This is a genomic window from Rhizobium brockwellii, assembly GCF_000769405.2.
GTDB lineage: Bacteria > Pseudomonadota > Alphaproteobacteria > Rhizobiales > Rhizobiaceae > Rhizobium > Rhizobium brockwellii.
Genome location: NZ_CP053440.1, coordinates 287,893 through 345,339, shown reverse-complemented (window position 1 = coordinate 345,339; position 57,447 = coordinate 287,893). Strand labels below are relative to the sequence as shown.

The following is a 57,447-nucleotide window of genomic DNA, read 5'->3' as shown; positions in this document are numbered from 1 at the left end:
GAGTTCATCCGCGTCCGTCCCGCTGTGCGCCGTTTCCCGAAATAACATGCTCTGCACCGCCAGCTGTCGGGCGTGGCTGCCATCGTTATGTATATGAGAATTAACCGACATTCGTGACCTCGAAAGACGATGTACACAAGTGATAATGGATTTGCGCAATCATGTTCATCCCTCTTCTTTGTGTTGCCCCGGGCGGTTTCAGCCGTAGCGGCTGATTGCGAGATCTCTCACGTCGATTTCCGGCTGGCCGCCGCCGACGAGATCGCCGATGAGCCGGGCCGAACCGGTACTCATGGTCCAGCCGAGCGTGCCGTGACCGGTATTGAGGAAGAGGCCGGCGACCTTTGTCGGGCCGATGACCGGCGTGCCATCAGGCGTCATTGGGCGCAGACCGGACCAGAAGGAGGCCTTGGAAATATCGCCGCCGGGGAAGAGATCGGTGACCGAATGTTCCAGCGTGCTGCGGCGGGCGAGGCCAAGATCATTGGTATAGCCTGATATTTCAGCCATGCCGCCGACGCGAATGCGATCACCGAGCCGGGTGATCGCGATCTTGTAGGTCTCGTCCATGACGGTCGATTCCGGCGCGCGTGACGCATCGGTGATCGGGATGGTGAGCGAATAGCCCTTGACGGGATAGACGGGCAGCCTGATGCCGAGCGGCTTCAGCAACAGCGGCGAATAGCTGCCGAGCGCAACCACCACAGCCTCCGCGCTCATCCGCTCACGATCGGTGATGACCCCGCGCACCCGGCCGGCCTCGACATCCAGTGCCTTGATCGTCGTTCCGTAATCGAAGCGGACACCGAGCGCCTCTGCCTTGGCGGCCAGCGCATTGGTGAACTTGAAGCAGTCACCGGTTTCGTCCTTCGGCGTCAGCAGACCGCCAACAATCTTGTCGCGTACATGTTTCAGGGCCGGCTCGAAGCGGATGCAGCCGTCCCGGTCCAGCACCTCGTAGGGAATGCCGTCGGCAGCCAGCGCTTTGACATCCTTTGCCGAGGCCTCCAACTGCTGCTGCGTGCGGAACAGTTGCAGGGTTCCCTGCATGCGTTCGTCATAGGCGATGCCGGTCTCGGCGCGAAGATCGGCCAGCGCGATGCGGCTGTAATCGGCAAGGCGCAGCATGCGGCTCTTGTTGATCGCGTAGCGCTCGGAGGTGCAGTTCGACAGCATCCTGGCCATCCAGGAGAGCATGGCCATATCGAGTTTCGGTCGCAGGACGAGCGGCGCATGTTTCATGAACAGCCACTTCATGGCCTTCATGGGAATACCGGGTGCCGCCCATGGCGAACAATAGCCGAAGGAGACTTCGCCGGCATTGGCAAAGCTCGTCTCCAGCGCCGGGCCCGACTGCCGGTCAACGACAGTGACGTCATGGCCGGCCTTGGCCAGTTGATAAGCGGATGTGACGCCGACAATGCCGGCTCCTAGAACGATGACTTTCATAATGTTCCCAATGATGGAGCCGCCGGCTCTCAGCGATATTGCCTGTCGTAACGATCGCCCAAGCCGGTTAGGATTTCGTAAGAAATGGTGCCGGCGTCGCGGGCGATGTCCTCGAGCGTCTGATGGCGGCCGAGCACTTCGACGAGGCTGCCGAAGGTCAGCGCGCATTCGGGCAGTGCCGTGATGTCGATGGTCGCGCTGTCCATCGACACACGGCCGACGATCGGCAGGCGGATGCCCTTGAAATAGACGGCGCCGCGATCTCCCAGGCACCGCGGCAGCCCATCTGCATAGCCGGCGGCAATGGTGGCGAGACGGGTTTCGCGTTGCGTGACATGCGCGCCGCCATAGCCGACTTTCGCCCCCGCGGGCACGGTGCGCGTCTGCACGACGGCGACATTTAGGCTGACGACCGGCTCCATCGGGTTCTTCTCGCCGGCGTTCGGAGCGCCGCCATAAAGTGCGATGCCGGGACGGGCGAGTACGCCGTGATAGGCGTCGCCCAGGAAAATACCGCCGGAATTGGCAAAGGAAATATCGAAGCCGGGAAACTCGTCGGGGATGCGGGACATCTCGGCAAACTGTTCGCCGTTCTGCTCACTGTCCATGTCATCGGCCGAAGCCAGATGGCTCATGATGAACAGGATTTCGACATTGGTGCCATCGCGAAGAGCCGCCGCCAGCTCTGCTCGCTCTTCACTGGGAAAACCGAGCCGCGACATGCCGGTGTCGAACTGCAGGACAGCTGGCAGGCAGCGCTTCAGAATGCGCGCAGCCGCCGACCATTGCTGCCACTGCGCCAATGAATTGAGAACCGGAACGATGCCCATCTCGGCGCAGGCGATCTCGTTACCCGGCTGCAAGCCGTTCAGCACGAAAATCTGGGCATCGGGCGCAAGGGTCGGCCGGAGCCTCAAGGCCTCGACAAATTGGGCGACGAAGAAAAGCCTGCAACCTTCACTGTAAAGCGTTCTGGCGACCCGCTCGGCGCCGAGACCATAGGCGTCGGCCTTGACGACGGCGCCGGCGCGGACCGGTGCCAGTAGCGATACGAGTTTGCGGTAGTTACGGCCGAGGGCGGCAAGGTCGATCGTCAGATAGCCCGTGGCTCCCTGCATGGTCGTCGCAATGCGTGCGCGGGAAACCAAAATATCGCTATCCATGTCCACCCCTTTTCGATCTCAGGGAGTTTATGAAAGAATGAGCGAAATTGCCGGTTATTTAGCAGTTCATTATTGCATGATTTGACTATTATTCGCATAATCAATCAAAATTTGGAATGATCCGCCATGGCTGCCCTCGACGCGATTGATCGCAACATTCTGAGACTGCTGCGTCTCGATGCCCGCATGAGCAATGCCAAGCTCGCCGCCGAGATCGGTCTCTCACCATCAGCCTGCCTCAGGCGCATCAAGATCATGGAAAAGTCAGGCGTTATCCGCGGCTATACGGTGCTGGTCGACACCGGCAATGCGGATGAAATGATCGCCGTGATCATCAACATCACCCTCGAACGACAAACGGAGGACTATCTCGACCGCCTCGAGGCGGCGGTCCGCCGGCATCCCGAGATCCGGGAGTGTTTTCTGATGACCGGCGGTTCGGACTATCTGCTGCGCGTCGAGGTCGCCAATGCCGGCGAGTTCGAGCGGATCCACAAGGAGATCCTGTCGGCCTTGCCCGGTGTCCTCAGGATTCATTCCAGCTTCTCGATCCGCAATGTTCTGGCGACGCGCACGCGAGGCAGGCGCTGAACCGCAATCATCGAACCTATATCAATTCGAGTGCCGTAGCCTTGGCGACCGCGCGGTTTTATCCCCACTCAAAATCCGGGCGACTACCGCGCCAGCGTCTGCCTGATGCCCGCAATCCCGCGGCGCAGGAAGGGATCGCTGTGGATATAGAAGAACTGAACACCGTTCTGAAGCCAATGAGGCAGTTCATCGGCGGTGGCCAGCGTGCCTGCAACCTTGCCTGCTGCGCGGATCTTGTCGACTGCGACCGCGACCTTCGCCATGACCGCTTCAGGACGCGGCTCGCCGAAGGGCGGGGCCGGCGGATAGCCCATATTCTGCGAGAGATCGCCAGGTCCGATGAAGAAGACGTCGATGCCATCGACCTTCAACATATCGTCGAGATTGTCTATGGCATCCACCGTCTCGATCATCGCCACCACCAGGCGCTTGTCGAAGTCGGACGGAAGAGCGTAGCGGACGGCATCGACGACGGCGCGCGCCTGTTCGGCCGTGTCCACCATCGGGACCATGATGCCGTCGGCTCCCGCATTCAGATATCTGATGATGATCGGGCGTTCGTGCGAATGTGGCCGGACGATCGCCGCTCCGCCGACAGAACGGACAATCTGTGCAGTCATGCGCACATCGTCGAAGCTCCAGGTTCCGTGTTCGCAGTCGACGAAGACGGAATCGGCGCCGAGCTCCACCAGTCGGGCTGCCAGCCCCGACGAGGAGTGGTGCGGCGTATACATGGTGATCGCCTCGCCGGCCAACAGTCGGGCGCGCAATTTGGCTCCGTTCATCAATATCCTCCCAATTCTATTTTTTCGGCATATCCGGCGTATCGGCCGGCGCACCGACCCAACGCGCAATTTCGATGTCGGCCGACGTGTCCCGCATGAATGTCGGGCAGATGTGAAGCTCGGGGATCACGGCGCTCTTGTTGAGGCTGGCGCAGAGGACGATCGCACGGGCGACGTCATGAGGATCCATCATGACGGCACGTTCCTCCTGCAGAGGAGGCCGCGCGCGATTGTCCATGATCGGCGTATTGGTCTCGCCGGGCAGGATCGTCGTCGCCCGGATCCCCTGATTACGATAGGTGTTGTGCAGGAAGCTCATGAAGTTCTTCACGCCGGCCTTGGCCGCACCATAGGCCGCTCCACCGAGCAGGTTGGGGTTGATCACCGCGAGCGACGAGACCGTGATGATCGTTCCCTCGCCGCGCGCGATCATGTCCGGAAGGACCGCCTGGGTCAGGTTGAAGACCGCCGTCAGATTGACGTTGATGGTGGAGATCCACTCCACCTCGCTCAGAAAACGCGGGTTCAGCACCTTGCTTGCGCTGCCGGCATTGTTCACCAGGATATCGACGGGTCCGACGCTATCCTTGATCCACGTCACGGCCGCAAAGATCTCTTCACGCGTCTCGATATCGAGCGCACGCACGACGGCCTTGCCATTAGCCTCTTCGATCAAGGCCGCCACCTCGCGCAGCGGTTCGATCCGCCGCCCGGTCAGCACGACGGTGGCGCCGTCCTTTGCCAGCAGCAGGGCGGTTTCGCGACCGATGCCGGAGCCGGCTCCCGTCACCAGAGCAATTTTTCCTTCGAGAAGTCCCATGGTTTTCCCTTATTCGGCCGCAGCAGCGATCGGGCCAGAATAGCCGTAAATTTCCTTCGCAGCCTTCGCGGTGATCAGGTTTTCGGAAAGATCCTGCTCGATCAGTGCAGACGAACGATCGCTCGCAGGTCCCCAACCGCCGCCGCCTGGCGTCTCCACCTCGAGCCGCTGGCCTGTCTTCAGGACCACCTTGCCCTTCGGGAAATGGGGCTTGCCGTCCTTCATGACCTTTCCTGCCGATCCGCTCTGGCCTTCGACGACACCGAAGCAGGGATGGCGAACACGCTCGGAGGCGAGGTAGATGTTCATCGGGTTCTTGCCGAGGTTGCGCAGCACGACACGCTGGCCGAGACCGCCGCGATGCTTGCCTGCTCCGCCGGAGTCGGCGATCAGTTCCTTCCGCTCCGTCAGCACGGGAACGGCAACCTCGAACATCTCGATGGCCGTTACCTTGCAGTTCGAGGGGAAACTCAGCGTGTCCAGACCGTCGAGCTCCGCGCGCGCGCCCTGCCCGCCATGGAAATTCTGGACCGAGCCATACTGCGTGCCGTCGTTGCGCTGACCGACGCAATTGGCGGCCCAGATCGGCGCGCCGCCGCTGTCGCCCATGACCTTCTCGGGCACCACCCCTTCGAGCGCCTTGAAGATCAGCGAGGGAATGACGTGCCCGATCAGGTTCCGCGAATTGCCCGCCGTCCAGTGTTGCGGGTTGAGGATGCAGCCGAGCGGCGCCTCGTCGGTGATCGGGACGATGCAGCCCTCATTATTCGGCGTCTCGGGGTCGAGCAGGCACTTCAGAGCATAGACGGAATGGGCGTAGCGATAGTTCGTCCGGCAGTTGATCGAGTGCAGAACCTGGTCGGAGGTACCGGTGTAGTCGACGTGGATCGAGTCGTCCTTGATGATGACCGAAGCCTTCAGCGTCACATCGACATCGTAACCGTCGAGCAGAACCTCGGCCGCGTAACTGCCGTTCGGCCATTCGCGGATCGCCTTGCGGGTCTGCGCTTCGGAGCGGGAATGGATGGCGGTCGCCAGGCCCTCGACGTCGTCGAGACCGTATTCGTCCAGGAATTTGACGAGTTCGCGGCCCATGACATTGTTGGCAGCGATCATCGATTCGAGGTCGCCGCGCACTTCGGTCGGAAGACGGACCGACGCTTCGATGATGTCGAAGACGTCCTGGTTCGGAACGCCGGCCTTCAGCAGCTTGATGATCGGGAAGCGGATCCCTTCTTCGTAGATATCGCTCGCTTCGGAATGCAGAGGGGCGCCGCCGATATCGGGAAGATGGGCGATGGAGCCGGCATAGGCGACGACCTTGCCGTTCTTGAAGATCGGCGTGATCATCGTGACATCGGGAAGATGGCCGGTGCCGATCTCCGGATCGTTGGTCGCCAGCACATCGCCCTCTTCGAGCTTGTCTGCGGGGAACTTCGGCAGGAAATAGTTCTGGGCCGCGGCCGGGAGCGAGGTAATGAAGACCGGGATCGACCAGGTGCATTGCGCCAGCGCCCGTCCCTTGCTGTCCAAGAGGACGGTCACGTAATCGTGGTTCTCGCGGACGATCGGCGAGAATGCCGTCTTGCCGAGGACGTTGTCAGCCTGGTCTGCGATGAAGATCAGGCGGTTCCACATCACCTGAAGGTTGATCGGGTCGTTGAAATCGGTGGCGGGTTTCGACATCTGAGTACCCCTTAGTGAAGGTTGATCACGAGGTTGCCATGGGCATCCACGTGGAAGACGCCGCTTGGCCCGACGACCGCAGTCGATTCACGCTGCTCGACGATTGCTGGACCCCTGACCTCTTCACCGACGGGAAGCTTGTAGTGGTCGTAGACCACAGTCTCGGCAAAGCCGCCGATCTCCTGGAAATAAACCTTTCGGCTGCCCTTCTTCGCGTCGGCAACGACGGTCTCGTGCGGCCGCGTGACCTGATCCTTTTCACCGCCGGCGCGCAGGCGCCAGGTGATGACCTCCAGCGGCGCGGCAACGGTACGACCGAACAGTTCGCGGTACAGCTTGAAGAAGTTGCCGCGGAGCTCACTGAGGAATTCCTCCTTCGGCAGGCTCCGGTCAGGCAGAACCACGGTGATCTCATGGCCCTGGCCGACATGGCGCATGTCGACGGTGTAGCGGTTGCTGATCGTATCCTTCGGCACGCCCGCCGCCGACACGACTTCGGCGCCCTGGGCCGAAAGCTCGTCCAGCAGACGGTTCATGGCGTCCATATTCCAGGCGTCGAGTGCCATCGGATGGCTTGCGGACAGATCGACCGCCACGGGAGCGATCAACAGGCCGATCGCCGAGCTCACGCCTGCACCGGTCGGGCAGATGATGCGGGAAATGCCGAGCTTGCGGGCGATGCCATAGGCGTGGACCGGACCGGCGCCGCCGAACGCGACCATCGGCAGCGAACGGGGATCGACGCCGAGATCGGTCGCATGCATGGCGGCCGCCTTGCTCATGGATTCGTTGACGAGGTCATGGATGCCCCATGCGCAACGCTCGACCGAAACCTCGAGTGAGGCGGCAAGTTTGGCCATCGCCTCGTGGGCGGCTTCCTTAGAAACTTTGAAAGAGCCGCCGACGAAGGATTCGGTGCCCATATATCCGAGCAGGATGTCAGCATCCGTGACGGTCGGCTGAGTGCCGCCGCGCTGGTAGGCCGCCGGTCCGGGCATCGCGCCTGCGGAGTGCGGGCCGACGTCGAGCAGACCGAGAGAGTTTTTGGCCGCGATCGAACCGCCGCCCGCGCCGATCTCGATCATCTGGATCGACTGGATCTTCAGCGGGAAACCGGATCCCTTGCGGAAGCGCTGATAATGGGCGACTTCAAGATCGGTGCCGACGTTCGGCTCACCGTCGGGGATCAGGCAAAGCTTCGCGGTCGTGCCGCCCATGTCGAAAGACAAGACGCTCGCCTCACCAGCCGTGCGGCCGAACTCGGCAGCGGCGACAGCGCCGGCCGCCGGACCCGACTCGATCAGGCGTACCGGCAGTTCTGCGGCACGCCGGCTCGGCACCAGCCCGCCTGAGGACGTCATCCAGAGGACCTGGCGATCGATGCCCTTCGCAGCGAACTCACGCTGGAGATGTGCGACGTGCCCAGCCATCTGCGGCCTGGTATAGGCATTGACAACAGTCGTCGACGCGCGGTCGAACTCACGCATCTCAGGGCAGACTTCGGAGGAGAGCGAGACGAAGATATCTGGGTCTTCCTCGCGCAGCAGCGCAGCGACGCGCTGTTCGTGCTGGGGATATTTGTAGGCATGGAGAAGGCAGACGGCGACGGAACGGATGCCCTTCTCCTTCAGGCGGCCGGCGATTTCGCGAACCGTCTCTTCCTCGAGTTCGGTCATGACAGAACCGTCGGCCGCGATCCGCTCCTTGGCGCCGAAGCTGTTTGCACGGGTGACCAGCGGGTCGGGATATTTGATGTTCAGGTCGTAGAGGTCGTAGCGTCCTTCGTTGCGGATACGCAGCATGTCCTGAAAGCCGTCGGTGGTGACGAACCCGGTTTCGACGCCCTTGCGCTCGAGAACCGCATTGGTGACGACGGTGGTGGCGCCCAGCACCTGCAGGTTCTCGATGGCGATGGTGCCGGCGAATTTTTCCAGCAACTCGGACACACCCTGCACGACTGCTTCGGCAGGGTTCTTCGGCGTGCTCAGGACCTTGTGAAGGTGAAGGTCGCCCTTGTCGTCCAGGAGCGCGAAGTCGGTAAAGGTACCGCCCGTGTCGAAAGCCAGTTTTGCCATGTTGTCCTCGAAGCGACTGTTCGGCGCGGCAGGCGCCGCTATGCGGATCCGATGCCCGGACCCGATGTCTGCTTGGAGGTTAGGGGAATGCCCGGCGCGTTGGCTAACACAACTACAGTCTGCCGCTATAGGGTTTGCTTATGGCGGAGCGCGAATGCGCCGTCAGACTGCCGTTGCGAGGATCGGCCGCCGGCTAGGCCGGCCTGATTCCGGGATGATGACTGCTCATGAGCTTGCCCACGACATCGAGGAGAACCGACCGCGCAGCGATGGCCGGTTCCGACAGGGGCAGATGATCGGCGACGCAGAGCGACACGGTCGCGTCGATCACCGGCTTCGTCAGCGCCCTTACCTGCGCGCCCGAAAAAATCGCCGTCTCCGTGACCACGGAAGCCGGGAGAATGGTCGATCCAAGCCCGTCGAGAACCGCCGCGCTGAGAGCCGGAACGGATTCGATTTCCGAGACGACATCAGGGGTGGCTCTGGCTCTCGCCAGGGCATCGTCGATCAACCGCCTGAGCAGATGTGCTTTGCTGGGAAGAAGCAGCGGGATGTCCTGGAGGGCAGAAAGGGGAAGCGGCGCGCTGCTATCCCCGGGGAGTTCGATGCCCGGCGGCGAGACCAGGAACATTTCCTCGCGAAACAATGGCTGCAGCGTGACGCCCTTGATCGGGGCAGCGGCATAGATCAGCGCCATATCCATCTTGCCCGTCATGATCAGTTCGCTGAGGATCTGGCCGAAACTGTCATTGATGTGGACAACGATATGGGGATGCCTCGCCTTCATCTCCTTGAGGATCGGCAGCGACAAGGCGCTTGACGAGGAATAGGTCGCAAGCCCGATCGAGACGCGGCCCGCCACCGATTTGGCGGACTGATCGATGTCGACCTGCGCCTGCTCGATCTGCTTCAACATCAATTGGGCGTGCCGATAAAGGATCAGCCCCGCCTCGGTCGGCGTAATGCCGACATTGCTACGGATGAGAAGCTTGTGTTTGAAGTGCGCCTCGAGAGCGGCAATCTGCTGCGACAGCGCCGGCTGGGCCGTCCGCAGAAGGCTCGCAGCTCGCGATACGCTGCCCGTATCGACGATCTTGACGAAGCTCTTCAGTTTTCGGAAATCGACGCTCATGGCCACCGGCTTCTTGTTTCACGAAAAAACGTAAAGCCTGCGGCCGGTGGGGCGCAAGTCCCGCCGACCTCTTTGCAGTCAATACAGGTCGGCAACGGCCCGTTCGATGCGATCGCATGCTTGCGTGATCACCTCCATCGACGTCGCAATCGAGAGGCGAAAATGCGGCGATATCCCGTAGGCGGCACCCTGCAGCGCCGCGACCCCGACGCCATCGAGCAGATAGAGCACGAAATCGAGGTCTGTCTCGATTGTCTTGCCTTCGGGGGTCTTCTTGCCGATGACACCGGCGCAGTTCGGAAACAGATAGAAAGCGCCGTCAGGTACGAGACAGGAGAGGCCGGGCACGGCATTGAGCCGTGAGCACGCATAATCGCGGCGCTCCTTGTAGACCTTCACGCTTTCCGAAACGAATGACTGGTCAGAAGACAGCGCATAGGCAGCGGCTGCCTGACTGACCGACGATGGGCAGGACGACATCTGCGACTGCAGCTTGTTGATGGCCGCAATCAGGGCGGCCGGGCCCGCCGCGTAGCCGATACGCCATCCAGTCATGGCGTAGGATTTGGAGACGCCGTTGGTGAGCAGAACACGCTCCTTCAGTTCCGGGACGGCGGCAACCAGCGTCGTCATCGGCTCGTCCTTGAACCAGACCTGGTCGTAGATATCGTCGGAGAGCACGAAGACGTGGGGATGGCGCAGCAGCACCTTGCCGAGGGCTTCGAGTTCGCTCCTGTCGTATGCCGCGCCCGTCGGATTGGACGGCGCGTTGAGGATCAGCCACAAGGTCCTCGGCGTGATCGCCTTTTCCAAAGCCTCCGGCGTGAGCTTGAAGCCTGCTTCCTGCGGGCATTCGATGATGACCGGCTTGCCTTCGTTGGCAATGACCATATCGGGATAGGAAACCCAGTATGGTGCGGGAATGATCACCTCTGCATCGTTTTCCACGCTCGCCATCAGTGCGAGAAACAGAATCTGCTTGGCGCCACCGCCAACGCAGATTTCGTTGTCCGCGTAGCTGAGGCCGAGCCGGCGCTTGATATCACCGATGATTGCCTTGCGCAGCGCCGGCGTGCCGTTGACGGCGGTATATTTCGTTTCGCCCCTGTCGATGGCCGCATGCGCCGCGGCCTTGATATTGTCAGGCGTATCGAAGTCCGGCTCGCCGACGGTCAGATCGACGATGTCGCGACCCGCCGCCTTCAGTTCGCGAGCACGGGCTGCCGCAGCCGTGCTTGGCGAAACCTTGATTCTGGACACACGCGATGCAGGCACGAAAGTGCTCATTGAGATTTCCTCGATTGTGATTCCTTGAGAGGCGAGATCGCCTCAGTGGACGGCTTCGGTTTCGCCGCGCATCTTCCCGGTCAGGAAAAGTTCGCCGAGTTCGTCATGGGTGATGTCCTTCGGCAGGCCGTCCCAGATCACTTTGCCAAGTCTCAGAATGACCGCGCGCTCCGCCACTTCCATGGCTTTCTTGGTGTTCTGTTCAACCAGCAGGATCGTCATGCCATCTGCGTGAAGTCGAAGAAGCTCGTCAAAGACGATACCGATCGCAGCCGGCGACAGCCCCACGGACGGCTCGTCGACCAGCAGCACTTTCGGCCGCTGCAGCACCGCCATCGCCACCTCGAGCAACTGCTGCTCGCCGCCGGACATATTGCCTGCGAGCGTCGCACGGCGTTTCTTCAGGATCGGAAAGAGGTCGTAGACGTAATCGCGGTCGGCCTTCACCTTGGCGTCGCGGAGGGTATAGGCCGCCATCTGAAGATTTTCGTCGACGCTCATGACGGGAAAGTTGCAGCGCCCCTGAGGCACGAAGGAAATCCCCTCGCCCAGAATGGCTCGCGACTTGCAGCCCGCAATGTTCTTGCCGCGCCAGTCGATGTTGCCCTGCTTGATGGTCGTCATGCCGTAGAGCGTCTTGAGAAGCGTGGATTTACCCGCCCCGTTCGGCCCCATGAGCGCCACGAACTGTCCCGCGGGCACGTCGAGATCGACGCCGTTGAGGATGTCCAGATTGCCGTAACCTGCACGCAGGTCGCGGATTGAAAGGTTCGAATTACCCGCCAAGATAGGCCTCCCTGACGCGCTGATCCTGAATGATGTCGCCCGGTAAGCCTTCGACGAGCTTGGCTCCCTGGTCGAGCACGATGACGCGCTGGCAGATGCTGGTGACAACATCGATATTATGCTCGATCACCAGAAAGCTCACGCCAAGCGACTTGTTGGCATAGAGGATGGTGTCGACGACGCGTTCGATGATCTTCGGGTTGATGCCGGCCATCGGTTCATCCAGCAGGATGAGTTTTGGTTCGGGCATGAGCATGGATGCGAACTGGATGAGCTTCTGCTGCCCGCCCGACAGATTGCCCGCCGGCTGGTGGCGCACATCCCAGAGACCCGCCATCTTGATCAGGTCGCGGGCTCTTTCCCTGAGACCATCGATGCGCTGGCGGGACATCTTTCCGAGGCCGAAGGTCGATGCAATGGACGGGAAGGTGAACATCTGACCGGCGATGACCAGGTTCTCCTCGACATCGAGCGACTTGAAAGTCACGGTCTTCTGGAAAGACCGCAGCATGCGGCCTTCCCTAGCGATGCGGTTCAAGGACCAACCGGTGATGTCCTGTCCGTCAAGGACGACCGTGCCGGTGTCTGGCTTCGCAAGGCCGGTGCTGCAATCGAAGAAGGTCGACTTGCCGGAGCCGTTCGGTCCGATCAGGCCCGCGATCTCACCTCGGTCGATGTGAATGCTGACATCGTTGACAGCCTTCACCGCGCCATAGGACTTGCTGAGGTTCTTGATCTCGAGAAGCGGAAGATGACTGGTCATTTCACACCTCCGATCGCATTCCAGAAGCGATTGATCAGCGGCGCGCAGCCCTTCTTGAACCAGAAGACGAGGACGAGAAGGCAGACGCCATAGGCGATCATCCGCAGTTCGGGTGTTATGCGCAGCGCCTCCGTCAGCCCGACAAAGAGCAGGCTTCCGAAGACGGTGCCGGAAATCATCCCCGCCCCGCCTCCGAGCACGATGATCAGCATCGTGGTCGAATAGTACATCTGGAAGGTCAGCGGGCTAACGACCGTCAGGTAATAGGCGTAGAGGCAGCCGCCGACTCCGGCAAACACCGCGCTGATCATGAAGACGATCAGCTTGTAGTGCCAGGTGGGAACGCCGAGAGATTCGGCAAGCGTTTCGTTCTCGCGGATCGCCACCATGTTGCGCCCGGCGGGCGAGCGGACGATTGCCCAGACGGCGAAGGTGGCGAGGGTCCCGATGATCAGGGCAAGATAGTAGAAGTTTGTCGTACCGGACACCGTGAACGAAAGCGGGCCTAGCTCGAAGTATGGTTTTGGAATGCTCGATAGACCCATGTCGCCGCGGGTGAGCGAGATCCAGTTCTTGGCGATGGCCTGGCCAATGATCACGAAACCGAGCGTACACATGACAAAGGACGTCGAGCGCAGACGCAAGGCGGGAATGCCGAGCGGAAGAGCAAGGGCTCCTGAGACGGCGCCTGCAGCGAGGAGATTGACGTAGAAGGGCGTTCCGTAGGTGACGGCGAGAAGACCCGCCGTATAGGCACCGATGCCGAAGAACGCGGCCTGGGCCAATGACAGAAGACCGGTATACCCAACAAGCAGATTGAGCCCGTGTGCCGGAAGCATGAAAATCAGGGCGATGATCAGGGAATGGGTGATGTAACGGCTGCCGATGAACGGCGCGGCGAGTGCCAGGACGATCAGGACCGCGGCGAGCGGTATGCGAAGGTCGCGCCTGCGTGCCTGTTGAGCGGTTTCCGTCAGAGACATGTCGAGTCCTCGGTCGTTCGAGAAAGGTCGGCGGGCGCAGCTGCTAGAAGCGCGCCTGCGTCGAAAAGAGGCCATGCGGTCGCCACATCAGCATCAGGATCAGCGTGGCGAAGCCGACGGTGTCGCGGAATTGCAGACCGACATAGGTGGCGACCAGGCTCTCGGCCACGCCAAGGATCATCGCCGCGACGAAAGTGCCGCGCACATTGCCCAAACCGCCCATGATAATGATCGGCAGCGTCTTGAACGTGATCAGTTCGCCCATGCCGCCATAAACGCTGACATTGACCGGCGCCGTCAGAACACCTGAAAGTGCTGCGAGGGCCGCCCCCAGCATGAAGGTTCGAAGCACCACCTGCGGTACATCGATGCCGACGACGCTGCAGCACTCGACGTTCTGGGAAACGGCGCGCATCGCCATTCCGAGGCGGGTGTAGCTGACCATCAGCTCAAGGCCGATGAACACCAACAGGCAGACGACGAGAATGAGGATGCGCTGCTGGGCCAGACTGAAGCCCAGGATGGAAACCGGTTCGATATAGCCTCCGGCGAAGAACTTGTAGCCTCCGCCGAAGACGAGAATGATGGTGTTCTGCAGGATCAGCGCGATGCCAAGGGTGGCGAGCACGCCCGACTCCGCGGGCGCGCCGACCATCCGGCGCATGACGAGTTGCCCGACCACATAGGCAACGGCGATTGTCGCAAGAACGCCCACAATAATCGACGCTTCATAGGACAGGCCGAGATAGTCTATCGAAAACCAGGCCCCGAACGTGCCGAGCATGTAATACTCGCCGTGAGCAAAATTGATGGCTCTCAGCACGCCGAAAATCATGGTCATGCCGACGGCGACGATTGCGTAAACGGAACCAGTGACGATTCCATTCACAGTTTGCTCGAGTATGGTCGAGAGCATGGGCGTACCTCCTCCCGGCAGATTAGTTGGCAGGATATTGAATGTCCGCCGTATATGCACCCTTGATGCTCGGCTTGCCGTTCTCGATCTGCAGCAGGATCATCGGCAGGCGGGCCTGGTTGTGGTCGTCGAAGGTAACCTCGCCAACCGGGCTCTTATATTTGATCTTCGAAAGTGCGTCGCGAACCTTCACCTTATCAGCGCTGCCGGCCTGCTTGATCGCCGCGGCGAGGAGATTGACGGTATCCCAGTGAACGTAGGCGTGGTTATTCGGGGCTTCGTTGTAGGTGGCCGTGAACTTCTCGACGAACGCCTTGCTTTCGGGCGAGTCGAACTGCGGAAGCCATGCGGCGGCTTCGACGGCGCCTTCGAGCGCCGACGGCGCTGATTTGATGGTCTTTTCCGTGTTGAACTCGCCATTGCCGATTAGCGTGACCTTGCCGGCTATTCCGAGTTCGATCATCTGGCGGGCGATGATGGGCGTCGTATCGGCGAGGCCGTACATGATGATCGCCTGGGCGCCATTGTCGCGGATCTTGGCGAGAACGCTGCGGAAGTCGACTTCGCCTTCCTTGTAGTAGTCTTCGCTGAGGATCTCTCCCTTGAAGTCAGGCAGGTACTTCTTCGTGAAGGTGATCGCCGAGCGGCCATAGTCGCTGTCGACCGAGAGCACGGCGAACTTGGTGAAGCCGCGCTGCTCTGCAGCATATTTGGCGACGATCAGCGCCCGGTTTTCATCTGTCGGATAGTTGCGATAGGTCCACTTGAAGCCGCCGACGCCGGCCTGGTAGGTGATCTTCGGATTGGATGATGCCGCATTCAGCAGGAGAACTTCGGCATCTTCCGCGACGGGCTGGATGGCGAGCGTCACCGAGCTGGAAACATCGCCGATGATGAAGTCGACGCCATCCTGGTCAATCAGACGACGGGCGGCCGAGACGCCTTCGACCGGCGTGCCCTGGCTGTCGGCGTTGAGCAGTTCAATTTTCATCCCATCGATGCCGCCGGCATCATTGATGTCTTTGACGGCGAGTTCGGCTCCATGCATCGAAAATGCGCCGTAGCGCGCATTCGGGCCGCTCATCGGCGCAACAAGTCCGAGCTTGATCGTCCCGTCCGCTGCCAGCGCGATCGCCGGCAGGCCGGAGACGGTCACGGCCAGTGAAAAGACTGCTGTAGAAATGAAAAGTGCTCTGCGGCTTACGGTAAGTTTCATGTTCCCACTCCATGTTCTCGGGTGCAAACGCTTGGGCATATGGCCCAACGTAGTCCTGACCGCTTTCCGCGGTTCTTGTTGCGTCAGCCCAGCGCTGACACCGTCACAGTAGGTTCAGGGAAGCGTCGCTGGCCAACACAACTCCACTCTGCCGCTATAGCGTTTATTTATAGCGAACCGATCGATTCGGCATTGCTGGAACGGTTCGCCGTCCCGGCCGGACGAGCCGTCGGGCGACAATGATGGTGTCGTCCCTCGTCACTCGGATCCTGCACTCCACTCGCGATAGGCGAGATGGATCTTTGCTCCGATCGTCGTGAAAGGCTGCGGCGGCAATGCCGCAGGCGCAGAGAGGCGCGCGTAGACGCGTCGGCCGGGCGGATTCGATTGCTCATCGCCCGCCGAGCACAGGCGTGAGTTCCGCGACGCGCTTTAAAAGGTCAGTTGCACCTTGCAGGCGGCCGCGCGGTCACCGGCGAGGGTGAAGGCGGCGGTGGCCTCTTCGAGCGACAGGCTGTGGCTGATGATCGGCCGGACATCGATCTTGCGGTTGGAGATCAGATCGACGGCGGTGGCAAATTCCTCGTGGAAGCGCTGCGTTCCGTGGAGTTGAAGCTCCTTGCCGACGATGGCATTGAGAGGGATCGGGACGTCTCCCGTGACGCCGACCTGCACGATCGTTCCGCGTGGTCTGATGGCGGCAATTGCGCCGCGGATGGCCGGAGCGGCGGCCGAGCATTCGAAGACGAGATCGAAATAGCCCTTTCCCGCCTCGTATGCCGCAAGCGCCGGGGCATCCTTGGAAACATTGATCGTGCGGGTCGCGCCCATCGCTTTTGCCCTGTCCAGCGCCGCATCCGCGAGATCGGTCACCACGATCTCGCTAGCCCCATAATAAGCTGCGACGGCAACCGCTAGGGCACCGATCGGGCCGGCGCCGGTGACCAGCACGCGTTGGCCTGTGATATCGCCTGCGCGCGATGCCGCGTGCAGGCAGACGGAGAGCGGCTCGCTGCAGGCCGCTTCTGCAGCGGTTGTCGCAACTCCGACCGCAAAGCACTGCTTGGCCGGCGCCACCAGCCATTCCCGGAACATGCCCTGCTCATGCGGCAGGCGCATCGCGCTGCCCATGAAGCGCATTTCCAGGCAGTGGATCGGCATGTTTTTCTCACAATATTCGCAATGCCCGCAGGGTTGGCTGGGATTGACCGCCACCAGCGTCCCGGCCTTCAGATCGACCCCCTCGCCTGTTTGGCTCACGGTCCCCGAGGCCTCGTGGCCGGGTATGATCGGCTCGCGAACCCTGACCGGCCCGAAGCCGCCATCCTGATAATAATGCAGGTCGGAGCCGCAAATCCCTGCGGCCGCCATTTTAAGAAGCACCTCGCCGGGACCAGGGGCCGCAACCGCGGCGGTCTCGATCCTGAGATCGCCCTTTTGGTAAAGCCGTGCCAGACGTGTCCGCATCGTATCCATCCTATCTCAACAGCCCAAGCTGCTGCGGCAGCCAGAGCGATATGGCCGGGACGAAGGTGATCAGGATCAACGCCAGGAAGAGCGGCACGAGCCAGGGCAGGATCGCCATGGTCGTGCGTTCGACGGAAAGCTTCGCGACTCTCGACAACACGAAAAGCACCATGCCGAGCGGTGGGTGCAACAGGCCGATCATCAGGTTCAGCGTCATGATGAGACCAAACTGAACCGGATCGATCCCGAACTTCAGGACGATCGGCAGAAGGATCGGCACGAGGATGGTAATGGCCGCGATCGTATCCAGGAAGCAGCCGACGAAGAGCATCAGCAGGTTCACGAGGATCAGGAAAACCCATTTATTGTCGGTAATCGACAGGATCGCATCGGACAGCAGCTGGGCCGCCTGGCTCACCGTCAGCAGCCAAGCGAAGACCGATGCCGCGGTGACGATGAAGAGAACGGATGCCGTCGTCTCGATCGTATCGAAGCTTGCCTTGGCGAGTGTCGACGGCGTCATCGTGCGGTAGCGTACCAGACCGAGGAACAGAGACCAGAGGACGGCTGCGACGGCTGCCTCCGTCGGTGTGAACCAGCCCATCGTCATGCCGCCGATCAGGATGACGGGCGTCATCAGCGCCATGACGGCGGAAAAGCGGAAATACCAGTCGAGCGCGAGAAGCAGGGCAAGGGCAATGCCCGCCGCAACATTCATCGATACGCCCGCCTGCATCAGCAGATAGATGGCCAGCGGCACCGCCAGGACGACGACGATTTCCATCCCCGCTGACAGGAGCTCTCTGACATTAAACGGTGCGTCCGAGCCCCAGCGCTTCTTATAAGCAAAGGCGGCGACGGTGATCATCATCAACAGCGTCATGACAATGCCGGGCAGGATGCCCGCCATGAAAAGAGCGCCGATCGAGACGTTTGCCATCATGCCATAGATCACGAAAGGCAGCGACGGCGGGAAGATCGGGCCGAGCGTTGCCGAAGCCGCCGTGACGCCGACCGCGGCCTCGACCGGATAGCCGTGATCCTTCATTGCCTTGATCTCGATCGTGCCGATACCGGCTGCGTCGGCGAGCGCCGTGCCCGACATGCCGGAGAAGATCACCGAACCGATGATGTTGACTTGCGCGAGACCGCCCTTCATCCAGCCGACGAGAGCGACGGCAAAGGAATAGATGCGGCCGGTGACACCGGCCGAGTTCATCAGGTTGCCCGCGAGAATGAAGAACGGTACGGCGAGCAGCGGGAAGCTTTCGACGCCGGCGATCATGCGCTGGGCGACGATGATGTCGGGCGCGACGCCATAAAGGACGATGTAAAGCACGGATGCGACGGCCATAGAGATGGCAACGGGCACCCCGACCAGCATCAGCACCAGAAACGAGCCAAGAAGCAGCAGCATCAGATCAATCCTCGATGGTCTGGAATTCTTCGGGGCGCTCCAGAACGGAGTAGCCGCGGCGCATGTTGGCGATGAAAACGACAACCGCGCGGATCAACATCAGCACGAAGGCGATGAGAACGGAGTAGAAGACGATGTTGCGCGGCAGATCGACGGTGACCATCTGCTCGTCCGCCACGATGTCGACGTAGCGCCACATCAGATGGCAGCCATAGGCGAAGAAGCCGATGCGGACGATATCGACGAAAGTGGCGAGCACGCGCGCCAGGCCTGCCGGCATATAGTGATAGAACACGTCCACCTGGATATGCCGCGAGGTGCGCACGCACATGACGGAACCGAGAAAGACGACACCGATCAGGCAGTTGATCGCGATCTCCTCGGTCCATGCGTAGCTGTCGTTCAGCACATAGCGCGTGAAGAACTGCAGGAAGACGCAACCAGCCATCAGCCAGAAGACGAGCAGCGTGATCCAGTCCTCGATGGCATAGTCCGAGACGTTTGCGGTCGGAGCGTGCCCTTCGAACTCGTGACCGATTTCTTCGGCCGTGATTTGCGTATGAATTTCTTGCGACATGATCGGCCCTGTTCCAGTTCGGAATGAAGGAGCGCGGCGCCTGCAGCAACCAAAGTGTTACAGCGTCCTTGCGCGTCTCAAAGACGCGCGGCGCTGTGAGGCGCCGCGCCGCATAGTTTACTGGATCGCGCGGATTGCTTCCCAATCGGCTTTCTCGTAGCCGAAATCCTCGAACTTGACCTTTTCCATCACGGTCTTTTCGAAATCGGCCTTGTCGACCTCGGTGACGTTCAGACCCTTTTCCTTGAAGGTCGCAATGAGGCCATTTTCCTTGCCGGCGATCGTCTTGCTGGTGCGCTCGGCCGCCTCCTGCATGACCTCGCCGAAGATCTTCTTGTCCTCGTCGGAAAGGCTCGCCCACCGCGTCTTCGAGATCACGGTGTTGAGGTGATCGACGATGTGGCCGGTGAGGATGATGTTCTTCTGGACTTCGTAGAACTTCTTCGCCTCGATTGTCGTCAGCGGGTTTTCCTGTGCCTCGACCGTGCCGTTCTGCAAAGCGAGATAGACTTCGGCAAAGGCGATCGGCGTCGTGTTGGCACCGCAGGCGCGCGGCATGGCGAGATAGGCCGGAACGTCAGGCACCCGGATCTTCAAGCCCTGCATATCGGCGCATTTGGCAATCGGCTTGTTTGATGTCGTATGGCGCGTGCCGTAATAGCTGACGGCAGCGATGTGGTTGCCGGTCTTGTCTTCATAGCCTTTGGCAAGACGCTTGAAGACATCGCTCTTGGTGTAGGCGATCAGGTGATCGGGACCGCGGAAGATATAGGGGAAGTAAGTCACGCCGATCGGCTTGTAGTCACGGGCCGCGAAGCTCGATCCAGAAATGATGATGTCGACCGTCCCGAGCTTGAGGCCCTGGTTGATGTCGGCTTCCTTGCCGAGCTGCGACGCCGGATAGACCTCGATCTTGTAGCGCCCGTCGGTGCGCTTGTTGATCTCTTCTGCGGCCCATACGGAATCCGTGTGAAAGGGCTCTGACGTTTCATAGACATGCGCCCATTTCAGCACTGTCTGGGCCTGCGCGATCGCGCTGCTCGCCATGATCGCGGCTGCGGTGCAAAGTATCGTTGCCAGTCTGCTTTTCATTGCTCTCTCCTCCCGAGCTTGGGTTAAGTCTTGGTCGTTCCTTTCGACGGCCGCTTGTTGCGGCCGCGCTCCTCTTCCCCCGAGAACTCCTCCCCGAAGCTCTCGGAAAACCTCTTCTGCGACATTGTGAGATGGGCGCGCATGGCAGCCTTAGCGCCGGCGGCATCGCCGGCGGCGATCGCGTCGCGAATGGCGCGATGCTCGTCCAGGGCGCTGCGCCATGTCGTAGGCCCCTCGAAGTGGCTGGCGAGCCTTGCGAAATAAGGGGTCATGCGCATGTCGAACATCTCACCCGTCACGCGGATCAATGTCGCATTCCCAATGATGGCGGCAATGCCGGTGTGGAAGGAGCGATCGGCATCGAGCACTGCGATTGCATCGTTGACCACGCCACCCATGCGTGTCAGAGCGTCATCGAGCAGAGCGATATCGTCCGGTTTGGCGCGACCGGCAGCTTCTTCGGCGATGGCGCATTCGATGAGGGCCCGCGCCTGCAGCAGTTCGAAAGGCCCCTCCACCGGCTCGCGCTCGGCCCCAGTGACGGGCGCAGCATGCTGGCGCACCACATAGATGCCGGATCCCATGCGGATGTTGACGAGGCCTTCGACCTCGAGGACGATCAGCGCCTCGCGGACGGTCGGGCGTGAGACCGACAGTTGCTCCGCGAGGTCGCGCTCAGCCGGCAGCCGCTGGCCGACGGCAAGCTCGCCGCTGGCGATCATCAGGCGAATCTGATCCGCGACCTGTCTATAAAGACGGCGTGATTCAACAGGCGAAAACATCATGGGCCTCCCCGGCGGCTTCTCCTCAAGCCGCGCATCTGGTCAACTGGCCTGACCAATTTTTACCTGAATAGCATTGCTGGGGTTGCGCGTCAATCGGCCGCATAAACTCAGAAGGAGAGTTGAGGCCAAAGGCGAAGCCCGGCGCAAAAACCCCGCCGAAGCGGGGTTCTTTGTGAAGGGGTGATCAATTGTTATGCGCTGCGCAGGCCTCATCCATCGGCGTGGCGTTGCTTGTGCCGCCTTGCGTCTGGAGCTTGGCGGAATTGTTGACCGGGTTGGGGCACTTGGTCTTGTCCATCTTCATCGTGCCGCTGGTGGTGGAGTTCGTCGTGGTGGAGTCCGTTGCCATCGGCTTCTTGGCCTTCGTGTCGCTGGTGGCGCCGCCGCCTTGATCCGCCTGATTTTTGTCCATCGTCGCGCCAGCCGGCGCAGGATTCGATTGGGCAAAAGCGGTCGTGGCCATGCCGATAGCGAAAAGCGAAGCTGTTACAAGTTTCATACGCATCCTGATGTCCTCCTTGGGATCTTGCATGATTGCCAATCCACAACCTCGCCGGCACATCATTGTTCCCCAGCTATTGCTAATATGCCTTATGCCCCGGAGCCGCAGACGAAGCCGAGAGTTGAACGCGTGAAAAGGAGCCGGGAAACGAGGTAATGGTCGCGAGCTATTTCGCGTAAAGCGCTCGCGACCGCTCGAGGTGCTTGAGGAGAGCCGTTTCTGAGCCATCCACGTCGTTTGCTTCAAGACGGTCGACGATTTCGTCGTGTTCGGCGAGCGTGAATTTTTCCTTGCCGGTCCAGATCAGCATCTCGGTGTGATATTCCTTCAGCCAGGCAAGCATTGCTTCGCTGACGGCGACATAGATCGGGTTGCCTGATATCTGCGCGATGCGGGTGTGGAATTCCATGTCCGCGTCGATGAACTCTTCGGCCTGTCCAAGCGACATTCGCTGGCGTTCGATGATGTTCCTGAGGTCGGCGATATCATTTGCGGAGGCGCGCTGCGCGGCCTCGCGCGCCATGCCCCGCTCGAAGAAGATGCGGGCGCTCTTGAGGTATTCCAACGAATCCGACGATTGCGACAGCATGATCTTGGCGGTGAGATCGACCTGGCGAAATATCGATTTGGCCGTCAGCCTGAGGACCTTGGCCCGCTCGCCATGCGAAATGCTGACCAGACCTTTGTTGGCAAGGGACTGCATGGCCTCCCTGATCGCTGGCCGGCCAACGCCGAAGCGTTCCATCAGCACCCGCTCGGACGGCATTTCGTCGCCGGGCTGAAGCTCGCCGGAGGTGATCATTCGCTCAAGTCGATCAAATACTTCGTCAGAGAGCTTCCGGCGGACGATTTGGTCGAGGGGCTGGGTCATCACATCTCGCTGGCTCAAATGTTTCCTCCTAACAGTTTCCGGGTCGAGAACAAAGCTGTCGGCGAAAATTTGCGGATCCGAAGATTCTACTTTTCATGAGTTGGAATACTCATTATACCAGATCACAAGTTGACGCCATGGTAATCTGCGTGGCGAGAGGAGCAACCGTCCGTTTCATGATAATTACCCTGACCTACCGTATCGAAACGCCCGGCAGCGTCGAGGCGATGGCGGAAAAGATCGCGAGCGACCAGTCGACCGGCACCTTCGTTCCCGTCCCCGGCGAGACCGAAGAGCTGAAATCGCGCGTCGCCGCCCGCGTCCTGGCGATCCGTCCACTCGAAGATGCGCGTCATCCGACCTGGCCCGAGATCGCCCCCGGCACTCTGCTTCATCGCGCCGATGTCGACATCGCCTTTCCACTGGATGCGATCGGCACCGACCTTTCGGCATTGATGACCATTGCGATCGGCGGCGTCTACTCCATCAAGGGCATGACCGGCATCCGCATCGTCGACATGACGCTGCCCGAAGCCTTCAAAAGCGCGCATCCCGGACCGCAGTTCGGCATTCCTGGAAGCCGCCGCCTCACCGGCGTCGAAGGCCGGCCCATCATTGGAACGATCGTCAAGCCGGCGCTCGGTCTCAGGCCGCACGAAACGGCGGAACTCGTCGGCGAGTTGATCTCATCTGGCGTCGACTTCATCAAGGATGACGAAAAACTGATGAGCCCGGCCTATTCGCCGCTCAAGGACCGCGTTGCGGCGATCATGCCGCGCATTCTCGATCACGAGCAGAAGACCGGCAAGAAGGTCATGTATGCCTTCGGAATCTCGCATGCCGACCCCGACGAGATGATGCGCAACCACGACATCGTCGCCAAGGCCGGCGGCAACTGCGCTGTCGTCAACATCAACTCGATCGGCTTCGGCGGCATGAGCTTTCTGCGCAAGCGCTCCAACCTGGTGCTGCACGCGCATCGAAACGGTTGGGATGTGCTGACGCGCGACCCGGGCGCCGGCATGGATTTCAAGGTCTACCAGCAATTCTGGCGGCTGCTGGGGGTCGACCAGTTTCAGATCAACGGTATCAGGGTCAAATATTGGGAGCCGGACGACAGCTTCGTCTCTTCCTTCAAGGCGGTCAGCACACCACTGTTTAATGCCTCCGATTGCCCGCTTCCGGTTGCCGGTTCGGGCCAGTGGGGAGGACAGGCCCCGGAGACCTATCAGCGAACCGGCCGGACCGTCGATCTTCTCTATCTCTGCGGCGGCGGCATCGTCAGCCACCCCGGCGGCCCGGCAGCCGGCGTTCGCGCCGTGCAGCAGGCCTGGCAGGCCGCGGTCGCGGACATCCCGTTGGAGACCTACGCGAAAGATCATCCGGAACTCGCCGCTTCGATTGCAAAGTTCAGCGACGGCAAGGGCGCGTGACCGCGATGGATGGACCTCTCGTCAGCTATTACGGGGATGACTTTACCGGCTCCACCGATGTCATGGAGGCATTGGCATCGAACGGCGTGTCGACCGTGCTCTTCCTCGACGTTCCGACGCCGGAACTGCTTGCGCGCTTCAGGGATTGCCGGGCAATCGGCATTGCCGGGACAAGCAGAAGCGAGACCCCCGCATGGATGGGAGAGCACCTTGCGCGCGCTTTCGAGTGGCTGAATTCGCTCGGCGCTGACATCTGCCACTACAAGGTCTGCTCGACCTTCGATTCCAGCCCAGAAATCGGCAATATCGGCAAGGCGATCGAAATCGGCCGATCGGTGTTCGGGCAATCCGTCGTGCCGGTCATCATCGGCGCGCCGCAACTGAAGCGCTACACGGCATTCGGCAATCTCTTTGCCGCCTATCAGGGCCGGATCTTTCGCATCGACCGCCATCCCGTCATGAGCCGCCATCCGGTGACCCCGATGGACGAGGCGGACCTTGCGGTCCACCTGTCGAAGCAGACCCGCCTTCCCGTCCTGGTCGCCGATCTGGTCGCCATCACCGCGCCGGACGCCGATGCGCGGATCGACGAACTGGCGTCGGCTTCAGAAGGGATCCTGCTCATCGATGTCGACTCCGAGGCGACGCAAGAGGCCGCGGGCCGACAACTGCTTCGTGCCACCGGCCGTTCGGGAAGCTTCGTCGCCGGCTCCTCGGGGGTCGAATACGCCCTGCTCAGCGCGTGGCGGCGGAGCGGTTTCATCGGCGCGAACAGCGCGGAGTTTCCCGATATCGGCCCGGTTGATCGCCTCGCCGTCGTGTCGGGCAGCGTATCGCCAACGACCGAGCGCCAGATCCGGACGGCTGTCGACAACGGCTTCGAGAGTATTGCGCTCGATCCGCTCACCCTGGTCTCGGAGCATGGCGAAGGCGCGGCGGATGCAGCGGTCGAGGCCGGCATCCAGATGCTCCGGCAAGGCAAGAGCGTCATCCTTTATACCGCGCTTGGCCCGTCCGCAGACCGTGGCGCCGACATCGACAGGCTTCCGGGGGCGCGTCACCGGCTCGGCAGCGCGCTCGGCACGATCTTGCGCCGCCTGATCGAGAGCGAAGGACTTTCACGTGCGGTCATCGCCGGCGGCGACACGTCCAGTCATGCCCTCAGGCAATTGAAGATCGACGCGCTGACGACGCTTCTTCCGCTGCCCCAGACGCCGGGTTCTCCGCTTTGCCTTGCGCATGGCGATTATCTGCCGACCAACGGCCTGCAGATCGCGCTCAAAGGCGGTCAGGTCGGGACGGACGGCTATTTCACGCAGATCCGCGATGGAAGGAAGCACTGATGGTTTCCCCGATCCGGCTTGGCACAGAAAAACGTGTGGATCATATGAATAAAGTGATATGGTGATTGACTCATCATACCAGTATATGATCCTATCCAGAAACGGAAAAGGTGAGGAAAACATGACTAAGATTGCCCTCTTCGGCGCAGGCGGGAAAATGGGATACCGGCTCGCCAAAAATCTTAAAGGCTCGCGTTTCGAAGTCCGCCATGTCGAGGTGAGTGACGCAGGCAAGGCCCGTTTGAAAAGTGATCTCGGCGTCGATTGCGTGCCTGTCGATGCCGGGCTCGACGGCGCTGAGGTGGTGATCCTTGCCGTGCCGGACACGGCGATCGGCAAAGTGGCTGCAGGCATCGTCGACAAGCTCGCATCAGGCACCATGGTGATTGCGCTGGACGCTGCGGCTCCCTTTGCCGGCCACTTGCCGAAGCGCGATGATCTTACCTATTTCGTCACCCATCCCTGCCATCCGCCGATCTTCAATGACGAGACGGACATGCAGGCGAAAAAGGACCACTTCGGCGGCCTCTTCGCCAAGCAGCATATCGTTTCGGCGCTGATGCAGGGCCCGGAAAGCGCCTATGCGCTCGGTGAGGAAATCGCCAAGCTGATCTGGGCACCGGTCATGCGTTCGCACCGGGTCACAGTCGACCAGCTTGCCATGCTCGAACCGGGCTTGTCGGAGACCGTCTGCGCATCGCTGCTCGTTGTCATGCGACAGGCCATGGACGAATGCGTGGCACGTGGCGTCCCTGAACAGGCAGCCCGCGACTTCCTGCTCGGCCATATGAACGTGCTCGGCGCGGTCATCTTCAAGGAAGTCGACGGCGTGTTCTCGGATGCCTGCAACAAGGCGATCGAGTTCGGCATCCCGGCGCTGATGCGCGACGACTGGAAAAAGGTATTCGAACCGCAGGAGATCGCCGAAAGCATCCGGCGCATCACCTGAACCGGCTTGGGGAGGTAAGCCCTCCCCTCAACCGCCCCAGGGAGAAGGGGCTTCATGTACAACAGGGAGGAAAATATGAAACTGACGCGCAGACTGACACTTGCAGCTTTTGCCGGCGCACTGGCGCTTGGAACGGCTCTTCCGGCCTTTTCGGCCGATCTCATCGCCATCATCACGCCGGCGCACGACAATCCCTTCTTCAAGGCCGAAGCCGTCGGCGCCGAAGCCAAGGCGAAAGAGCTCGGCTACGAGACGTTGCTCATGACGCATGATGACGACGCCAACAAGCAGTCCGAAATGATCGACACGGCGATCGGGCGCGGCGCCAAGGCGATCATCCTCGACAATGCCGGGGCCGACGCATCTGTCGCAGCCGTCAAGAAGGCAAAGGATGCAGGCATTCCCTCCTTCCTGATCGACCGCGAAATCAACGCGACCGGCGTTGCCGTCGCTCAGATCGTCTCGAATAATTACCAGGGCGCCCAGCTCGGGGCGCAGGAATTCGTCAAGCTGATGGGCGAGAAGGGCAATTACGTCGAGCTGGTGGGCAAGGAGTCCGACACCAATGCCGGCATCCGCTCGCAAGGCTATCACGACGTCATCGACGACTATCCAGACCTGAAGTCCGTCGCCAAGCAGTCGGCCAATTGGAGCCAGACGGAAGCCTATTCGAAGATGGAAACCATCCTCCAGGCAAATCCCGACATCAAGGGCGTCATTTCAGGCAATGACACCATGGCCATGGGCGCCATCGCAGCGCTGCAGGCGGCCGGCCGTAAGGACGTGATCGTCGTCGGCTTCGACGGTTCCAACGACGTGCGCGACTCCATCAAGTCGGGCGGTATCAAGGCAACGGTCCTGCAGCCCGCCTATGCGCAGGCTCAGCTGGCGGTAGAACAGGCAGACGCCTACATCAAGAACAAGACGACGCCAAAGGAAGAGAAGCAGTTGATGGATTGCGTCCTCGTCAATGCCGACAATGCCGGCAAGCTCGAAACCTTCGCCCTGACGAACTGATCAGCCGCGAATTGCGGAGGGCGCAGCGCTGCGCCCTCCGCAATGCATTTCGCAAGACGTCGAGGTTTAAAGCATGTTGAGAATGAAGGGCGCCCTGCTCGCTGCCGTCGTGGCGGCCGCCTTGCCCGGTTGCAAGATCATCAAGACGCCGACCGCTGAGGAAAAGGCTGCGGCAGCGGCCAAGACCGCCTTCGACCCGAATGCAAAGGTTGAAGCGATCTGGCAGTCCGAGGCAGTGCCCTACTTCGAAAAGCGCGCCGGTGACCTCAAGGACGTCATGCAGCTTTCCGCCTCCAGCCCCGACGCCGCCGGCGAGAAATACGGCAATCCCCGCAAGCAGAGCAGCTCGCCATGGACCTATGCGGTGAAGATCACCGGCAAGGTCGTCGCGGCCGATACGGCCTCGCGCGCGGCAACGCTCGATGTCGACGCCGATGGCGACGGCGGGGCCGACGCCAAGGTCCAGATCGGTCCGGCGCTGCGCGGCACGGCGCTGCGCGACACGCTGGAGTTCGTCAATTTCAACGAATTCAAGAACCAGATCGAGTGGGCGCAGTTCGGCAAGGCCTTCAACGAGAAGGCCAATTCGGCCTTTCTGTCAGCCGTCCCGCGCGAAGGTCTGGTCGGCAAGACAGTGACCGCAATCGGCGCCTTTCCGCTGCCGAAGAGCGGCGAGCTGCCGCTCATAACGCCTTCAGAACTGAAGGTCGGCCCATGACCACAGGAGAGGCAGAAAAGGACGACATCATCCTGCGCCTCGACGAGGTGTCGAAGGTCTATTCGGGCATCGTCGCCGTCAAGCGCGCCAATCTCGAGCTGCGCCGCGGTGCGGTGAACGTCCTCGTCGGCGAAAACGGTGCAGGCAAGTCGACGCTGATGAAGATCATCGCCGGTGTCGAGCGTCCGACGCTCGGCCGCATCATCCTCGATGGCAAGCCGGTATCCTTCGACAGCCCGGCGCACGCGCAGGCGAATGGCATCGGCATGATCTTCCAGGAACTCAATCTCTTCGCCAACATGTCGGTCGCCGAGAACATCTTCGTCAGGCGCGAAATCACCCGCGGCATCCTTGGCATCGATCACAAGGCACAGGTGCAAAAGGCCAATGCGTTTTTGAAGCGTCTCGATGCCGGCATCGAGGCCGATACGATGGTCGAGGATTTGCCGATCGGCCAGCAGCAGCTCGTCGAGATCGCCAAGGCCATGTCGTTGAATGCCCGGATCCTGATCATGGACGAGCCGACCTCGGCTCTTTCGGCGGCCGAGGTCGAGATCCTGTTCAAGGTGATCGCGGAGCTGAAGGCCCAGGGTGTGGCAATCGTCTATATCTCGCACCGGCTCGAAGAGCTGATGCGGATCGGCGACTACGTCACGGTGCTGCGTGACGGCCAGGTCACCGGCGAAGCGATGGTCCGCGATATCGACACACGCTGGATCGTGCGCTCCATGATCGGCTCGGATGCCAAGGATTTTGCGAAGTCCGTGGACCACACCGTCGGAGCCGAGGTCTTTCGCGCCGAAAACATCAGCCTGCCGCGGCCGACGGGTGGGCTTTCGGTCAACGATGTCTCCCTGTCGGTCAGGGCAGGCGAAATCCTCGGCATCTACGGCCTGATGGGTGCTGGGCGCAGCGAATTCTTCGAATGCGTGATCGGCCGGCACACGCACTCGACCGGCAAGATCTTCATCGACGGCAAGCATGTTCGCGCCCGCGACACCACCCGGCGCATCCGCCGCGGCCTTGCGCTCATTCCGGAAGACCGGCAGCGCGAAGGTCTGGTCCAGGTGCTTTCCATCGCCTCGAACCTGACGCTGGCAAGCCTTGGCCGCTTCACCCGGCTCTTCCATATCGACAGAGGTGCGGAGAAGAACGCCATTCGCGATGCGATCCGCGATCTCTCGATCAAGGCGCCGAACCCGGATTTCGAGGTGACCTCGATGTCGGGCGGCAATCAGCAGAAGGTCGTCATCGGTAAGGCGTTGATGACCAATCCGAAAGTGCTTCTGATGGACGAGCCGAGCCGAGGCATCGATGTCGGCGCCAAGGCCGATGTCTTCCGCACCATGCGGCGGCTGGCAGCAAACGGGCTCGCCATTCTGTTTTCAACTTCCGACCTCGAGGAGGTCATGGCGCTTTCCGATCGCATCGCGGTCTTGAGCAACGGCCAGCTGGTCGCCGTCTTCGATCGGAACGAGGCCACCGAAGAAGCCATTATCGCGGCTTCGGCCAAAGGACACGGACACCAAGGGAAACTCGCGTCATGATGGCGGCTACATCAACCACTCTTGCGCCGAAGGGCGCCAACGGCTCGGCGCTTCTGACGCTGATGAAGCTCAGGACGTTCATCGCGCTATTCGCGGTCATCATCTTCTTTGCGATCTTCGCCCCGAACTTCACCTCGACGGCGAACATGATCCTGATGTCGAAGCATGTGGCGCTGAACGCCTTCCTGGCGATGGGCATGACCTTCGTCATCATCACCGGCGGCATCGATCTCTCGGTCGGATCGATCGTCGGGCTTTGCGGCATGGTCGCCGGCGGCCTGATCCTTTACGGCATCGAATTGCCGATCGGCTATACCATCTTTTTCAACCTCTTCGAGATCGTGCTGATCACCCTGTCGATCGGCCTGCTCATCGGTCTGATCAACGGTCTGCTGATCACCAAACTCAACGTCGCGCCCTTCATCGCCACGCTCGGCACGCTCTATATCGCCCGCGGTCTCGCCCTGCTGTCATCGGACGGCCAGACGTTTCCGAACCTTGTCGGCCGGCTTGAATACGCAACGACCGGCTTCGATTTCTTCGGCGCGGGGCGCATCCTCGGCCTGCCGGTTTCAATCTGGATTCTGATCGTGCTTGCCCTGCTGGCCGCCTATGTCGCCCGCTCGACACCGATCGGCCGTCACATCTTCGCCGTCGGCGGCAATGAGCGGGCCGCGCGCATGTCCGGTATCCGGGTCGATGTCGTAAAGATCTTCGTCTATATGTTCTCCGGACTGTGCGCCGCTATCGTCGGCGTCGTCATCTCCTCCGAACTGATGGCAGCCCATCCAGCAACCGGCGAAAGCTTCGAACTCAATGCGATAGCCGCAGCCGTGCTCGGCGGCACCTCGATGTCGGGCGGCCGCGGCACGATCGGCGGCACGATCATCGGCGCCTTCGTCATCGGCATCCTCTCCGATGGATTGGTGATGATGGGCGTTTCCTCCTTCTGGCAGATGGTCATCAAGGGCCTCGTCATCATCATTGCCGTCGTCGTCGATCAGGCGCAACGCCGCCTGCAACAGCGCGTTACCCTCATGCAGATGGCAAAGGCAGGTTGAGATGACGGAATTGAAAGGGGCTTTGATCGGTTGCGGCTTCTTTGCGATCAACCAGATGCATGCCTGGAACGACGTTCGAGGTGCCGGCATCGTCGCGATCTGCGACCGCGACCCGGAGCGGCTGAAGATCGTTGGCGACCAATTCGGCATCGATCGCCGCTATTGCGATGCCGAGGCGTTGTTCGCCGATGGCGGTTTTGATTTCGTCGATATTGCTACGACCGTCCAAAGTCATCGCTTTCTCGTCGAAATGGCGGCTCGGAACAAAGTGCCGACCATCTGCCAGAAGCCGTTCGCCAAGACCTTGTCGGACGCGAAGGCGATGGTCGAGGCGTGCCGCAATGCCGGTATCCCCCTGATGGTGCACGAGAACTTTCGCTGGCAGACGCCGATCCAGGCGGTGCGCAAGGCGCTGGACGCGGATGCGATCGGCACGCCCTTCTGGGGCCGTTTCTCCTTCCGTTCGGCTTACGACGTCTTCTCCGGCCAGCCCTATCTCGCCGAAGGGGAACGGTTCATAATTGAAGACCTCGGTATCCATACGCTGGATATCGCTCGCTATATCCTCGGCGACGTTCGATCGCTCACGGCCCGCACCAAGCGGGTCAATCCGAGAATCAAGGGCGAGGATGTCGCGACCATTCTGCTCGATCACGAAAACGGCGCCACGTCGGTCGTCGACGTCAGCTACGCCACCAGGCTTTCCAGGGAGCCGTTCCCCGAGACCTTGATCGAGCTCGACGGTTCGGAAGGCACGATCCGCCTGACCCAGGGTTACGGGCTCGAAGTCACCAACGCCAGGGGCACCACCACCACGGATGTGTCTCCGAAGCTGCTGTCATGGGCCTCGCGGCCCTGGCACAACATCCAGGAGAGCGTCTACGCGATCCAGCAGCATTGGGTGGATCAGTTGGAGCGCGGCGCGGAACACTCGACGTCAGGGGCCGACAATCTGAAAACTTTTGCGCTCGTCGAGGCCGCCTATGACAGTGCGGCCAGGGGACAGACGATCGATGTCGGAGCGATGCTGCGATGACAATTGATGCATTCCAGCTCTACGGCACTCGCCTCGTCGAAACGCCGCCGGTTCGCCTGAGAGCCGGAAAACTGGAAGCCGATCTCGCCAACGGCAACCTCCGCACCATCCGCTACAATGGGACCGAGGTGCTGCGAGCGATTTCCTACCTTGTCCGCGACCGGGACTGGGGGACGTACAGCCCTGAAATCACCGACCTCCGGATCGAGCAGAATGACGATCGTTTCGAGGTCGCCTATCTCGCCCGCTGCGCGGGACCGGATGATACCAAACTCATCATCGATGTTCGCATCAGCGGAAACGCGGATCGGCTTGACTTCGAGGCCGAAGCTGTCGCCCCAACCGGCTTCGAGACCAATCGCTGCGGCTTCTGCATCCTGCATCCGATCGTCGGCGTAGCGGGCTCGCCGGCGACGGTCGAGCATGTCGGCGGGGAGATCGTGGCGACACGGTTTCCCGATCTCATCGAGCCCTGGCAGCCGTTCAAGAACATGCGCGCCATCACCCACGCGGTCATGCCTGGCGTTCAGGCGGAATGCCGGATGGAGGGCGACACTTTTGAAATGGAAGATCAAAGGAACTGGTCGGACGCATCCTACAAGACCTATGTCAGACCGCTCGCCCTGCCCTGGCCGTATGAAATTGCCGCCAATCGGCCCTTTCGGCAGAAAACGTCGCTGGTCATCAGGGACGCACGCGGTTCGACACGGCATCCTCCTGTGATGTCGGGCGGCGCCATAAAACTCGAACTCGGGGCGCGAACCGGCACCATGCCTGATATCGGCGTGATCGTTACGCCCGAAGAGACCGATGCGACGCTATCGGCAAAGTCCGTGCTGACGGAAATCGCTCCCCAGGAACTGCTCTTCCATTTCGACCCCGGCGCCGGGCACGGCGTCGAAGCGCTCAGGCGGTTTGCTGCGATCGCCGCGATCCATCGCGGCCGCTCGACGCTGGAGATCGCCCTTCCCTGCAAATCGTCGCCGTCAAGCGAGGCGGCCGAGATCGCCCACCAGATGCGGCTGGCGAAATTCAGACCGGATGCCATCATGATCTCGCCATCCGTCGACCGGCAATCGACGCCACCCGGCAGCACATGGCCGGAGTGCCCGCCGCTGGATGAAGTCTATGCCGCCGCCCGCGCCGCCTTTCCCGGCATTCGCATCGGCGGCGGCATGCTGAGCTACTTCACCGAGCTCAACCGCAAGCGCGTCCCGGATGGACAGCTCGACTTCGTCAGCCACTGCACCAATCCGATCGTCCACGCCGCCGACGATCTCAGCGTCATGCAGACATTGGAAGCGCTGCCCTTCATCACGCGATCCATTCGGGCGATCTACGGTGACAAACCCTACCGGATCGGCCCATCGACGATCCCGATGCGGCAGAACCCCTATGGCAGCCGCACGATGGACAATCCGGTGGGCGCGCGCATTGCCATGGCCGATCGCGACCCCCGCCATAATGGACGTTTCGCGGAGGCCTTCGCGCTCGGTTACGCGACACGGGTGCTGGATGCCGATCTGGAATGCCTGACGCTCTCGGCCTTGTCAGGCCCGTTCGGGTTGATCGCCGGTCCGGCCGAACCGACCGAGCACGGCGGGCGGCGCCCGCTGTTCAACACCGTTCGGGCATTGTCCCGATTGGCTGGCGCATCCTGGCAGGCATGCGTCTCTTCCTCACCCTCCGAGGTCCTGTCTTTCATTGCACGGGATGCCGCGGGCGCCAGACTTCACGTCGTCAATCTGACGGGCGAAGAACGAAAGGTCGATTGCGGCGCATGCCGGCCGGCAGATTCAGGCAAAGAGTTGCTGCTCGCGCCGTTCGCGACCGCGGCTCTCCCGCTGGCGGATTGACCTTCGGCGCTGCAACCGCATTATGCAGGCGGAGCTTGCACTGGGAGGATCAGCGTGAAGACGAAAAAGCTTATCAATGCCGGCGCAGATGCCGTCGATGAAATGCTGCAAGGGGTGTTGGCGGCGCATCCGCGCCACCTGTACGCCGTGGAAGACGTGCCCCGCGGGATCATTGCCAGAAATGGGCCGCGTAAGGGCAAGGTCGGCTTGGTCATCGGCGGCGGATCCGGGCACGAACCGACATTTCTGGGGTTTGTCGGCAAGGGGCTGGCAGACGCGGCCGCAATCGGCAATGTGTTCGCGTCGCCGCCGCCCGATCCGATCATCGCCTGCGCCAAGGCGGTCGACGGTGGCGTCGGCGTCCTGTTCATGTATGGCAATTATGCCGGCGACGTGATGAACTTCGACATGGCCGCCGAAATGCTGGCGCTTGACGAGATCGAGGTGCGCACCGTGCTGACCACGGATGACGTGGCGTCCGCACCTGCCGATCAAAAGGACAAGCGGCGGGGCGTGGCGGGCAACGTCTTCATCTTCAAGGCCGCCGGCGCAGCCTGCGATCTTCTCTACTCTTTCGACGATGTCGAGCGCGCCGCCCGCCATGCCAATGCGCGAACCTACACGATGGGCGTCGCGCTTTCCCCCTGTTCGCTGCCCCAGACCCTCCGACCAAACTTCCTGATCGGCGAAGGGGAGATGGAGATCGGAATGGGCATTCATGGAGAGCGTGGCGTGGCGCGTGAGCCGCTGAGGCCGGCCGACGCGGTGACCGACGAACTCATGGACAGCATTCTTCGCGAAATGAAAGCAGACCGGGGCGATCGTGTCGCCGTGCTCGTCAATTCGCTGGGTTCGACCCCGATGATGGAACTCTACATCATGATGCGGCGCGTGAAGTCCCGGCTCGACGATGCCGGGCTCGTTATCCATACATCGCTCGTCGGAAACTACTGCACCTCTCTCGAAATGGCCGGCGCGTCGATCACGGTCATGCATCTCGACGACGAGCTTCAGCGATTGATCGACCACCCCTGTGATTGCGCGATGTTTGTGAGGTAATCGATGACGTTTACGACCGAAGACCTTCAGCGCATGTTTGCCGGGATTGCCGAGGATATTGCGGCGGAGAGCGACCATCTCTGCGCGTTGGACGGCGCCATCGGCGATGGAGATCACGGCCTTGCCATGGATGCAGGCTGCCAGGCCGCAGCGAAAGCGGTCGGCGAACTCGACGCCGGGATTGCCCCGACAACCGCATTCAACGTCGCGGCTAAGGCATTCCTGAATGCGGTCGGCGCTTCGTCCGGCCCGCTATATGCCACCGCCTTCATGCGCGCCGGAGCAGCCGCCAAAGACAAGCAGACATTGAGCGATGACGATTTCCTGCGTGTCTTTGCGGCAATGGCGCAGGGAATCCAGGAACGCGGAAAGGCCGAACCCGGTGAAAAGACGATGGTTGACGCCTGGAAACCCGCGGCCGACGCAGCACTCGATGCCTGGCAGTCGGGAAAGCCCCTGCCCCAATGCTTCGAGGCGGCCGAGCGGGCAGCGCGCGCAGGCTGCGAAGCGACCGGCAACATGACGGCGACCAAGGGACGGGCTTCACGATTGGGGGACCGTGTGATCGGGCACATCGATCCCGGCGCCGCATCCGCCGTCATCGTCATCGCCGCGATGGCCAAATTTGCTCATCGTCGTGATGGTTAACTCATCATACCAGTTGACATGTCGACGACTATCTGCAACAAGGGGCCCGGCTTTACAAGAGGAGGACGGTAATGCTGACCCTTTCTGCGAAATTGAAGACTGCGAGCATCGTTGCAATCGCCGTGGCGTCGCTATCGGCAACGCCGGTTCTTGCGGAGGACATCACGCTCTGGACCCTCAACTTCGACAACAATGCTGCCAACACGGCTCTGAAGAAGGTGGCGACGGACTTCGAAGCGGCAAACCCTGGGACGCATGTCGAGATCGTTCAGCGCGCCGTCGACGAGCACAAGACCGCCTTGCGCGTCGCTGCTGGCTCCGACAAGGGACCCGATATTTATTTCAGCTGGGCCGGCCTCGGTCTCGGTGGTGAGTATGTGAAGGCCGGTCTGTCCCTGCCCCTCGACAAGTACTATGCCGAGTATAAGTGGAACGACGAATTGCTGCCCTCGGCAGCGGCTTTTGCCGACCTCTATCCCGGCGGCAAACACGGTGTCCCCTTCACCTTCAAGGGTGAGGCCGTCTATTACAACAAGAAGCTTTTCGAACAGGCCGGCATCAAGGAAGAGCCGAAGACCTACGAGGAATTCCTTGCCGCGGCCGATAAGCTGAAGGCTGCAGGCATCCCTGCCTTCACCTTCGGCGGCACGGTCAACTGGCACGTCATGCGCCTCATGGACGTCATCCTTGAAACGAAGTGCGGTGCTGAAAAACACGATGCACTGAAGGCGATGACGCTGGACTGGACCAAGGAACCCTGCGCGACGGAATCCTTCGCGGAGTTTGCGAAGTGGACGAAGGACTATACGCTGCAGCCATTCATGGGCATCGACAACAAACAGTCGTACAGCCTCTTCACCGCAGGCCGTGCGGCGATGATGCTCGAAGGCGACTGGCTGGTCAGCCAGCTTAACGGCTCCGGCGCCAATCTCGACGACTACGGGATTTTCCCCTTCCCGACCAATACCGATCGTCTCTACGGTTTCGCCGAGTACAACTACATCAGCACCAAGAGCAAGAGCCCTGATTTAGCGGCGAAGTTCCTCGACTACTTCCTCTCGACGAAGGTCCAGCAGGACCTGCTCGGCCAGCTGAGTTCAACCTCCGTCAACAAGAACGTCCAATATGCCAACCAGAAGCCGCTAGAGGCGGAATGGCTGGGGATCTTCCAGAAATACGGCAAGGTGTACATGAACGGCGACCAGGCGTTCCCGCTCGACGTCACGACGGAATATTTCCGGGTCATCAACAATGTGGCCTCCGGCAACACCGAGCCGGCCGACGCGGCCAAGCAGCTGCAGAGCTTCATCGCAAGCCGAAGCTGATTCCTCCCGAGGTGCCAGTCGATCGACCAGTTGTCGATCGACCGGCACATTCTTTCATCAGCTGGCAGCCGCTTCACTGCCAGGAGGAAAGCATGTCACTTCGACAATCGACACATGATCCGCGCGTACAAGCGCTCATCCTGCTCGTGCCAGCACTCGCGATTTACGCGGTCTTCGCTCTCTACCCGATGCTCAACGTCGTGATCCTGAGCTTTCAGAAATGGAACGGACTCGATCCCAATCGACAATTCGTGGGGCTTGCAAACTACTCGGCGATTTTCACGAAGGACCCTGTCTTCTGGGTTGCGTTCCGCAATACCGTGATCTGGACCTTGATGAGCCTGATCTTCCCGCCGATGATCGGACTGCTGCTGGCGCTGAGCCTCAATCAGAAGATATTCGGCCGCAATGGCCTCAGGGCCATCTTTTATCTGCCTGTTATCATCGCGCCGATTGCCGTCGCCACCATGTGGAAGTGGATGTACGATCCGTTCTTCGGCCTTTTCAGCCAGCTGCTCACCTCGTGGGGCATGCAGGGCTGGATCAATGACTGGCTGGGCAACAGGGATATCGCCCTTTATTCGGTTTTTGTCGCCTATCTCTGGCAGACGGTCGGCTTCTCGATGGTCCTGTTCCTGGCGGGCCTGCAGAACGTCTCTCAGACACTCGTCGAGGCCGCCCGCATCGATGGCGCCGGCCGCTGGGCGGTGTTCAAGCATGTGACATTGCCGGCATTGCGCCCGACGATCACAATCGTTCTCGTTCTTTCCGTCATCTCCTCCCTGAAGGCTTTCGACATCGTCTATGGTCTGACAGGCGGCGGTCCGGCGCAGTCTACCCAGATGCTGGCGCTCTGGGCGTTCACGCAGGCGATGCAGATCTTCGATTTCGGACGAGGTGCGGCGATTTCGGTCGTGCTGCTGCTGATCACCATGGCCGTCGTCATTCCCTATCTGAGATGGACCCAGAAGCACGAGGAGGCTGAATCGTGACAGCAGTGCCGAGCGACCAGACCGCAGTGCATCTGCAGGTCGAACCATCGTCGATGAAGCGGGATCCCATTCTGATCGGTCTCTGGATCACGCTTGTTATCGTGGCGATCGTCTGGGTCGCGCCATTCGTCTTCATTGTCTTCACCTCCTTGAAGACGCCGGCGGCGGTGACGGGCACGGGCGCCTTCGTGCCACCAACCGATCTCGCTTTCGAAAACTACAGCGCCGCATGGAGCCGCGGTAACTTCGCAAACTCCTTCTTCAACAGCGTCATCATCACCGTCATCAAGGTGCCGCTCGGGCTGTTCCTTTCGGCAATGGCCGCCTATGCTCTGGCCAAGATCAAGCTGAAGATCACCAAGGCCCTGCTGCTGCTCGTCGTATTCGGCACGATGATCCCCTTCCAGGTGATGCTTGCGCCGCTCTTTACCCTGGTGAATTCACTCGGCCTGATCGACACCTACCCCGGCGTCATCCTTCCCTACATCGCCTTCGGCGTTCCCTATCAGGTCTTCATCCTGCACGGCTTCTTCAAGAGCATTCCCAAGGAGCTGTCGGAAGCAGCACTGATCGACGGTGCAAGCCACTTCATCATCTTCAGACGGATCTTTCTGCCGGTGTGCCTGCCCGTGCTCGCCGCACTGCTCATCCTCGACTTCGTCTCCACCTGGAACGAATTCGCCATGGCGCTGGTGCTGCTCCAGGATCAGCACATGTGGACCTTGCCGCTCGGCCTGATGTCGTTTCAGGGACAGTTCTCGAGCAATTACGGCCAGCTCAATGCGGCCATCGTGATGACCGTCCTGCCGGCGACGATCGTCTATCTCATCTTCCAGCGTTACTTCGTCTCTGGCCTGACCTCCGGCGCCGTCAAAGGCTAGGACCACGAAAAGCATTCCACGAGGAGAATATTCTATGTCTGATGCAACAGTCGAAAAATGGGGCGTGTTCGAGGCCTCCTTTGATGGACCCTCCGGCGACAATCCCTATCTCGACGTGGCATTCGATGCCGTGTTCACCCATAAGAGCCGCGAAGTCCGCGTGCCGGGCTTCTATGACGGCAACGGGACCTACCGTATCCGCTTCATGCCGGACATCGAAGGCGAGTGGTCGTTTTCGACCCGTTCCAAGACTGCCGCACTCGACGGCAAGACCGGCGCATTGACCGCGAGCGAGCCTTCGCCCGCCAATCACGGCCCGGTGCGCGTGCGCAACAAATTCCACTTCGCCTATGCCGACGGCACCCCGTTCCTGTGCTTTGGGACGACCTGCTATGCCTGGACGCACCAGCCGCTCGACATGCAGAAGCAGACCCTCGAAACCCTCAAAAAGGCCCGCTTCAACAAGATGCGGATGGGTGTGTTTCCGAAGGATTATCCCTACAACGTCAACGAGCCGTTGCACGCCTCCTTCGAACGCGGAGCGGACGGAAAGGAAGACTTCGATCGTCCGAATCCCGCCTCGTTCCAGCACTTCGAGAAGCAGGTCGCAGCGCTCTGCCAGTTGGGAATCGAAGCCGATATCATCATCTTCCACCCCTATGACCGGTGGGGCTATGCCGACATGTCGGCCGAACAGGATTTTCGCTATGTCGAATATCTGGCCGCTCGTCTCGCCGCCTACCGGAACGTCTGGTGGTCGCTTGCCAATGAATATGATTTCCTCATCGATACAAAGCCGATGGAGCAGTGGGATCGCTACTTCCACATCCTGGAAGAGAACGACCCCTACCAGCACCTGCGCTCCATCCATAATGGCGACGTGACGGCGAATTTCGATCACCGCAAGCCATGGGTGACCCACACCTGCATTCAGAACCCTGACGTCAAGCGGACCCAGGAATGGCGCGATTCCTACGGCAAGCCTGTCGTCAACGACGAGCCGGAATATGAGGGCGACATCCTGCAATCATGGGGCAATCTCAATGCGCAGGAGCTCGTGCATCGCTTCTGGATCACGATGGCGCGCGGCGGCTATGCCGGCCACGGCGAAACCTATTCCCACCCCGAGGACCTGATCTGGTGGGCCAAGGGCGGGGAACTGCGCGGCGAAGCGTGGAAGCGCATCGCCTTCCTCCGCGACCTCCTGGAAGCCGATGTTAAGCACGGCCTCGAGCCACTGGGCATCATCGGTGAATGGCCATGGTCTCGCGTGTCGGGCGCCCGCGACGGCGATGGCGACTTTCGCCTGATTTATTTCGGCGAGCATCAGCCGGTGGTCTGGTCCACCGGCCTGCCTGTCGACGGCGACGACTATGATATCGATCTCATTGACACCTGGGAGATGACGATCACGCCGGCGGAGAAGGTGGCGGCTCCCGTTCCGCATCCGACGCGCCATGGCTCGGTCGTGCGCGGCGGCAAGCCGGACGCGGCCTTCGGCGTAAAAATTCCGCGCAAGCCGTACCAGGCACTGCGCGTGCGCAGGAAGCGCTAGAAGATGACAAGGGGTACGAAATGTCTGGCTTGAGCATCAGAAACGTCAAGAAATCCTTCGGCCCGGTCGATATCATTCATGGTGTCGACGTCGAGATCGCCGACGGTGAGTTTACCATTCTCGTCGGCCCCTCCGGCTGCGGCAAGTCGACATTGTTGCGCATGATTGCGGGGCTCGAGGATATCACCGCCGGTCAAATCAGCATTGACGGCCGGGTCGTGAACAATCTGCAGCCGAAGGATCGCGATATCGCGATGGTCTTCCAGAACTATGCATTATACCCGCAGATGACGGTCTCCCAGAACATGGGATTTGCGCTCGAGCTCGCCGGGGTCAAGCGGCCGGAAATCGAACAGAAGGTCGGTGAGGCTGCAGCAATTCTCGGATTGCAGCCGCTTCTCGACCGAAAGCCGGCGCAGCTGTCGGGCGGACAGCGACAGCGCGTCGCCATGGGCCGGGCCATCGTTCGCGATCCGAAAGTCTTTCTCTTCGACGAGCCGCTCTCCAATCTGGATGCGAAACTGCGCGTGAAGATGAGAGCGGAAATCAAGGCTCTGCACCAACGCCTGAAGACCACGATCGTTTACGTCACCCACGACCAGATCGAAGCCATGACCATGGCTGACAAGATCGTCGTGCTCCACGGCGGTCGCGTCGAACAGATCGGCAGTCCGCTCGAGCTCTATGACCGACCACGCAATATCTTTGTCGCCGGTTTCCTCGGTTCCCCCGCGATGAACTTTCTCGAGGGAACCCTTGAGGGCGCAGGCAACCCGGTATTGTCGCTGCCGGGCGGGTCACGCGTAACGCTTTCGCGGGCTCCAGCCAATGCCGCCAACAGACCGCTGACGCTGGGCATTCGTCCCGAAGACATCACCTTCGGCGGCGAAAACGGTGTGGATGCCGTGGTCAAGGTGGTCGAGCCGACGGGATCGGAAACCCATGTCGCCGTGGAGCTCGAAGGCAGGGAGCTGACATGGGTCGTTCGCGAACGTGTCGAGCTGGTGCCGGAACAGCCGGTGAAGCTTTCTTTCGAAACGGCCAAGGTTCACTTCTTCGACCGGGAGACGCAGCAGCGTTTGAGCGTCTGAATTAGACGCGTCAGCAGGTCCGTCGAACGCGGAACCGGAATTTGCCCTTGCAGACGAAACGCTGACTTGTACTCTCTAGTCTCGCCAACAGGCTGTTGGTCGAAGACGAGGTAGCCAGGACATGCACATTCGAAAGGCCGTCTCCGCCGACGCGGCGGAGCTGAGCAGTCTCCTGAACGAGATCATCCTTGCCGGTGGAACGACCGCACTCGAGACGCCGCTTTCAGCTGCCGAGTTCGCGGACTGGTTCATCGATGGCGAGTTTCCTCTGACCTGCCATGTTGTAGAGCACGATCAGTCACTCGTCGGTTTTCAGTCGCTGAGCTTATACGGCGATCCGCCAAAAGGCTTCGCCGACATCGCGACCTTTGCCCGCATGAACCCCAGGACCGCAGGCGTCGGCAGCGCTCTTTTCCCCGCAACCCGAGCGGCGGCGGAAGAACTCGGGCTCGAATTCATCAACGCGACCATCCGCGCCGACAATGTCAGCGGCCTTGGCTATTACACAAAGATGGGCTTCGAGACCTATGACCGGCTGGTCCAGGTTCCGCTTCAGGACGGGACGCCCGTCGATAGGATCAAGAAGCGTTTCAGAGTGGGCGCCAGGCATCACACGATACCCGACGCCTGAAACGTGTTCGATGGCGCTGTGGAAGTGCTTGGCATCCAAGGGCCGACCGCTTCAGCCTTGCTCAGCGTCGCCCGTTGTCGGAGACCGATAGGCCGATACTGCCTCGTCGCCGCTCACGCTGGAATATTAACCTTATGAAGTAACAGCGTAGTTTTCCAAAATGGAAGAGAAGTGCCATTTAACTTCCGTCACGAGTTCCCTCCCCACGAAATCAAGCATTTGGGATAGAGACGGATTTGGAGCCGCAACGACGGAAAAAAGGAACAGATCAAAGCCATGTCCGGAGATTTGTCCATACCGACTGCGATGTTCACGGCCGACGAACTGGCGGTGATCCGCCGCGCTTACGCCCATCAGGTGGTGGCAACCGCCGCGACGACGAACCCGCGGATCGAAGCTGCCTTTGCCACCGTCCCGCGCGAAAAATTCCTCGGTCCGCCGCCATGGGAGATCGCCAACCTGGGCGGCGGATATCACCCCCTCCCCTCCTCCGATTTGGTTCTGGCCTATCAGGACGTGCTATTCGCCCTGCAGTCCGAAAAGGGTGTCAACAATGGCAGTCCCTCACTGCATGCCCGACTCCTGGCAGAGCTAGACATACAAATCGGCGATCGCATCGCCCATATCGGTGCCGGCACCGGTTATTACAGCGCAATTCTCGCAGAGTTGGTCGGCACTTCCGGTCATGTCTATGCCGTCGAGATGGATCCCGATCTGGCTGCCCTCGCTCAAACAGCGCTTGCTGATCGCGCCAATGTCAGCGTCATTAACGCCGACGGCAGCCAATGGCCGCAACAGGAGGTGGATGCGATCTATGTGAATTTCGCCGTCGCGCGGCCAGCGGAACCCTGGATCGAAAGGCTTCGGCCTGGAGGGCGTCTGGTTCTGCCACTCGGCGTACCGCGCCAGGACCGACCGCCGAAAGGCGGCCGTCATGCATCCCATGGTGCCGCACTTCGGATTGAGCGCGGCGAGGGTGGGTTTGCGGCGCGTTGGATCGGCACAGCCTATTTCGTCTGCGCCAATGGTGGATTGACAATCGACGATAACGAGATCGAGGCGCTGACAGCCGCCTTCAGGCGCGGCGGCATCGAGTTCGTCAAAAGCCTGCTCTGGAAGACGGAGCCGCGGATCGGACGCTGCTGGTATATCGGCGACCAATGGGCGCTCTGCTATGACGACGTCTGAACTATCCGCCCCGGTTCGGCAAAACCGACCACCCATCCCTGCGGGGAACGGGAGTGACGTAGCGCGCCGCGGCACCCAAGAGTTTGACGTTCTCGACACCACCTTTCCTTCGACCGACGCGATCAGCTAGCCGCACTTCTGACCGACGATGACGTCGCAACGCTCAAACATCCGGCGCAAGGCATGGGCGACAATACGCTCAGAGCGCCGACCTCGGATCTGGCTATCTCGGAGCTTAGCCAAGGCGCGCCACCGGCACCCTTCCCCGCCCAGTGCTGGAGGACCTGCTGTGAAATCAACGTCCATCATCTCTCGGAGTCAGCGAGCGCGCGGCAAGGATCGGAGCCAAGGCATACCGACTGAGCTCGAGATAAGATTGACCGCCGACGGCGTGTTGAAATGCAGCGGCCAGCGTGCGTCAGATATGGCGCCCCAACAGCTGACTTGATCGGCTTTAATAGGCCGGCTCGACATGACCAAGGCTTTGCGCGCTTCCTCCTGGAAAGCGCCACGTAGACAGGCGGCTGGGATCAGCAAGCGGCGGCGACCGCGCCATCGTCGGTCGGTGGCGCTCTTGGCGCGCGGCTTGCTCGCCAGCGATCTCACGAAACAACCACGCGCGTCTCTCCTGCTGAAGGCGATGCGGCGGTCGCGGCGCAAATCGGCGGCGCAGACAACCCATCGCCGGCTCAAGCTCCCTGATCTCGACACATCTCGCGAAGTCCGATCGACACGTATGGAAGGTGAGGATGCGGCGCCTGTGCGGCGGCGGGTTGCCAGAATGACAAAAGCCCGGCGCGGGAGAGATGCGCCGGGCTTCGAAAGTGACCGACAGCTGGGAGGAGAAGTGCTGTCCGTCGGACCGAAGCGGCTAGGAGGGGAAAGCGCTTCGGTCCGTCACGAGGTAGTGTCGCAATGCGGCAAATTCAAGCCTGACGATTGCGCGGATGTCGCAGACGAAGTGCCAGGCAAGTACAGCCCAATCTCGCACGCGATCAGGGCTAGGCGAGGGGTTGTCCGCGGACAACTTGCCGTCAGCGATCCGGCGGAGGGAGTTAAACAGCTTTCAGCGGGCCGACCTGCTCCCCCACGAAATGATCGACGAGGGTAGGGGATCGCACTGCTGGTGCGCCAAAAACCGGGCACGCGAATGGAGAGTACCTCAATGGTCGACGGCGATCCGCCCTGGAGGTGCCTTGCCTAACCCTTCGCCCTCTCACGGGCGTGGCCTCGCTTATCTCCACCTGACTGAAGCCGAATTGACCGAGAGATCGAATAGGGCAATCGCTAAGCTGGGCGATCTGGCGCCGGCGACCAACGACGACCAGAACATCCGACCCATCCGCCCACCACATGCGGATGTCGCCGCCGGCTTTTCGCTATCCGCCGCATCATTCGAGGCTTCGGCCTTTGACCTACGAAGGACAGGAAGGAGGACCAATCGGCAGGCTTGGACGAACAAACCGATCGATGTCCCGCGGGCTGACAGGCTGCTGAATTTCGCCGCCGTCACCTGCCGCGCTCTCCAGCCCTCCCCTAAGATGCCCCGCAGAGGCCTCGAAGTACGGCCCTGGCCGCCGCCCCGCTTGCCCGATCTGCCCGGGATTGCGACCGAAGCGTAGTCGTTAGCCAAACAACCTCCGCCTGGTGACGGGCGGCCTCGATTGCCACCTCATCAAGGAGGCCCAAGAGCGGCAAGGATGATACCGCCGCGGCGCGATGCCATCCTTGCCGCGGATCCCTTTCGGTGTCCGAAGCCACATCGCAGGCAGCCCGCATCTCTTCGAATTGGCCACGTTCTGCTCCTCCTAAACGCGGGGTAAGTTCTAGGTATCGCGGACCCGTCCGCAGACCCGACAGAAATCTTCGAAACTCTTGGAGCCGAATGCGCCACGTCTGTTCGGCAAGACGCAGGACACCGCTGTTCTACAATGGCAGGCAGGGCCATCAGGCGGGCGTACTGCCGCAAGTCCGTGGCATCCATCAGCAGGGCGATATCAGGGATATTTTCCCGGCCGCGCGAACCAATTGCTGTGGAGATCGGATCGTGTGCAAACAACCTGACAGCTACTACGTTGATCATCCGGTTGTCCGCGGACAACGGCACGATCAGGCGACATTCGGCTTGCAGGGGTTTGCGGGTTCACCTGAGGCAAGACTGGAGGCTCGACAGTCCTCCCATCATTGAGGCTGGGCCTTCCGTGCGATAGCCGACCGACAGAACGCTGTCTCGCTACCACCGCATTCAGCTCTTCATGCGACCGGGCGGAAGGATTACCCGACAGGGGAGGGGCCGCCTTTCGAACCTATGGGAGCGGCAGGTCATAGCCGAGGCTTTAGCGCGCATCAACTCATTGCGAACCGGTGGCCGCTGAAATCGACCGACAGTCCTTCAGCGCACATGACCCAGCGACGACTATCGCCGATCTGCTTGCTGCAGCGAGCGAGCGCATGTGGGAACGGTGACCTCCGGTCCGCCTTGTCCTGGGATAACCGACCGTGGCGGCACGGCTTCGCCGCCATATTAGACGGGGCGGCGCCCATCATTGATGCACGCTATTCGATGACGCGCAGCCCCTCGCTATAATGAATGTGGAACCTGCGTTAATCCAGGTCGATATGGCAGGAGATGATCCTGCGCCTTCCAAAGGGATGCTGGAGATGCCCAGCAACGAACTGCCGAAGCAGCACCGCCAGTGACAGTCGGGGAGGGGCCGCCGATGGCACATGACGCCAGGCTGAGAGCTTGCCGACGTCCGGAGCAGCGCGCATCATGTCACCACCGCCTTGCCATACAGTTGCTTTCGCGTGCCGACTTGGCGATCGCGATGCGTGTTCCGCCGATTACCGAGACGTTATCAAACAGCCCCCGTGGCCATCAAGATCGCGTCCGCAGGCAGGCAGTGTCTCGACGACGCTCAGCCATGCGGCGCGCCGAGCGAGAGCAATCGGCTCGCAGGCGGCCGGCCTGGTATTTGCCCGTTGATAACGCAAACGGCTATTGCAGGCCATTATCACAGGCGCTATTGTTTTCTCGGGCTTGCTGCACAACGCGTCGCCTGCAGGTGCCGGTCGCCGGCATCGGACGGCAGCAAGATTTAGACCCAAGTCGCGCTCCCGATACGAGCTGCGCACCGATCTACCCGCTTCGCGGCCGCCAAGCCGCCCTATCGGTAAACTTACGAAAAAGCCGCCCTGCAACCCAGTAACGAAACTAAAGTCCTGGTTCGCTTCCGTAGCAGGATGCGGTTTCAGCTATATCAATGACTTATGGTTTTTGAAACGTCGCGAGATCCTTTGCTTTAGGCGATACCGAGCGCAGTGGCGGCGCGGCTTGACGAGTCCACAATCACCTCCAATCACTGCCGCCTGACCCGACCGGGGAAACGGACTGATCTCCGGCTCCGGCATAAATGTCCGCAGGAAAGCAATGGCTTGCATCCTTTGGCAGCACCCTGCGTTATCTCCGCACCAGATCGGAGAGCATCCTCATGCCAGATGTACTTCACCTCAAGAAATTCCCCTTTGCGGCGACAATGATGGCCGCAGCAATTGGCGCATTTGTCTTGATGCAGGCAACTGAGCGCCGGTCGGTCGCCCCGTCTGCGGATACCGGCCGCGCGGGTGACGATCATGGCCGCAGCGCCAGCACGCCCGAGGCTATCCCCTTCAGCGGCCTTCGCGACGTGTTCTGGCGCGTCTTCCACGAGATTCTCGCCGACCGGGTCACGCTGATTGCCGCGGGCGTGACGTTTTATCTGCTGCTGGCGCTGTTTCCAGCCATGGCGGCTTTGGTATCTCTTTACGGTTTGATTGCCGATCCGGCCACCATATCCGAACATCTTCGCGAATTGGCCGGTCTCATGCCATCAGGCGCGTTCGATCTTCTTGCCAATCAGATCGAGGAGCTCGTCGGTCGGCGCGATGCTACGCTCGGCATCACCTTCTTCGTCGGCCTCGGCATCGCCCTCTGGAGTACACATAGCGGTACGCTGGCGATCTTCGACGCGATGAACGTCGCCTATGAGGAGGAAGAGAAGCGGGGGCTTGTCCGGTTGAACCTGATCGGCCTCTGCTTCACCTTGTGCGCGATGCTTTTGACAGTTGTCATGGTGGCGCTCGTCGGGGTCATGCCGATTGTCCTCTCCTATCTCTGGCTCGATCAATTCAAGGAGCACATGGCCCTTCTCCTGCGATGGCCGCTGCTTCTGCTGGTCGTCGCGGTGGCCGTTACATCAGTCTACCGCTTCGGCCCCAGCCGGGAGCCTGCCAAGCTCCGGTGGATGACATGGGGCGCGGCTCTGACCACTGTCGCCTGGGCCGCCATGTCTCTCGGCTTTTCCTTCTATCTGGATCACTTCGCCAATTACAACGCGACATACGGCACACTCGGCGCACTGATCGGCTTCCTCATCTGGATCTGGCTTTCCGTCGTCATTCTCATTGTCGGAGGGGCGCTGAACGCCGAACTGGAGCATCAGACCGCGAAGGACACGACGACGGGAGCGCCGCTCCCGATGGGATCGCGCGGGGCCTATGTCGCGGACACTCTGGGCAAGACGATGAGCTGACCGCGATGATTGCTCCTCTCCTATGGTTTTGATGTATTCTGCCGTTTCTGCAGTCCCGACACAGGAGACGATGATGACCGCCCCGCATCCTTCCAAAACTCATATCGGCAATCATGCGCTGCATCCCGAAACACAGATGCTGAATTACGGCTACGATCCCGAACTTTCGGAAGGGGCGGTCAAGCCACCGGTGTTTCTCACCTCCACCTTCGTGTTCAAGACGGCCGAAGATGGCCGCGACTTCTTCGATTACGTGTCGGGCCGCCGCGAGCCGCCCGAAGGGAAGGGGGCGGGCCTCGTCTACTCGCGCTTCAACCATCCGAACAGCGAAATCGTCGAAGACAGGCTCGCCGTCTACGAACGGACGGAAAGCGGCGTGCTGTTTTCATCCGGCATGGCGGCGATCGCCACCACTCTGCTCGCCTTCGTCCGGCCGGGGGATGCGATCCTTCATTCGCAGCCGCTCTACGGGGGAACCGAAACATTGCTGGCGAAGACTTTTCTGAACTTCGACGTCGCCGCCATTGGATTTGCCGACGGCGTCAGCGAAGGATCGGTGCAAAAGGCGGCAGAAGAGGCAATGGCCAAGGGCCGCGTCTCCGTCATCCTGATCGAGACGCCTGCCAATCCGACCAACGGCCTGGTCGATGTCGCGATGATCCGGCGCGTGGCCGACATGATTGGTGGAAGACAGGGCCATATGCCGATCATCGTCTGCGACAACACCCTGCTCGGACCGGTCTTCCAGCGGCCGATCGAGCACGGCGCCGATATCTCGCTCTATTCGCTGACGAAATATGTCGGTGGTCATTCGGATCTGATCGCCGGCGCCGTTCTTGGTCGCAAGGCGGTGATCAAGCAGATCAAGGCCCTGCGCGGCGCGATCGGCACCCAGCTCGATCCACATTCCTGCTGGATGCTCGGCCGTTCGCTGGAAACGCTGCAGCTGCGCATGGAACGGGCAAACAGCAACGCGCGAGCCGTTGCCGACTTTCTGCGTGATCACCCGAAGGTCGAGAAGGTTCACTACCTGCCCTACCACGATCCGGACTCGCCGGCCGGCCGGACCTTCATCGCGCAATGCACCGGCGCCGGCTCAACCTTCTCTTTCGACATTCGCGGCGGTCAGCCCGCCTCGTTCAAATTCCTGAACGCGCTGCAGATCTTCAAGCTCGCGGTCAGCCTCGGCGGCACGGAATCGCTTGCGAGCCATCCGGCCACCATGACACATTCCGGCGTGCCCGCCGATGTCCGCCAGCGCATCGGCGTTCTGGAATCGACCATCCGCCTTTCGATCGGCATTGAGCATCCGGACGATCTGGTGGCGGATCTGGAGCTGGCGCTGCAGGGCGCCTGATGCGGCGGGAGAAATCGATGCCCGGCGGCGCCGGGCATCGGGCGCGACGTCACTTGTCGTCGGTGGTCAGTTCCTTTTCGTCGGTGTTCAGCACGAAGACCGCAAGCAGGCGCGCCGGCTTTGTCTTGCTGGCGTTCTTGCTGACGGCGTGATGATCGCCCGGAAATTCGGGAAAGCTTTCGCCGGCCTTGTAGACCTTTTCCGGCCCGTCATTCACCTTGCTGGTGATCGCCCCTTCGAGAACGGTGGCATAGATGAAAGCCGAAGCCGGGTGCGTATGGCCGGGCGAGGAGCCGCCCGGCGCATATTCGACGAGCACCCCCCGCATGCTCTTGCCGGGAACATTAGGGAGCTTCTGGTCGAAAACGACGCTTACCTTCGCGTCGCCGCCTGCGGCATGAGCCTGAGTGCCGGCTGCAAGGACAATGGCGAGCGCCGCCGCCGAGATCATTTTTCTGAGCATGTCTGGTCTCCTGCGTTGATGGGAATGGGTCGGGCGCCTGGTATCAGGCGCTCTTTTTCTGGGGCGGCTGCCGGCTCAGCCAATCGTCGAAGCGGATCTGGCCGAGCCGCGCCTTGGCGCCGGTCACGAGCGAATTATCCTCGAGCTCCACGCCGAAGTAGCGGGCGTGCGGATCCGCCACCACTTGCCGCGGATCGTTCGTCGCCTTGAAGAGACGCATCACGATTTCGGTGAGGCGGACTTTCTCCGGCCCGCCGATCTCGATCGTGCCGTTCACCGGCTTGCCGAGCGCCACCTCGGCCATGACGTCGGCGACGTCGTCCGAGGCGATCGGCTGCACGTAGGCCGGCGACAGATGCACGGTCTGGCCGACGGTACCCGACTGGGCGATGCCAGCCATGAATTCATGGAACTGGGTGGAGTGCACGATGGTGTAGGGTATGCCGGAGCTCTTGATCAGCTCTTGCTGGGCCATCTTGGCGCGCATGTAGCCGCTGCCCTGCAGCCGCTCCATACCGACGATCGACAGAGCGATGTGATGCTTGACGCCGGCGGCAGCCCCTGCCTTGAGCAGATTGCGGCCCGACGTCTGGAAGAATTCCAGGACGGCCTTGTCCTCGAACGAGGGCGAGTTTGCGAGATCGAGAACCACCTGTGCCCCGGCGAGCGCTTCCGCCAGGCCTTTGCCAGTGATCGTGTCCACACCCGAGTTCGGCGAAGCCGCCAATACCTCGTGCCCCTTTTTGCGCAATCTTTCCACGGTCTTTGAGCCGATGAGGCCAGTGCCGCCGATAACGACGATTTTCATGGGTAGTCTCCTTGTCCTTTACGAGGATGTCCTCTGGTGACTTGCCGTTGTTGACTTGAAAGCGAGCAGCCAACTGCTCGACGTGCCGAAACCGCGTCCTCGATGAGCGAAGCGACTTCATCGGGACCGTCGCCGGTGCGAACGGTGTAACCGATGGGCAGGAGGATGCGCCGGATCGCGGCCCCAAACTATTCTTCCTCGGTCGCTGTCAGCCTATGCGAACGTCGTAGGTCAGCTGGCTCTGCGGTCGAGGCAGCCGGCCGAAATGGCGGAACGTCACATCGACAGGCATCGGCCTGATGTACCGTCGGGGCAGATAGCCGACCCGGAAGGCGAGGCGTATTCACTGGCCTGCAAGCCGAGGCTTGCGTCATCAATCCTCTCACGATGGAGATAAGAATGATCAAGCGTCTGAATTTCATGGCTCATAAGAACAGCGGCATCGACGGCCTCGTGGCCGTTGAAGGTTGGATTGCCAAAAGCTTCGATCCGAAGTTGCTCGAACTCGTCAAAGTGCGTGTTTCCCAGATGAATGGATGCGCTCACTGCCTGCACATGCACCGCCAGGACGCGCTGAAGCTCGGCGAAACGGATGACCGGCTGCTGCTTCTGAACGCATGGCGGGAGTCGCAGCTCTTCACCACTCGGGAGCGGGCCGCACTCGCCTGGGCCGAGGCTCTCACTCAGATCGCGAAAAGCCATGCGCCGGATGATGTTTATGAAGAGGCGCACGCCAACTTCTCGGATGACGAACTCGTGGCCCTTTCGATTGGTGTTGCGATGATCAACGCCTGGAACAGGCTGGCGATCGGATTTCGGCTTCAACATCCGGCAGATCACAAACGCGCCGCCGCTTGACTGTCTGCGCCTTCGGCGGATCAGGAAAGCTGGGTAGCCTCGAACATGGCAGTCAGCCCGATGCCTCCGCCGATACCGATCATGGCCAGGGCGGTCGCGCCGGGCGCCCAACTTCCCCCGGTGTCGCGGATCAGCTGGCTGTATAGTCGGGTAACGAGGATTGCGCCGGAGGCGCCGAACGGATGGCCCAAGGCAATTGCTCCGCCGTTCCTGTTGATCGCGTCGACAGGAATATCGAGCTGATCCAGCGATGCCAGAACCTGGGCCGCAAAAGCCTCGTTGAACTCGATGGCATTGATGTCCAAGAGCGAGAGCTCGGGCTGACGCTGCAGCAGCTTTCTGGTCGAAGCGACCGGCCCGATGCCGAGCAGATTGGGATCCACACCGGCAGCAGCGCTGTCGATGAAGGCAAGGCCCTTTTCGATACCCATGCTCCTTGCCATCCCTCGACTCATGACAAGCACCAGGCAGGCGCCGTCGTTCAGCGGGCAGGCATTGCCCGCTGTCACCGAACCATCGGCCAGGAAGACCGGCCGGAGGTTTGCGAGCGCCTCAAGGGATGTAGCCGCACGTGGGCACTCGTCCCGTTCGACCAGACCATGGCTGGTGGAAATTTCGACAGTCTCGGGTCGAAAGATGCCCGCCTCGGTAGCCTGCACGGCGAGCCGGTGGCTGTGCAGGGCGAATTCATCCTGTCTCTGGCGCGATATGCCGAACTGGCGCGCGACGTTTTCGGCGGCAATCCCCATTTCCGGGTCGCCGATCGTTTCAGGCGAAAACCGGGCGCGCCCGTAAAATCGCGGCGGCATCCCATTCGCCTTTGGTCTTTCGACGCGCCATGGTGCGGTGCTGACGCTCTCCACGCCGCCGGCCAGAAAGCACGAACCGGCTTTCGCCTGGATCAGGCGCGCCGCCATGATGATCGCTTCCAGGCCCGAGCCGCATTGCCGATCGATGGTCACGCCCGGAACCGCCATGGGCAGACCTGCGGTCAGCGCCGCCAGCCGCGCGATGTTTCCGCCGCCGCCGGCGGCGTTGCCCACCAGCACGTCGTCTATCGTGTCGGGTGCAATTCCCGTTTCCGAAAGGATCCTATGAATGATTGGCGCAAGCAGATCTTCCGCCGCGACAGTCGCAAGCGACCCGAAAGCCCGGCCGATCGGCGACCGGTAGGCGGCGACCACGACTGGCTGCCAATCCTCGTCAGGCTGATAAGCGTAGGACAAGATCGTCTCCAGAAACCACGGCCTGCTCCACTTGCCCCCTTGAAATCTTGCCGCTGCTCGTCATCGGCCAGGACCTTATATGGTAGAATTGCTTGGGGATCTTGTACTTCCCGAGCATCTGCGCGCAATGATCGGCCAGTATTTTCGGGTCCATCGTCTCTCCCGAGACGACGGCGACGATCCGCTGGCCGAAATAGGCGTCCGGCAGCCCGAAGACAACGGCATCCTCAACGCCGGGGCAGGCTTTCAGCGCGCTCTCGACTTCGGCGGGATAAACGTTGTTGCCACCCGTGATCATCATGCCGCCCGCCCTGCCGATCACCCGCAGCATGCCATCGGCATCGAGTTCGCCGAGATCTCCGACCGTCGCTCCGGCTTCTGTGACCCGGAACGCCTGACCGTCGTCGCCCCAGAGATATCCATCCGCGATCAGGTCGCTGCTGACGAATATGGTTCCCGGCACATCGGTCCCGACGTCGTCTTCATCCGGATCGCGAATGGAGATTTCCACGCCGGGATAGGCTTGCCCCACCCGGTCGATCGGAAAATCGATCTCGCCGCCGACAAGGGTCGAGACCGTCATGAAGCCCAGTTCGGATGCGCCGTAATATTCCCGGATACGGGCCATCGGAAACAGGCGACGCGTGGATTCGACCCCGTTCCTGTCAAGCTTTGCGCCGGCGGTCAGGACGTCGCGCAAGGGGGTCAAAGCGGGTTCGCCCGCCCACGCCCTTGCAATTCCGGCTATATGGGTGGGCACGGCGACCAGCCGCTCGACGTGCCAGGAGGAAAGCGTGCGTGCGGCCGCGACGGGATCCCATTTCCGGACTGAATGGAAGGTTGCCCCAGCATCAAGAGCTTCGACCAATGCATAAAGCGCCAGGCCATGCGCGAGGGCTCCCGGGCACATTGTCGACGGCGCGTCTTCGAGTTCAAAAACGACGCGTCCGCGATCGAGGCTGCGGCGCCATTGTTCGCGCGAGCGATAATAGGCTTTCGGCTCGGCGGTGGTCCCCGACGTGAAGCCGATCAGAAAGATCTTGTCGGCATCGAGCGGCAGGTCGGCTTCCTTTCCCGCTGCGGCAAGGTCGAAAGCCTCCGCTCCTGCAGCGACGACGGGAATTCCTAGCCTTCGGGCAATTTCAGCGCTCGGCCCGGCATCGTCGTCGACGATCAGAACGTCAGGCGCCAGGCGATCGATGATGCGTTCGATCCTTTCCGCCGGCATCATCGGGTCGATGACCGCGCAGGCATTCGGGAAAGCGGTGGCCGCCGCAAAATACTCGGCAAAGCCGATATGGTTGCCAAGGCTGAGAGCGGCAAGCGTCTCCACACCGGGCAGATCGAACGTGCGGCGGTTCGAGCGAGGGAGATCTTGGAGAAACCGATAAATTGCCTTGGCGCGCATATAGAGCTCGCCATAGCTGAGCGAGTGCCCATCGATCACCAGCGCCGGCTTGTTCGGTGTCTCCGTTGCATGTCGAAGAAGCTGCGCATGGAACGGCATGGACACCCGTTGGTTTGAACGATCGGCAATCAGCCGGGAGACAGAGCGGCTCTCGTCGCTTCGGGAATCGGCGTCGGGCGGCTGTCGGAGAGGCCGACGCAGACCCAGACGAAATGCGCAGATGCGCAATGAGCGCCATCGCGCTGGCGAAAGAGTTCTATGGCAAAGGACAGGCTCGTGCGCCCTATTTTCTCCACGTCCACCTTTGCCTCGACGACATCGTCAAGGTCGATCGGGCTGTGAAAGGTGATCTCCGCCTTCTTCACGTGATAGGCGACGCCGGAGGAGGTGTGACGGAAATGGCTGAGAATTTGCCGTTGCCGCAGGAACTCGACGACCGCATCCTCGCAATAATCGAGATAACGGGAGTTGTGGACATGACCATAGATGTCGATGTCTCGCATCGAGACTCGGAACGATGCTAAAGGCTTGTCGTCAACGCTCATTCGATCACCGAAAATTCGATGCGGTGGTCTAACCGCAGTGTGTGGGGGATGCAATGCAATATCAGGCGGTCGTGCGAAAATTCGGCCCGGCTCAGGATGTCGTCGAACTCGAGCAGGCTGCGCTGCCGCCGCTGCGGCGCGACCAGGTGAGGGTGCGTCTGCTGGCGCGGGCGATCAATCCGTCCGATATCATCACCATATCAGGAGCCTATAGCGGACGCACGACATTGCCCTTCATTCCCGGCTTCGAAGCGTTCGGAGTGGTCGAACAGTGCGGTGAAGAGGTTCATGGGCTTTCCCCCGGGGCACGCGTGCTGCCGGTTCGCAATGCCGGCGGCTGGCAGGAATTCAAGGATACCGATCCCGGCTGGTGCCTTCGTGTTCCTGGCGAGCTCACCGACTTCGAGGCTGCGACGAGCTACGTCAATCCGATGACGGCCTGGTTGATGCTGCATGCCAAGATCGGGCTGAGGCCGGGCATGCGTATCGCCATCAATGCCGCCGCCTCTTCGATCGGATCGATATTGATCGGCCTCGCCAATGCCGCGGGCGTGGAGCCGGTGGCGATCGTTCGCAGCGAAGGATCACTTGAGCGCCTGCGCGGCGGCGTCGAGGCTGTTATCATCGATAGGGAAGAAAGCGAAAGCGATCTGGTTGCCGGGCTCGCCGGCCGGCATGGGCTCGACGCGGTGCTCGATTGTGTCGGAGGTGCGCGCGCCGCGACCCTCGCCGGTGCGCTGCGGCCGGGCGGACGCTTCGTACATTACGGCCTGCTCTCGGGGCAGAGCATCCCGAATTCATTCTGGGCGTCCCATACCGATATTTCCTTTTCCTATTTTCACCTCCGGGAATGGGTTCATTCGCAAGCTATGGACGACGTGCAGCATGCCTATTCCAAGGTCGCGGCGCAGATCGCTTCGAAGGTCATTGAGACCGAGATCCGGGAGGTGTTGCCTTTGGAAAGTGTCCGGCAAGCCCTGCAGTCCGCGCTTCCGTTCCGAACGGGCGGCAAGGTTCTGCTCGCCTGACGAACGCGGTCACTAGGCGTTTTCGTTTCGTTGCCGCACGCTAATGATTGCCGGGTGGTTCTGCTCGGCCCATCCGATCAGGGTTTTCATGGGAATAAGGAAGGATTGGCCCAGTTCCGTCAGCTCATATTCCACGCGAGGCGGAACCTGCGGATAGACGGTGCGCCGCACGAAGCCGTCCTGCTCCAGATGCCTCAACGTCTTGGAGAGCATCTGTTTCGATATGTCCCCGATCTCACGCATCAGCTCGTTGAAGCGTTTCTTTCCGTCTTCCAGTGCCTCAAGGATGAGCAGACTCCATTGATCGCCAATACGATCGAGCACGCCTCTGATCGGGCATCCCGTCCCGGGTTGTTGTTTCGGCTCGTCCGTTTCCTTGGGCATGCTCCATCCTCGGTCATCGTCGGCTGACCTCGCCACTAAAACGTGCCTTCTTGCTCGGCATGTCGAGGTTTCATAGACCAACTCTCATAGTCTGCTTTCTAGACTAGATCGCGAATCCATACCAAGGAGCTTGATGCATGACATTCGGGAAATCGCTTTTCGCACTCGTCATTTTGGCAGGCGTCGCCGCGCCGGCCGGCGCTTTTGCTGAAACGGCCTCGCGGGATTTGAAGGTCGAGGAAGCCAACCGGAAGCTGGTGGTGGAGTTCTACGACCGGTTCTTCAACAAGCACGATATCGAGGCTGCCGCCGTCGTCGCCGACGACTACCGGCAGCACAATCCTCAAGTTCCCGACGGAAAGAAGCCTTTGATTTCCTTCTTCACCGGCTTCTTCAAGGACAATGCCCAATCGAAGGCCGAGATCGTCCGCAGCGCCGCCGATGGCGATCTGGTCTGGTTGCATGTGCACGCGACCAACGGCGCAGGCGATCTTGGCCAGGCGATCGTCGATATTTTCCGCGTCGAGGACGGCAAGATCGTCGAGCACTGGGACGTGATCCAGGCCGTTCCGAAAGAGGCGGCAAACAAGAACACCATGTTCTGAGTTGGGTGGGGCCGGCTTCCCAGTTGGCCCCATTATCGGCGTTGCGCGCCTGGTTCAGCCGTCTCTCTCGTTGCTGCCGATTTCCGCCGCATTGCTCGGTCAACATTTGCCGATGGCCCAACGCCCAAACGCCAAGATGGCGGGTGCCATAATCGATACGCATCAATCAATCCGGGGACGCTCCGATTTCGGCGTTGCCAGCCCGTGTTTGGCAAGCTCCAGGGTCAGAATACGGGTTTCGAGAAGGTTGAAGATGCGCAGGATGGCCTCGATCGCATCGAACGGCTTCGTCAGAAAATCCTTCGCGCCGAGAGAAAGCGCCCGCCGGCGCGTCGGCAATGTCGCATCCGCGGTTAGAACCAGGATCGGCAGATAGCTGTTTTCGGGAATGAGCCTCGCAAAGGTCTCCAGAAGAGCGAAGCCATCGAGATCGGGCATCATCAGGTCGAGGAGAACGAGATCGACAGGATGTTCGCGAAAGAGCCGCAAGGCCTCGCGGGGCTCGGTGGTACTGATCAGCGCCGTAAAGCCTTCGCGCTTGAGGATACGCTCCAGCAGCGAGACATTGGCGGGCTCGTCGTCGACGATCAGGATCGTCGATCGGCGCACGATATCGGTGGAATCTGTCATGGACCCAATATTTCGTTGAAGCGATGCCGAACTGATATCAAGCGGCGCGGCCAAATCAAAGGTGATGCTTTGACGGCGGGCTTCCCATCGCAACCGGTCTTGCCTCTACCGCTGCAGGCGCGCGCGGCAGATCGACGTGGAAAGTGGCGCCGCCTTCCCGGTTGCTGAAGCCGAGCGTTCCGCCCATGGCGTCTGTCAGATGTTTCGACAGCGCGAGCCCGAGACCGGTTCCATCCCGGCTGATCCGTTCCGCTCCCAACCGATCGAACGGGGTGAAAAGCCGGGAGACGCGTTCGGCCGGAATGCCGGGACCGGTATCGCTGACCTCGATGCGGATACGGCCGCCATCCATCGCGCGGTGGCTGACGGTTACGCTTCCCTGGGGGCGATTGTATTTCACCGCATTGGAGAGGAGGTTGAGGAACACCTGCAGCAGACGCCGCCGGTCGGCGAGCACCGAAAGATCCGGCTCGACCGGCCCGACGACCTCGATCGTGATCTGCTGCTTACCGCAGAGCGGTCTTGCAAGCGACACGGCTTCATCGATCACCTCGGCGACGGGCTGTGCTTCGACAGCGAGATCCATGTGCCCGGCCTCGATCCTCGCCATGTCGAGAACTTCGTCGATGAGGCTGAGCAAATGCCGGCCGGCCCTCAATATCTGCGCGACACTCTCCCTGGACTCGGTATCGGTGACGTCCATTTCCAGAAGCTGCGCGAAACCGAGCACGGAATTCAGCGGCGTGCGCAGTTCGTGGCTCATGCGCGACAGAAATTCGCTCTTGGCGTTGCTCGCGCGGATCGCATCCTCACGGGCGCCAAGCAGGGCCTCTTCGATTTGCTTGCGCTCGGTAATATCGCGCGTGATCTT

General features: G+C 61.0%; 53 protein-coding genes (2 of these 53 cut by a window edge). 24 read left to right on the top strand and 29 right to left on the bottom strand.

All coding sequences use genetic code 11. The features are described from left to right. The 3 genes from RLCC275e_RS25160 to alr all read right to left on the bottom strand — a co-directional run. On the bottom strand, positions 1–111 hold the start of the coding sequence (locus tag RLCC275e_RS25160) for a helix-turn-helix transcriptional regulator (RefSeq protein ID WP_033183006.1). The gene continues 912 nt to the left of window position 1, outside the view; only the first 111 of its 1,023 coding nucleotides appear in the window; it begins with the start codon at positions 109–111; its stop codon lies off the left edge, out of view. An 87-nt stretch (positions 112–198) separates the two neighbouring features. Beyond that, a complete protein-coding gene (locus tag RLCC275e_RS25155; protein WP_033183007.1) occupies positions 199–1,449 on the bottom strand; it encodes a D-amino acid dehydrogenase in 1,251 nt (416 codons plus the stop codon). A 29-nt stretch (positions 1,450–1,478) separates the two neighbouring features. Beyond that, on the bottom strand, positions 1,479–2,612 hold the full coding sequence (gene alr, locus RLCC275e_RS25150) for an alanine racemase (RefSeq protein WP_033183008.1): 1,134 nt from the start codon (positions 2,610–2,612) through the stop codon (positions 1,479–1,481). Between the two features lie 126 nt (positions 2,613–2,738). Here alr and RLCC275e_RS25145 point away from each other — a divergent pair, with 126 nt between their 5' ends. Further along, positions 2,739–3,203, top strand: a complete 465-nt coding sequence (locus RLCC275e_RS25145; protein ID WP_033183009.1) for an Lrp/AsnC family transcriptional regulator — start codon at positions 2,739–2,741, stop codon at positions 3,201–3,203. Between the two features lie 83 nt (positions 3,204–3,286). Here RLCC275e_RS25145 and RLCC275e_RS25140 read toward each other — a convergent pair whose 3' ends face one another. The 18 genes from RLCC275e_RS25140 to RLCC275e_RS25055 form a co-directional block, all read right to left on the bottom strand. Continuing rightward, positions 3,287–3,988, bottom strand: a complete 702-nt coding sequence (locus RLCC275e_RS25140) for an HpcH/HpaI aldolase family protein (protein WP_033183010.1) — start codon at positions 3,986–3,988, stop codon at positions 3,287–3,289. A gap of 16 nt (positions 3,989–4,004) precedes the next feature. Then, on the bottom strand, positions 4,005–4,808 hold the full coding sequence (locus RLCC275e_RS25135; RefSeq protein ID WP_033183011.1) for an SDR family oxidoreductase: 804 nt from the start codon (positions 4,806–4,808) through the stop codon (positions 4,005–4,007). Between the two features lie 9 nt (positions 4,809–4,817). Continuing rightward, on the bottom strand, positions 4,818–6,494 hold the full coding sequence (locus RLCC275e_RS25130; RefSeq protein ID WP_033183012.1) for a hydantoinase B/oxoprolinase family protein: 1,677 nt from the start codon (positions 6,492–6,494) through the stop codon (positions 4,818–4,820). Between the two features lie 11 nt (positions 6,495–6,505). Further along, entirely contained in the window at positions 6,506–8,569 is a 2,064-nt protein-coding gene (locus RLCC275e_RS25125; RefSeq protein ID WP_033183013.1) for a hydantoinase/oxoprolinase family protein, read from the bottom strand. A gap of 193 nt (positions 8,570–8,762) precedes the next feature. Continuing rightward, complete coding sequence (gene nac / locus RLCC275e_RS25120; protein WP_033183014.1) at positions 8,763–9,701, bottom strand: nitrogen assimilation transcriptional regulator NAC; 939 nt, start codon at positions 9,699–9,701, stop codon at positions 8,763–8,765. Positions 9,702–9,779: 78 nt separating this feature from the next. Beyond that, positions 9,780–10,988, bottom strand: coding sequence for an aspartate transaminase (locus RLCC275e_RS25115; RefSeq protein WP_033183015.1), 1,209 nt, complete (start codon positions 10,986–10,988; stop codon positions 9,780–9,782). 42 nt (positions 10,989–11,030) lie between these two features. Continuing rightward, entirely contained in the window at positions 11,031–11,774 is a 744-nt protein-coding gene (locus RLCC275e_RS25110) for a branched-chain amino acid ABC transporter ATP-binding protein (RefSeq protein WP_033183016.1), read from the bottom strand. Next, positions 11,764–12,537 (bottom strand): ABC transporter ATP-binding protein, encoded by a 774-nt coding sequence (locus tag RLCC275e_RS25105; protein ID WP_033183017.1) that lies wholly within the window; start codon positions 12,535–12,537, stop codon positions 11,764–11,766. Before RLCC275e_RS25105 ends, RLCC275e_RS25110 begins: the two co-directional genes overlap by 11 nt. Next, a complete protein-coding gene (locus tag RLCC275e_RS25100) occupies positions 12,534–13,520 on the bottom strand; it encodes a branched-chain amino acid ABC transporter permease (protein ID WP_033183018.1) in 987 nt (328 codons plus the stop codon). The genes RLCC275e_RS25105 and RLCC275e_RS25100 overlap by 4 nt, the downstream gene beginning before the upstream one ends. A 43-nt stretch (positions 13,521–13,563) precedes the next feature. Further along, a complete protein-coding gene (locus tag RLCC275e_RS25095) occupies positions 13,564–14,436 on the bottom strand; it encodes a branched-chain amino acid ABC transporter permease (RefSeq protein ID WP_033183019.1) in 873 nt (290 codons plus the stop codon). Positions 14,437–14,458: 22 nt separating this feature from the next. Next, the gene (locus RLCC275e_RS25090; RefSeq protein WP_033183020.1) at positions 14,459–15,652 is read right to left on the bottom strand and encodes an ABC transporter substrate-binding protein; all 1,194 of its coding nucleotides are present in this window, start codon (positions 15,650–15,652) and stop codon (positions 14,459–14,461) included. Between the two features lie 432 nt (positions 15,653–16,084). Continuing rightward, the gene (locus tag RLCC275e_RS25085; protein WP_033183476.1) at positions 16,085–17,119 is read right to left on the bottom strand and encodes an L-idonate 5-dehydrogenase; all 1,035 of its coding nucleotides are present in this window, start codon (positions 17,117–17,119) and stop codon (positions 16,085–16,087) included. 10 nt (positions 17,120–17,129) lie between these two features. Next, the gene (locus tag RLCC275e_RS25080; RefSeq protein WP_033183021.1) at positions 17,130–18,536 is read right to left on the bottom strand and encodes a TRAP transporter large permease; all 1,407 of its coding nucleotides are present in this window, start codon (positions 18,534–18,536) and stop codon (positions 17,130–17,132) included. A 4-nt stretch (positions 18,537–18,540) separates the two neighbouring features. Next, positions 18,541–19,113 (bottom strand): TRAP transporter small permease, encoded by a 573-nt coding sequence (locus RLCC275e_RS25075; RefSeq protein ID WP_033183022.1) that lies wholly within the window; start codon positions 19,111–19,113, stop codon positions 18,541–18,543. Positions 19,114–19,230: 117 nt separating this feature from the next. Next, complete coding sequence (locus RLCC275e_RS25070; RefSeq protein ID WP_033183023.1) at positions 19,231–20,205, bottom strand: sialic acid TRAP transporter substrate-binding protein SiaP; 975 nt, start codon at positions 20,203–20,205, stop codon at positions 19,231–19,233. Between the two features lie 23 nt (positions 20,206–20,228). Beyond that, positions 20,229–20,987: a FadR/GntR family transcriptional regulator gene (locus RLCC275e_RS25065; RefSeq protein WP_033183477.1), complete on the bottom strand. Its 759-nt coding sequence runs from the start codon at positions 20,985–20,987 to the stop codon at positions 20,229–20,231. Positions 20,988–21,174: 187 nt separating this feature from the next. Next, a complete protein-coding gene (locus RLCC275e_RS25060) occupies positions 21,175–21,495 on the bottom strand; it encodes a hypothetical protein (protein ID WP_033183478.1) in 321 nt (106 codons plus the stop codon). Between the two features lie 163 nt (positions 21,496–21,658). Then, positions 21,659–22,363: a transcriptional regulator NanR gene (locus RLCC275e_RS25055; protein ID WP_033183024.1), complete on the bottom strand. Its 705-nt coding sequence runs from the start codon at positions 22,361–22,363 to the stop codon at positions 21,659–21,661. A gap of 176 nt (positions 22,364–22,539) precedes the next feature. Between RLCC275e_RS25055 and oiaX the strand changes: the two genes are divergently transcribed. The 20 genes from oiaX to RLCC275e_RS24955 all read left to right on the top strand — a co-directional run bounded on the left by oiaX (position 22,540) and on the right by RLCC275e_RS24955 (position 48,621). Further along, positions 22,540–23,796: a 3-oxo-isoapionate-4-phosphate decarboxylase OiaX gene (oiaX, locus tag RLCC275e_RS25050; RefSeq protein WP_033183025.1), complete on the top strand. Its 1,257-nt coding sequence runs from the start codon at positions 22,540–22,542 to the stop codon at positions 23,794–23,796. 5 nt (positions 23,797–23,801) lie between these two features. Then, entirely contained in the window at positions 23,802–25,139 is a 1,338-nt protein-coding gene (locus tag RLCC275e_RS25045; protein WP_033183479.1) for a four-carbon acid sugar kinase family protein, read from the top strand. Positions 25,140–25,260: 121 nt separating this feature from the next. Then, a complete protein-coding gene (locus RLCC275e_RS25040) occupies positions 25,261–26,088 on the top strand; it encodes a phosphogluconate dehydrogenase C-terminal domain-containing protein (protein WP_033183026.1) in 828 nt (275 codons plus the stop codon). Between the two features lie 75 nt (positions 26,089–26,163). Continuing rightward, positions 26,164–27,105: a D-ribose ABC transporter substrate-binding protein gene (locus RLCC275e_RS25035; protein WP_018068266.1), complete on the top strand. Its 942-nt coding sequence runs from the start codon at positions 26,164–26,166 to the stop codon at positions 27,103–27,105. 73 nt (positions 27,106–27,178) lie between these two features. Then, positions 27,179–27,823, top strand: a complete 645-nt coding sequence (locus tag RLCC275e_RS25030) for a DUF2291 family protein (RefSeq protein WP_033183027.1) — start codon at positions 27,179–27,181, stop codon at positions 27,821–27,823. Beyond that, the gene (locus RLCC275e_RS25025) at positions 27,820–29,370 is read left to right on the top strand and encodes a sugar ABC transporter ATP-binding protein (RefSeq protein WP_033183028.1); all 1,551 of its coding nucleotides are present in this window, start codon (positions 27,820–27,822) and stop codon (positions 29,368–29,370) included. Before RLCC275e_RS25030 ends, RLCC275e_RS25025 begins: the two co-directional genes overlap by 4 nt. Continuing rightward, positions 29,367–30,431, top strand: a complete 1,065-nt coding sequence (locus RLCC275e_RS25020; protein WP_033183029.1) for an ABC transporter permease — start codon at positions 29,367–29,369, stop codon at positions 30,429–30,431. Before RLCC275e_RS25025 ends, RLCC275e_RS25020 begins: the two co-directional genes overlap by 4 nt. A 1-nt stretch (position 30,432) precedes the next feature. Beyond that, positions 30,433–31,467, top strand: a complete 1,035-nt coding sequence (locus tag RLCC275e_RS25015; RefSeq protein ID WP_033183030.1) for a Gfo/Idh/MocA family protein — start codon at positions 30,433–30,435, stop codon at positions 31,465–31,467. Continuing rightward, entirely contained in the window at positions 31,464–33,323 is a 1,860-nt protein-coding gene (apnL, locus tag RLCC275e_RS25010) for a D-apionate lactonase (protein WP_033183031.1), read from the top strand. The genes RLCC275e_RS25015 and apnL overlap by 4 nt, the downstream gene beginning before the upstream one ends. A gap of 54 nt (positions 33,324–33,377) precedes the next feature. Continuing rightward, a complete protein-coding gene (locus RLCC275e_RS25005) occupies positions 33,378–34,382 on the top strand; it encodes a dihydroxyacetone kinase subunit DhaK (RefSeq protein WP_033183032.1) in 1,005 nt (334 codons plus the stop codon). A gap of 3 nt (positions 34,383–34,385) precedes the next feature. Then, a complete protein-coding gene (dhaL, locus tag RLCC275e_RS25000; protein ID WP_033183033.1) occupies positions 34,386–35,030 on the top strand; it encodes a dihydroxyacetone kinase subunit DhaL in 645 nt (214 codons plus the stop codon). Between the two features lie 71 nt (positions 35,031–35,101). Next, the gene (locus RLCC275e_RS24995) at positions 35,102–36,355 is read left to right on the top strand and encodes an ABC transporter substrate-binding protein (protein ID WP_033183034.1); all 1,254 of its coding nucleotides are present in this window, start codon (positions 35,102–35,104) and stop codon (positions 36,353–36,355) included. 92 nt (positions 36,356–36,447) lie between these two features. Further along, the gene (locus tag RLCC275e_RS24990; RefSeq protein ID WP_033183035.1) at positions 36,448–37,347 is read left to right on the top strand and encodes a carbohydrate ABC transporter permease; all 900 of its coding nucleotides are present in this window, start codon (positions 36,448–36,450) and stop codon (positions 37,345–37,347) included. Then, on the top strand, positions 37,344–38,228 hold the full coding sequence (locus tag RLCC275e_RS24985) for a carbohydrate ABC transporter permease (protein ID WP_171816965.1): 885 nt from the start codon (positions 37,344–37,346) through the stop codon (positions 38,226–38,228). Before RLCC275e_RS24990 ends, RLCC275e_RS24985 begins: the two co-directional genes overlap by 4 nt. Before the next feature lie 34 nt (positions 38,229–38,262). Then, entirely contained in the window at positions 38,263–39,783 is a 1,521-nt protein-coding gene (locus tag RLCC275e_RS24980; RefSeq protein WP_033183036.1) for a DUF5060 domain-containing protein, read from the top strand. 20 nt (positions 39,784–39,803) lie between these two features. Continuing rightward, positions 39,804–40,874 carry an ABC transporter ATP-binding protein gene (locus tag RLCC275e_RS24975; RefSeq protein WP_033183037.1) on the top strand — a complete coding sequence of 357 codons (1,071 nt, stop codon included), beginning with the start codon at positions 39,804–39,806 and terminating at the stop codon, positions 40,872–40,874. A 121-nt stretch (positions 40,875–40,995) separates the two neighbouring features. Continuing rightward, positions 40,996–41,505: a GNAT family N-acetyltransferase gene (locus tag RLCC275e_RS24970; protein WP_033183038.1), complete on the top strand. Its 510-nt coding sequence runs from the start codon at positions 40,996–40,998 to the stop codon at positions 41,503–41,505. Between the two features lie 276 nt (positions 41,506–41,781). After that, positions 41,782–42,693, top strand: a complete 912-nt coding sequence (locus tag RLCC275e_RS24965; RefSeq protein ID WP_033183039.1) for a protein-L-isoaspartate O-methyltransferase family protein — start codon at positions 41,782–41,784, stop codon at positions 42,691–42,693. 3,491 nt (positions 42,694–46,184) lie between these two features. Then, entirely contained in the window at positions 46,185–47,264 is a 1,080-nt protein-coding gene (locus RLCC275e_RS24960) for a YihY/virulence factor BrkB family protein (RefSeq protein WP_033183481.1), read from the top strand. Positions 47,265–47,337: 73 nt separating this feature from the next. Continuing rightward, a complete protein-coding gene (locus tag RLCC275e_RS24955; protein ID WP_033183041.1) occupies positions 47,338–48,621 on the top strand; it encodes a cystathionine gamma-synthase family protein in 1,284 nt (427 codons plus the stop codon). 49 nt (positions 48,622–48,670) lie between these two features. Here RLCC275e_RS24955 and RLCC275e_RS24950 read toward each other — a convergent pair whose 3' ends face one another. Together RLCC275e_RS24950 and RLCC275e_RS24945 are read right to left on the bottom strand one after the other, a co-directional pair. After that, positions 48,671–49,084, bottom strand: a complete 414-nt coding sequence (locus RLCC275e_RS24950; RefSeq protein WP_033183042.1) for a cupin domain-containing protein — start codon at positions 49,082–49,084, stop codon at positions 48,671–48,673. Between the two features lie 43 nt (positions 49,085–49,127). Beyond that, entirely contained in the window at positions 49,128–49,892 is a 765-nt protein-coding gene (locus RLCC275e_RS24945; protein ID WP_033183043.1) for an SDR family oxidoreductase, read from the bottom strand. A 399-nt stretch (positions 49,893–50,291) separates the two neighbouring features. Between RLCC275e_RS24945 and RLCC275e_RS24940 the strand changes: the two genes are divergently transcribed. After that, the gene (locus RLCC275e_RS24940) at positions 50,292–50,750 is read left to right on the top strand and encodes a carboxymuconolactone decarboxylase family protein (RefSeq protein WP_033183044.1); all 459 of its coding nucleotides are present in this window, start codon (positions 50,292–50,294) and stop codon (positions 50,748–50,750) included. Positions 50,751–50,770: 20 nt separating this feature from the next. Here the strand turns inward: RLCC275e_RS24940 and RLCC275e_RS24935 are convergent, their stop codons facing one another. The 3 genes from RLCC275e_RS24935 to RLCC275e_RS24925 are packed head-to-tail and all read right to left on the bottom strand — an operon-like array spanning position 50,771 to position 53,929. Next, positions 50,771–51,976: a thiolase family protein gene (locus tag RLCC275e_RS24935; protein WP_033183045.1), complete on the bottom strand. Its 1,206-nt coding sequence runs from the start codon at positions 51,974–51,976 to the stop codon at positions 50,771–50,773. Continuing rightward, on the bottom strand, positions 51,954–53,483 hold the full coding sequence (locus tag RLCC275e_RS24930; RefSeq protein ID WP_033183046.1) for an AMP-binding protein: 1,530 nt from the start codon (positions 53,481–53,483) through the stop codon (positions 51,954–51,956). Before RLCC275e_RS24930 ends, RLCC275e_RS24935 begins: the two co-directional genes overlap by 23 nt. A gap of 29 nt (positions 53,484–53,512) precedes the next feature. Further along, positions 53,513–53,929, bottom strand: coding sequence for an acyl-CoA thioesterase (locus RLCC275e_RS24925; protein ID WP_033183047.1), 417 nt, complete (start codon positions 53,927–53,929; stop codon positions 53,513–53,515). A 53-nt stretch (positions 53,930–53,982) separates the two neighbouring features. Between RLCC275e_RS24925 and RLCC275e_RS24920 the strand changes: the two genes are divergently transcribed. Beyond that, positions 53,983–54,957, top strand: coding sequence for a zinc-dependent alcohol dehydrogenase family protein (locus RLCC275e_RS24920; RefSeq protein WP_033183048.1), 975 nt, complete (start codon positions 53,983–53,985; stop codon positions 54,955–54,957). 12 nt (positions 54,958–54,969) lie between these two features. Here RLCC275e_RS24920 and RLCC275e_RS24915 read toward each other — a convergent pair whose 3' ends face one another. Then, positions 54,970–55,341, bottom strand: coding sequence for a winged helix-turn-helix transcriptional regulator (locus tag RLCC275e_RS24915; RefSeq protein WP_033183049.1), 372 nt, complete (start codon positions 55,339–55,341; stop codon positions 54,970–54,972). Between the two features lie 137 nt (positions 55,342–55,478). Between RLCC275e_RS24915 and RLCC275e_RS24910 the strand changes: the two genes are divergently transcribed. Next, on the top strand, positions 55,479–55,946 hold the full coding sequence (locus RLCC275e_RS24910) for a nuclear transport factor 2 family protein (protein WP_033183050.1): 468 nt from the start codon (positions 55,479–55,481) through the stop codon (positions 55,944–55,946). Between the two features lie 162 nt (positions 55,947–56,108). Here the strand turns inward: RLCC275e_RS24910 and RLCC275e_RS24905 are convergent, their stop codons facing one another. Beyond that, entirely contained in the window at positions 56,109–56,576 is a 468-nt protein-coding gene (locus RLCC275e_RS24905; protein ID WP_017957324.1) for a response regulator, read from the bottom strand. 55 nt (positions 56,577–56,631) lie between these two features. Further along, positions 56,632–57,447, bottom strand: the end of a protein-coding gene (locus RLCC275e_RS24900; protein ID WP_033183051.1) for a sensor histidine kinase. The gene runs 1,143 nt beyond the window's last position; 816 of the gene's 1,959 nt are visible here — the last part of the coding sequence; the start codon falls outside the window, past its right edge; its stop codon occupies positions 56,632–56,634.

What these genes read in the sequence shown, in the direction of transcription:
- RLCC275e_RS25100 (WP_033183018.1), bottom strand. Translation starts at nt 13,520, where the DNA reads ATGTCTCTGACGGAAACCGCTCAACAGGCACGCAGGCGCGACCTTCGC.
- oiaX (WP_033183025.1), top strand. Translation starts at nt 22,540, where the DNA reads ATGATAATTACCCTGACCTACCGTATCGAAACGCCCGGCAGCGTCGAG.
- RLCC275e_RS24975 (WP_033183037.1), top strand. Translation starts at nt 39,804, where the DNA reads ATGTCTGGCTTGAGCATCAGAAACGTCAAGAAATCCTTCGGCCCGGTC.
- RLCC275e_RS25020 (WP_033183029.1), top strand. Translation starts at nt 29,367, where the DNA reads ATGATGGCGGCTACATCAACCACTCTTGCGCCGAAGGGCGCCAACGGC.
- RLCC275e_RS24905 (WP_017957324.1), bottom strand. Translation starts at nt 56,576, where the DNA reads ATGACAGATTCCACCGATATCGTGCGCCGATCGACGATCCTGATCGTC.
- RLCC275e_RS25035 (WP_018068266.1), top strand. Translation starts at nt 26,164, where the DNA reads ATGAAACTGACGCGCAGACTGACACTTGCAGCTTTTGCCGGCGCACTG.
- dhaL (WP_033183033.1), top strand. Translation starts at nt 34,386, where the DNA reads ATGACGTTTACGACCGAAGACCTTCAGCGCATGTTTGCCGGGATTGCC.
- nac (WP_033183014.1), bottom strand. Translation starts at nt 9,701, where the DNA reads ATGAGCGTCGATTTCCGAAAACTGAAGAGCTTCGTCAAGATCGTCGAT.
- RLCC275e_RS24930 (WP_033183046.1), bottom strand. Translation starts at nt 53,483, where the DNA reads ATGCCGTTCCATGCGCAGCTTCTTCGACATGCAACGGAGACACCGAAC.
- RLCC275e_RS25080 (WP_033183021.1), bottom strand. Translation starts at nt 18,536, where the DNA reads ATGCTGCTGCTTCTTGGCTCGTTTCTGGTGCTGATGCTGGTCGGGGTG.
- RLCC275e_RS25040 (WP_033183026.1), top strand. Translation starts at nt 25,261, where the DNA reads ATGACTAAGATTGCCCTCTTCGGCGCAGGCGGGAAAATGGGATACCGG.
- RLCC275e_RS25030 (WP_033183027.1), top strand. Translation starts at nt 27,179, where the DNA reads ATGTTGAGAATGAAGGGCGCCCTGCTCGCTGCCGTCGTGGCGGCCGCC.
- RLCC275e_RS24955 (WP_033183041.1), top strand. Translation starts at nt 47,338, where the DNA reads ATGACCGCCCCGCATCCTTCCAAAACTCATATCGGCAATCATGCGCTG.
- RLCC275e_RS24920 (WP_033183048.1), top strand. Translation starts at nt 53,983, where the DNA reads ATGCAATATCAGGCGGTCGTGCGAAAATTCGGCCCGGCTCAGGATGTC.
- RLCC275e_RS25075 (WP_033183022.1), bottom strand. Translation starts at nt 19,113, where the DNA reads ATGTCGCAAGAAATTCATACGCAAATCACGGCCGAAGAAATCGGTCAC.
- RLCC275e_RS24925 (WP_033183047.1), bottom strand. Translation starts at nt 53,929, where the DNA reads ATGAGCGTTGACGACAAGCCTTTAGCATCGTTCCGAGTCTCGATGCGA.
- RLCC275e_RS25085 (WP_033183476.1), bottom strand. Translation starts at nt 17,119, where the DNA reads ATGCGGACACGTCTGGCACGGCTTTACCAAAAGGGCGATCTCAGGATC.
- apnL (WP_033183031.1), top strand. Translation starts at nt 31,464, where the DNA reads ATGACAATTGATGCATTCCAGCTCTACGGCACTCGCCTCGTCGAAACG.
- RLCC275e_RS25105 (WP_033183017.1), bottom strand. Translation starts at nt 12,537, where the DNA reads ATGACCAGTCATCTTCCGCTTCTCGAGATCAAGAACCTCAGCAAGTCC.
- RLCC275e_RS25060 (WP_033183478.1), bottom strand. Translation starts at nt 21,495, where the DNA reads ATGCGTATGAAACTTGTAACAGCTTCGCTTTTCGCTATCGGCATGGCC.
- RLCC275e_RS25090 (WP_033183020.1), bottom strand. Translation starts at nt 15,652, where the DNA reads ATGAAACTTACCGTAAGCCGCAGAGCACTTTTCATTTCTACAGCAGTC.
- RLCC275e_RS25025 (WP_033183028.1), top strand. Translation starts at nt 27,820, where the DNA reads ATGACCACAGGAGAGGCAGAAAAGGACGACATCATCCTGCGCCTCGAC.
- RLCC275e_RS25015 (WP_033183030.1), top strand. Translation starts at nt 30,433, where the DNA reads ATGACGGAATTGAAAGGGGCTTTGATCGGTTGCGGCTTCTTTGCGATC.
- RLCC275e_RS25095 (WP_033183019.1), bottom strand. Translation starts at nt 14,436, where the DNA reads ATGCTCTCGACCATACTCGAGCAAACTGTGAATGGAATCGTCACTGGT.
- RLCC275e_RS24970 (WP_033183038.1), top strand. Translation starts at nt 40,996, where the DNA reads ATGCACATTCGAAAGGCCGTCTCCGCCGACGCGGCGGAGCTGAGCAGT.
- RLCC275e_RS25125 (WP_033183013.1), bottom strand. Translation starts at nt 8,569, where the DNA reads ATGGCAAAACTGGCTTTCGACACGGGCGGTACCTTTACCGACTTCGCG.
- RLCC275e_RS25070 (WP_033183023.1), bottom strand. Translation starts at nt 20,205, where the DNA reads ATGAAAAGCAGACTGGCAACGATACTTTGCACCGCAGCCGCGATCATG.
- RLCC275e_RS25065 (WP_033183477.1), bottom strand. Translation starts at nt 20,987, where the DNA reads ATGTTTTCGCCTGTTGAATCACGCCGTCTTTATAGACAGGTCGCGGAT.
- RLCC275e_RS25135 (WP_033183011.1), bottom strand. Translation starts at nt 4,808, where the DNA reads ATGGGACTTCTCGAAGGAAAAATTGCTCTGGTGACGGGAGCCGGCTCC.
- RLCC275e_RS24995 (WP_033183034.1), top strand. Translation starts at nt 35,102, where the DNA reads ATGCTGACCCTTTCTGCGAAATTGAAGACTGCGAGCATCGTTGCAATC.
- RLCC275e_RS24950 (WP_033183042.1), bottom strand. Translation starts at nt 49,084, where the DNA reads ATGCTCAGAAAAATGATCTCGGCGGCGGCGCTCGCCATTGTCCTTGCA.
- RLCC275e_RS25130 (WP_033183012.1), bottom strand. Translation starts at nt 6,494, where the DNA reads ATGTCGAAACCCGCCACCGATTTCAACGACCCGATCAACCTTCAGGTG.
- RLCC275e_RS24915 (WP_033183049.1), bottom strand. Translation starts at nt 55,341, where the DNA reads ATGCCCAAGGAAACGGACGAGCCGAAACAACAACCCGGGACGGGATGC.
- RLCC275e_RS24965 (WP_033183039.1), top strand. Translation starts at nt 41,782, where the DNA reads ATGTCCGGAGATTTGTCCATACCGACTGCGATGTTCACGGCCGACGAA.
- RLCC275e_RS25045 (WP_033183479.1), top strand. Translation starts at nt 23,802, where the DNA reads ATGGATGGACCTCTCGTCAGCTATTACGGGGATGACTTTACCGGCTCC.
- RLCC275e_RS24960 (WP_033183481.1), top strand. Translation starts at nt 46,185, where the DNA reads ATGCCAGATGTACTTCACCTCAAGAAATTCCCCTTTGCGGCGACAATG.
- RLCC275e_RS25055 (WP_033183024.1), bottom strand. Translation starts at nt 22,363, where the DNA reads ATGACCCAGCCCCTCGACCAAATCGTCCGCCGGAAGCTCTCTGACGAA.
- RLCC275e_RS25115 (WP_033183015.1), bottom strand. Translation starts at nt 10,988, where the DNA reads ATGAGCACTTTCGTGCCTGCATCGCGTGTGTCCAGAATCAAGGTTTCG.
- RLCC275e_RS25145 (WP_033183009.1), top strand. Translation starts at nt 2,739, where the DNA reads ATGGCTGCCCTCGACGCGATTGATCGCAACATTCTGAGACTGCTGCGT.
- RLCC275e_RS24945 (WP_033183043.1), bottom strand. Translation starts at nt 49,892, where the DNA reads ATGAAAATCGTCGTTATCGGCGGCACTGGCCTCATCGGCTCAAAGACC.
- RLCC275e_RS25155 (WP_033183007.1), bottom strand. Translation starts at nt 1,449, where the DNA reads ATGAAAGTCATCGTTCTAGGAGCCGGCATTGTCGGCGTCACATCCGCT.
- alr (WP_033183008.1), bottom strand. Translation starts at nt 2,612, where the DNA reads ATGGATAGCGATATTTTGGTTTCCCGCGCACGCATTGCGACGACCATG.
- RLCC275e_RS24940 (WP_033183044.1), top strand. Translation starts at nt 50,292, where the DNA reads ATGATCAAGCGTCTGAATTTCATGGCTCATAAGAACAGCGGCATCGAC.
- RLCC275e_RS24910 (WP_033183050.1), top strand. Translation starts at nt 55,479, where the DNA reads ATGACATTCGGGAAATCGCTTTTCGCACTCGTCATTTTGGCAGGCGTC.
- RLCC275e_RS24990 (WP_033183035.1), top strand. Translation starts at nt 36,448, where the DNA reads ATGTCACTTCGACAATCGACACATGATCCGCGCGTACAAGCGCTCATC.
- RLCC275e_RS25140 (WP_033183010.1), bottom strand. Translation starts at nt 3,988, where the DNA reads ATGAACGGAGCCAAATTGCGCGCCCGACTGTTGGCCGGCGAGGCGATC.
- RLCC275e_RS24980 (WP_033183036.1), top strand. Translation starts at nt 38,263, where the DNA reads ATGTCTGATGCAACAGTCGAAAAATGGGGCGTGTTCGAGGCCTCCTTT.